This is a genomic window from Streptomyces sp. DH24, assembly GCF_029813775.1.
Classification (GTDB): Bacteria; Actinomycetota; Actinomycetes; order Streptomycetales; family Streptomycetaceae; genus Streptomyces.
Map to the genome: position 1 here is coordinate 57,672 of NZ_JARVKW010000025.1, position 51,311 is coordinate 108,982.

Below are 51,311 nucleotides of genomic sequence, written 5' to 3' on the forward strand. Positions count from 1 at the left end.
CACGAGCGCGCCCGTACGGGTACGGGTGAAGAACGCGACCGGCATGCGCTGCACATGATCGAACACGGCCGTCCGCAGATCGAGGATGAGTCCCTCCCCCAGCGTCGCCGAGAGCCGCCGGGAGAGGATTCCGAGCGCCGCCTCGGCGACGGCGATGACCGCGATCAGCAGCGCCAGGCGTACGACGGTGGTCTCGGTGCCGTCCGACACGATCGCGTTGACGACGCTGCCGGCCAGGACGGGCGTGGCCACAGCGAGCAGCGCCGTCGCCACCCCGAGCAGCACGAACAGGGCGATGCGGCGGCGGTGCGGGCGGGCGAAGGCGCCGATGCGGCGCAGCGTCGCGCGTCCCGGGGGGCGGGGGTCCTGCTGGGCGTTCAGGACGCTGTGCAGCTGTGTCCAGGCTGTGATCTCCATGCTCATGAGGACGAACGTAGGACCTCAAGCTTCCTTGAGGTCAAGCCGCCGTCGGAGCCCGCGCCGGTCGCCCCGCCCACGCGGTCCCCGCTGCCGCCGCCTCCTGATCCGCTGCCCGTCCGTAAGGCGCCGTCCCCGCGTCCGAAACCCGGTGTTGGCGCGGGAGGGACAGGCTGTCCGGACGTGACAGCAGTACCGGTTTCCGAGCGCCCCGCGGGGCCGCGCTCCCGTCGCGTCCCGGTCCGGCAGATCCTGTGCCTGCTTCCGCTGCTGCTCGTCGTCGTGGTCGCGGTGCGGCACCGGTCCGTGCTGGCCGAGGGTGTCGCGGGGCTGGGCAGCGCCGAGTGGCCCTGGCTGCTGGCCGCGGTCGGCGCGACCTGCCTGACGTGGGTGGCCGCGGCCCTGACCCGGCAGGGCGCCGTGGTCGATCCGCTGCCCAAACGGCGGCTGCTGGCCACGCAGTTCGCGGCGGGCGCCGCCAACCACCTGTTGCCCACGGGGCTGGGCGCGAGCGCGGTCAATCTGCGGTTCATGACGGTGTGCGGGCTGTCCCTCGGCCGGTCCTCGGCCGCCCTCGCCCTCTACGTGCTGGCCGAGAGCGTCGGCCGGCTGGCCCTGCTGGGCGCCCTGCTGCTCGCCTTCCCGGACGCGCTGCGGCTCGGCGGGCTGCTGCCGGACGGCTCCGCGGGTCTCCTGCCGGCCGTCGTCGTGGCGGTGCCGGCCGTGGCCGCGGTGGCGCTCGCGTCCGTACGGCGGCTGCGTGCGGCCGCGCTGTCCTTCCTGCGGACGGCGCTCGCCGAGGCACGGTCGGTCCATCTGCGTCCGGCGCGGGCGCTCGCGCTGTGGGGCGGCTCGTTCGCCTTCCCCGCGTTGCAGGCCGCCGGGCTGGTGGCGGTGGGGCGGGCGCTGGGGCTGCCGGTGCCGGTGTGGCACGTGGCGCTGGCGTATCTGGCGGCGACCGTCGCCGTGGCGCTGGTGCCGACGCCGGGCGGGCTCGGCTCGGTGGAGGCGGCGCTGGTGGTGGCCCTGCTCGCGGCGGGCGGCCCGGCGGCCGTGACCACGGCGGTCGTCCTCACCTACCGGATCATCACCCTGTGGCTGCCGCTGGTGCCGGGGGCCTTGACGCTGGGCGCGCTGGTGCGGTGGAAGGTCATCTGACGGCCCTCGCGCGGCGCCCCGTGCGCGGCGACGGGGTCAGCCGACCCTGACTTGTACCGGCCCTCCGCCGGGGTCGACGCGGTGCGTCCAGCGTGCCGTCAGGCGCAGAGCGCGGTTCGGGAGCGCCGGGCCGAGGCGGGTCTCGTGCAGCGGTCGGCCGTCCTGAGTGACCGTCAGCGCCACCCGGGGAAGGGGAACGGACGTCCGCAGGACGTACGGGTGGCGGTCGCCCGGCGTCACGCGGTTCGGGGCGATCCAGCGCAGCGGCGGGTCGGCGAGGAGCGGGACTCCCGCCGGCCACTCGGCCCGTGCCAGCCAGGCCCCGACGGCGCGGGCCACGTGCGCCCCCTCGCGGGCCGCCGTGCCCGCCCGCTCCACGGCGTGCAGCACGTTGCCGGCGGCGAACACGCCCGGCCGTTCGGTGCGCAGGGCGCCGTCGACGGCGGGGCCGCGGGTGCCCGGGTCGAGGGCGAGTCCGCCGCGCCGGGCGAGTTCGTGGTCGGGCACGAAGTCCCCGGTGAACACGACGGTGTCGCAGCGCAGGGTGGCGGTGCGGCCGTCCCGGTGGCGGATCCGCACGCCCGACAGGCGCCCGTGGCCGACCAGTTCGGTGACCGTCGTGCCGGTGAGCAGCGGAACGCCCCGGCGCAGTCGGGCGTCGAGGGCGCGGGCCGGTGCCGTCTGGGCGCGCGGCAGTTCCGTGACCATGGCGACGACGTCGGTCCCGGCGGCCCGTACGGTGCCGGCGGCGGCGTACGACACGTCCTCGGCGCCGACGATGACCGCGCGCGTGCCGATCCGCTGCCCGTGGAGGTGGACGGCCTGCTGGAGCTCACCGGTGGTGAGGACGCCGGCGGGCCGGGTGCCGGGGACCAGGCGGGCGGCGCGGGGGCGTTCGCGGGCGCCGGTGGCCAGCACGACCGCGCGGGCGGTGATCGTCTCCGCGCCCTCGGGCCCGACGGTGTCGAGCGTCAGCGGGCCCGCCCAGTCGAGGGCGGTCACCCCGGTCCGTACGGCCGCGCCGGACCGCAGTGCCGCCTCGGTGAGCCGGCGCGCGTACTCGGGGCCGGTCAGCGGGTGCGGCCAGGGCCCGAAGCCGCCGTGGGCGCAGTGCCGCGGTACTCCCCCGGCCCGCTGCTCCCGGTCGAGCACCTCGATGCGCCGGCCCGTACCGGCGGCGGCCAGCACCGCGGCGGCGGCGAGCCCGGCGGGCCCCGCCCCGACGACCAGCACGTCGACCCGGCGTTCCCCGGTCATGACCTCGCCCCCTTCAGCGGTGCCCGCCGCGCGGACCGGTGCGACCGGGTCCCGCGGCACCCTCGGCCCGCGCCGGTCCGGCGCGTCCCGGTCTCAGCCGCGCCTTCCTCGTCGGTCCGCCCTGTTCCGGTCACCGCTCCGCCTCCTCCAGCAGTGCCCGTACGGTCGCGCCGCAGTAGAAGCCCTGGCAGCGGCCCGCACAGGCGCGGGTGCGGCGGCGCAGGCCGTCCGGGGTGCGGGGCGGGATCGTACTGGCGAGGGCGTCGCGGATCTCGCCCCGGGAGAGGCGCTCGCAGTGGCAGACGAGACGGCCGTACTCCGGGTCGGCGGCGACGAGTTCGGGCCGCTGGTGCGGGCGCGGGAAGGCCTCGCCGAGGTTCGGCATGGGCACCGGTTCCAGGGGGCGCTCGGCGCCGGGTTCCAGACCCGCGTCCGTGAGCAGGCCCATGACGTGCTCGGCGATGGCGAGGGACGCCGTCAGGCCGGTGGAGCGGATGCCGCCGACGGTGACGTACGCCTGCCCGGGGTGGGCGCGGACGCGGTAGTCGTCGTGCTCGGTGGCGGCGCGCAGCCCGGCGTAGACGGCGGTGACCTCCTCGTCGAGCAGTGCGGGCAGGATGCGGCGGCCCTTGTCGCGCAGCGCGGCCAGGCCCTCTGCGGTCGAGGCGGTGGCGGACTTGTCGTCCAGGTCCTCGGCGGTGGGTCCGAGCAGGACGTTGCCGTACACGGTGGGCGCGACCAGGACGCCCTTGCCGAGGGCGGTGGGCACGGGCAGCAGGATGTGCCCGACGAGGGAACGGGCGAACTTGTCGAAGACGATGAGCTGGCCGCGCCGCGGCGTGACCGTGAAGTCGTCGTGGCCGAGCCGCCGGTCGAGCGTGTCGGCGTGCAGCCCGGCCGCGTTGACCAGCAGGCGGGCCCGCAGCGCGCCCCGGCCGGTGCCGAGGACGTGCAGTCCGTCCCGCCGGCCGACGTCCGTCACCGGCGAGTTGAGGTGCAGGTCGACGCCGTGCCGGACCGCCTGCGTGGCGTACGCGAGTGTCGTCGTCCAGGGGCAGACGATGCTTTCGCCGGGCACGTGCAGGGCGCCGAGCGCGCCGGGGCCGAGGTGGGGTTCGCGGGTGTACAGCTCGTCGGGGCCGATGATGCGGCTCGCCCGGTACTCGTTGGCCTCGGCCTTCTCGGCGAGGCGGGGCAGCGCCGCGAGCTGCTCCTCGTCCCAGGCGACGAGGAGGGCGCCGACCGGTTCGACGGGGATGCCGGACTCGGCGGCGTACGCGGTGAGCAGGCGGGCGCCCTCGCGCACCAGCCGGGCCTCCAGGGAGCCGGGGACGGCGTCGAAACCGGTGTGCAGGATCGCCGTGTTGGCCTTCGAGGTGCCGTCGCCGACGTCGTCGCGGGCTTCCACGAGGGCCACGCGCAGGCCGGGGTGCCGGGCGAGCCGGCGGGCGATCGCGCAGCCGACGACGCCGGCGCCGACGACGGCCACGTCGTACGGCTCGGCGGGCAGGGGTCCCTCGGCCGTGACCGTCATGCGGGTGTCCGTTCCAGGAGGGCGGCGACCTCCGCGCGGAACCGGGCGCGGCGTTCGGCGGCCTCGTCGGCGGTGACGCGGGGTTCGTACACGGCGGACGGTTTTCCGTCGGGCAGGGCCTGTTCGAGGGTGGTGGCCGCGCCCGCGCCGAGCCGGGCCAGCGCGCCGGCGCCCAGTGCCGTCGCGTCGGGCAGCGCGGACACTTCGACCGGGCGTTGCAGCAGGTCCGCCTGGGTCTGCATGAGCAGCGCGGAGCGGGTCAGGCCGCCGTCGACGCGGAGCGTGCGCAGCGGGGTGCCGAGGTCGGCCGCCGCGGCGTCGGCGAGTTCGGCGACCTGGGCGGCCAGCCCTTCGCACAGGGCGCGCACCAGGTGCCCGGCGGTGGTGTCGAGGCCGAGACCGGTGAGCGAGCCGCGCACGTCGCCGCGCCACCAGGGGGCGGCGAGCCCGGCGAGGGACGGCACGAAGGAGACACCGCCGCTGTCGGGGACCGTGCCGCCCACGGCGTCGAGGTCGGACGCGTCGGAGAGGACGCCGAGGTCGGTGAGCCAGCGCACCGCGGAGGCGGCCGTGTACACCTGGCCGTCGAGGCAGTAGCTGGTGCGTCCGCCGAGCCGCCAGGCGACGCAGCTCACCAGGCCGGAGTCGCCGCGGCGGGGGGTGTCGCCGGTGTGGGCGAGCAGGAACGCCCCTGTGCCGTAGGTGCACTTGGCGGCGCCGGCCGCCGTGACGCGCTGGGCGAGCAGGGCGGCCTGCTGGTCCACGACGAGGCCGGTGAGGGGGATTTCGGGGCCGAAGGCGGTGGTGGTGCCGACGGGGTGGGCGGCGTCGACGACCTCGGGGAGGCGCTCGCCGGACAGGCCGAACAGGTCCAGGGCGCGCGGGGACCACTGGGCACGGTCGAGGTCGAGGAGCTGGGTGCGTCCGGCGGTCGCGGCGTCGGTGACGAAGGCGCCGGTGAGGCGGTGCACGAGCCAGGCGTCGGTGGTGGTGACGACCCCCTCGCGGGTGAGGTGACGCCGTATCCAGGCCATCTTGGGCGCGGCGAAGTACGGGTCGAGGGGCAGTCCGGTCAGCTGCCGCAATTCCTCGGCGTGCGGCGCGAGTTCGTCGCAGACGCCCTGGGCGCGGCGGTCCTGCCAGACGAGCGCGTCGGTGAGCGGGCGGCCGGTGCCCGGGTCCCAGGCGAGGACGGTCTCGCCCTGGTTGGCCAGGCCGAGCGCCGTGACGGGTTCGCCCGCCTCGGCGAGGGCGCGCCGTCCGGCGTCCACGACGGAGCCGTACAGCTCCCCGGGGTCCACCTCGACCAGGCCGCCGGGCAGATGGCGGGGGCGTACGGCGGCGAAACCGGTGCCGATGACGCCGCGTTCGGGGCAGATCACGAGGGCCTTGGTGCCGGACGTGCCCTGGTCGACGGCGAGCACCGCACCTGTCATCGCGCCTCTCCTGTCGCACCGTGGAAGATCACCGCGCGCCAGCCTGCCGCCGCCGCGCACACCGCGTCAAGCACCTGCCCCACCGCCCCCGGCGGCGGGGGCCAATGACGCGGAAAGGTAACGGAGTTCGGCAGGATGAGGACAACGGGCCGGTTCCGGAACGTGACGCTCTATATAGTGACGGCCGACCGAACGTGACTCCTCAAACTGCGCCCAGAGGAGGGCTGTTGTCACACCAGCCTGCCGCCTTGCCCGGCCCGCCCCCGGGAGCGGCCGGGTGATGGCCAAAGAAGGAGCACGCCCCGCCTACGACCCGGCCGGGCACGACAGTGCCCTGCGGGCCGCCCTGCAGGAGGTGCGCGCCGGGCGCTGGATGTCGATGCGCGAGCTGCTCGAACAGACCACGACCTGGTCGCAGTGGACGCAGCGGACCCAGGTGCTCGCCGCCGCGGCCGCCGGCACGGACGTGGTGCGCACCTGGCGTTCGGAGGAGCCGAAGAACGTGCACGCCTCGGTGATGCACGCCCGGGTCTGCGTGGAGCGCGCGCTGCGGGCGGGCCGCGAGGGTCATCGCCGTACGCACGAGCTGTGGCAGGAGGCCTGGCACGCGTGCGACTCGGCCGCGCACGCCGCCCCGCACGATCCGGTGCCGTGGGTGTGCCTGCTGGCGCTGGCCCGGCTGGACGAGGGGCAGCGCTGGGCGGAGCACCGGGTGCCGCCGCCCGAGCCGATGCTGCCGCCGGGGCCGTGGGGTCTGCTCGCGCAGGCCGACAAGCGCGACCCGTACAACCGTGAGGCGCACCACCGGATGCTGCAGTTCCTTTATCCGCGCGGGGATTCGGCGCGGCTGGCGGAGGCGTCCGGGTACGCGCACTGGGCGGCGGGTTCGGCGCCGCCCGGGTCCGCCCTGCATGTGCTGCCGCTGTACGTGCGGGTCGAGCGGTATCGCCGCTCGGGCGGTCGGGACGCCGCCCTCGACCTGCACTGGGTGGCGGAGGACGCCACGCGTGAGGCGCGCCAGGCCTTCCACAGCTGGTTCGAGCTGACCCGGTCCGACGAGCGTTCCCTGCTCGACCTCAACCACCTCGCGCACGCGCTGTGGGGTGCCCTGCAGTTCCCGGAGGCCACCCAGGTCTTCGACGCGCTCGGACCGTACTACACCCCGCTGCCGTGGGCCTACCGCACCAACGAAGCGCGGGACGCCGGCCAGGCCGTGGACGTGTTCGTGCAGGCCCGGGCCCGCTGCCGGTCGGCGGGCCGGCGCACCTGACACCCCGCAAGCCCTCAAGACTCCCGCGAGGCCCCCGACTCCCGTACATTCGCCCCCCGTTCGTCCCTTCACGTCACCCCCCGCCCCCCGTTCCCCCCTCCCCCGTCCCGTTCTTCCCGGAGGTTTCGGCATGTCCCCCACCCAACGACCCGCGCACGCGCAGGGGTCCCCGCATCACGACGAGGAGCAACGCCTGCGCGAGCTCGGCTACCGCCCGGTGCTCGCCCGCCGCATGGGCGGCTTCGGCAACTTCGCGATCAGCTTCTCGGTGATCTCGATCCTGTCCGGCTGCATGACGCTGTACGGCTTCGGCATGGGCGCGGGCGGTCCCGCCGTGATGCTGTGGGGCTGGGCGGGCGTCGGTCTGTTCGTGCTGTGCGTGGGGCTCGCGCTGGCCGAGGTCACCAGCGCCTATCCGACGTCGGGGGCGCTGTACTACATGGCCGACCGGCTCGGCGGCCGCCGCTGGGGCTGGTACACCGGCTGGCTGAACCTGCTCGGTCTGCTCGGCGCGATCGCCGGCATCGACTACGGCGCCGCCCTGTTCACGGGCGCGTTCCTGAATCTCCAGTGGGGATTCGAGCCGACGCCGGAGAAGACCTTCCTCATCTTCTGCGTGATCCTGCTGCTGCACGCGGTGCTGAACCTGTTCGGGGTGCGGCTGGTCAGCGTGCTCAACTCGATCAGCGTGTGGTGGCACCTGGCGGGCGTGGCCCTCATCGTCGGCGCGCTGGTGATCGTCCCCGACCACCACCAGTCGGCGTCGTTCGTGTTCACCGAGTTCGTCAACGACACGGGCTGGGAGAACCCGCTGTACGTGGCCGCGATCGGTCTGCTGCTCGCCCAGTACACGTTCTCCGGCTACGACGCCTCGGCGCATCTGTCCGAGGAGACCGCCAACGCCTCGGTGTCGGCGGCGCGCGGCATAGTGCGGGCGATCTGGGTGTCGTGGGTGGCCGGTTTCGTCCTGCTGGCGGGACTGACGTTCGCGATCCAGGACTACGAGGCCACGCAGAACAGCGCGACGGGCGTGCCCCCCGCGCAGATCCTGCTCGACGGACTCGGCACGGACGGGGCGAGCGCCCTGCTGCTGATCGTGATCGTGGCCCAGCTGTTCTGCGGCAACGCGGAGGTCGCCGCGGCCAGTCGCATGGTGTTCGCGTTCAGCCGGGACCGGGCGCTGCCCGGTTCGGCCGTGTGGCGCAAGGTTTCCGCGCGCACCCAGACGCCGGTCGCGGCGGTGTGGCTGTCGGTCGGCGTCGCCTGCCTGCTCGCCCTGCCGTCCCTGTACTCGGCGACGGCGTACGGCGCGGTGACCGCCATCAACGTCATCGGCATCACGCCCGCGTACGCCATCCCCGTGTTCCTGAGGCTGCGGGCGGGTGACCGCTTCACGCCGGGGCCGTGGAACCTGGGCAAGTGGAGCCGGCCCATCGGCATCGTGGCGGTGGTGTGGGTGGCGTTCGTCACCGTGCTGTTCTGCCTGCCGCAGTCGTCGCCGGTGACGGCCGACACGATGAACTACGCGTCGGTCGCCCTCGCTGTCGTGCTGGTCCTCGCCACCGTGTGGTGGTTCGTGGCCCGCCGTTCGTACGGCGTTCCGACGACGGCCGCGTACGGCACCGACAAGGAACAGGCGGAACTGGCCGAAGGCATCGTCTGACCACCCGCTTCCGACGCCGGACCCGGTACGAACACCCGTGCCGGATACGGCAGGATGAGCGATCGCGCCGGCCGTGCGGGTTCTCGCGCGGCCGGCGCGCCGGCACATCTTGGAAGCGAACAGGTGACGACGTGACGACACTTCACATCCGGCCGTCGGCGAGGATATTCGCCGCTGACCTCCGTCGCGGGGGTGACCGGTGACACGGTCCCTCACGGTGGACGACCTGGTCCTCGCCGGAATCGCCCTCGGGGCGGGTCTGCTGGCGGCCTTTCTGCTGCGGATGCTGCTGCGCCGGCTGGGCACGTACGCCGACCGCACCCGCTGGAGCGGCGACGACGTCATCGTGGACGCCCTGCGCGCCCTGGCGCCCTGGGCGGCGATCTCGGCCGGCGCGGCGGGCGCGGGCGCGGTGCTGCCGCTGACGCAAACGGTCCAGCACAACGTCAACCAGGTCCTGACAGTGCTGCTGATCTTCCTGGCGACGGTGTCGGCGGCCCGGGTCGTCGCCGGCCTGGTCCGGTCGGTCACCCAGTCCCGGTCCGGGGTCGCCGCCTCGGCCACGATCTTCGTGAACATCACCCGGGTCCTGGTGATGGCGATCGGCTTCCTGGTGGTGCTCCAGACGCTGGGCGTCTCCATCGCACCGCTGCTCACCGCCCTGGGCGTGGGCGGTCTCGCGGTCGCCCTGGCCCTTCAGGACACGCTCGCGAACCTCTTCGCGGGCATCCACATCCTCGCCTCCAAGACCGTCCAGCCCGGCGACTACATCCGGCTGAGCAGCGGCGAGGAGGGCTACGTCGAGGACATCAACTGGCGGCAGACGACGGTCCGCAACCTGTCCAACAACCTGGTCGTGGTCCCCAACGGGGAGCTCGCGAAGACCAACATGACCAACTTCATGCGTCCCGAGCAGCAGCTCACGATCATGGTCCAGGCGGGCGTGGGCTACGACAGCGACCTGGAGCACGTGGAGCGGGTCACCGTCGAGGTCGTCTCGGAGGTCATGCAGGAGGTCTCCGGGGCGGTGCCCGACCACGAGCCGGCCGTCCGGTTCCACACCTTCGGCGACTCGCGGATCGGGTTCACCGTGATCCTCGGTGTCGGCGAGTTCAGCGACCAGTACCGGATCAAGCACGAGTTCATCAAGCGCCTGCACCGGCGCTACCGCGAGGAGGGCATCCGCATCCCGGCGCCCACCCGGCAGGTGTCGCTCCAGCAGGGTGCCCCGGGGATCCCGCCGCAGCGCACCGGCGGTGCGGTCGCGCCGGACGGGACGGCCCGGCTGCACGACTGACCGCCGCGGTCTCCCGCGCACGGGCACTGGGGTGTGCGCCATCTCACACCCCAGGTCCGTGCGCGTCGGCGCATCGCCCCGCACGTGACCGCGAACCCCTGTCGAGCCGGGGACGATCACGAGATATCTTGATGTCGAGCAATGTTGCAGACGTGGAGCGGAGCACCCGGTGACTGACTCGACCATCATCTATACGCACACTGACGAGGCCCCGGCCCTGGCGACGTATTCCTTCCTGCCGGTGGTCAAGGCGTACGCCTCGCAGGCGGGTGTCGCCGTGGAGACGCGGGACATCTCGCTGGCCGGGCGCATCATCGCCGTCTTCCCGGAGTACCTGACCGAGGAGCAGCGCATCCCGGACGCGCTCGCCGAGCTCGGCGAGCTGGCCAAGACGCCCGAGGCCAACATCATCAAGCTGCCGAACATCTCGGCGTCCATCCCGCAGCTCAAGGCCGCCGTCGCCGAGCTGCAGAGCCAGGGCTACGCGCTGCCGGACTACCCGGACGACCCGAAGACGGACGAGGAGCGCGAGATCCGCGCCCGCTACGACAAGGTCAAGGGTTCCGCCGTGAACCCGGTCCTGCGTGAGGGCAACTCCGACCGCCGCGCCCCGGCGTCGGTGAAGAACTACGCCAAGAGCCACCCGCACCGCATGGGCGCCTGGACCCCCGAGTCCAGGACGAACGTGGCGACCATGGGCCAGAACGACTTCCGCTCCACCGAGAAGTCCGTGGTGATCGCCGAGGACGGCGCGCTGCGCATCGAGCTGGTCGGCGACGACGGCACCACCACCGTGCTGCGCGAGTCCGTACCCGTCCTCGCCGGCGAGGTCGTCGACGCCTCCGTGATGCGCGTCGCCGCGCTGCGCGAGTTCCTCACCGCGCAGGTCGCCCGCGCCAAGCAGGAGGGCGTGCTGTTCTCCGTGCACCTGAAGGCCACGATGATGAAGGTCTCCGACCCGATCATCTTCGGTCACGTGGTGCGCGCCTTCTTCCCGAAGACGTTCGCGAAGTACGGCGAGACCCTCGCCGCGGCCGGCCTCACCCCGAACGACGGTCTCGGCGGCATCTACAAGGGCCTGGAGAACCTGCCCGAGGGTGCCGAGATCAAGGCCTCCTTCGACGCCGAGCTCGCCGAGGGCCCGGAGCTGGCGATGGTCGACTCCGACAAGGGCATCACCAACCTGCACGTCCCGTCCGACGTGATCGTCGACGCCTCCATGCCGGCCATGATCCGCACCTCCGGCCACATGTGGGGCCCCGACGGGCAGGAGCACGACGCGCTCGCCGTCCTGCCCGACTCCAGCTACGCCGGTGTCTACCAGGCCGTGATCGACGACTGCCGCGCCAACGGCGCCTACGACCCGTCGACCATGGGCAGCGTCCCGAACGTCGGCCTCATGGCGCAGAAGGCCGAGGAGTACGGCAGCCACGACAAGACGTTCGAGATCCCGGCCACCGGCACCGTCCGCCTGGTCGACCAGAACGGCACCGCCCTCATCGAGCAGACCGTCTCCGCCGGCGACATCTTCCGCGCCTGCCAGACCAAGGACGCCCCGATCCGCGACTGGGTGAAGCTCGCAGTCACCCGCGCCCGCGCGACCGGCGCCCCGGCCGTGTTCTGGCTGGACGAGACCCGCGCGCACGACGCCAACCTGATCGCCAAGGTCGAGCAGTACCTGACGGAGCACGACACCGAGGGCCTGGAGATCAAGATCCTCAACCCGGTGGAGGCGACCAGGTTCTCCGTCGAGCGCATCCGCCGCGGCGAGGACACCATCTCCGTCACCGGCAACGTGCTGCGCGACTACCTGACCGACCTGTTCCCGATCCTGGAGCTGGGCACCAGCGCCAAGATGCTGTCGGTCGTCCCGCTGATGGCGGGCGGCGGCCTGTTCGAGACGGGCGCCGGCGGCTCCGCGCCGAAGCACGTCCAGCAGCTCGTCAAGGAGAACTACCTGCGCTGGGACTCCCTCGGCGAGTTCTTCGCCCTGGTGCCGTCCCTGGAGCAGTTCGCGAAGGTCACCGGCAACGCCCGCGCCCAGGTGCTGGCCGACGCCCTCGACCGCGCCACGGCGACCTTCCTCAACGAGGACAAGTCCCCGACCCGGCGCGTCGGCGGCATCGACAACCGCGGCAGCCACTTCTACCTGTCCCTGTACTGGGCGCAGGAGCTGGCCAAGCAGACCGACGACGCGGACCTGGCGAAGGCCTTCGCCCCGCTCGCCGAGACGCTCGCGGCGAACGAGCAGAAGATCGTCGAGGAGCTGAACGCCGTCCAGGGCAAGCCAGCCGACATCGGCGGCTACTACCAGCCCGACCCGGCGAAGGCGGCCGAGATCATGCGCCCGTCGGCCACCTGGAACGCGGCGCTCGCGTCCCTGAGCTGACCGCGCGGCCTCCGGGCCGCAGCGCAGGCGCCCACCCCGCCCCGTCCGGCGTCCGCCGGGCGGGGCGGAGCCGTCCCCCCGACCACGCCCCCGGAGCAGCCCCGTGTCCCAAGTGCCACGCCCCTTCGAACTGCTGCCCGGCGCCGCGCGGTCGCCGGTCGTCCTGCACGTGCCGCACTCGGCGCGGGAGATCCCGGCCGGGGTGCGGGCGGGCATCGTGCTGGACGACGCGGCGCTCGCACGGGAGTTGGACCACATCACCGACGCGCACACGGCCGAACTCGCCGACGCGGCGGCCGCACGGGCGGGGCTCACGCCCTGGCGGTTCGTCAACCGGCTGTCGCGGCTGGTCGTGGACCCGGAGCGGTTCCCGGACGAGCGGGAGGAGATGCTCGCGGCCGGCATGGGCGCCGTGTACACGCGGACCACGCACCGCGCCGAGCTGCGGCCCGCGGACACCGACCCGGAGCCGCTCCTGCGGCGGTACTTCCGGCCGTACGCGCGGGCGATGACCGAGGCGGTCGCCGACCGGCTCGCCGCGACCGGGCGGGCGGTGATCATCGACGTGCACTCCTACCCCACCGCCCCGCTGCCCTACGAACTGCACGGCGAGGGGCCGCGCCCGCCGGTCTGCCTCGGCACCGACGCCTTCCACACGCCGCCCGCCCTGCTGGAGGCGGCCCGCAAGGCGTTCGGGCGCTGCGGGGAGGTCGGCCTGGACAGCCCGTTCGGCGGCGCGTACGTACCGCTGGAGTTCTACGGCAAGCGGCCCGAGGTCGCGGCGCTGATGGTGGAGATCCGCCGGGACACGTACATGGCGGAGCCGGGCGGCCCCGCCGGGCCGGGCCTGGACCGGCTGGCCGGCGCCCTCGCCGAGCTCGTGGCGGCCGTGTCCCGCTGAGGGCGGGACGGGCTCCCGCCCCGCAAAGGGCTGTGCCACCGGCTGGAGCACTCCCGCGCGACAGGCGCCGGGCCCCGCCCCCATGGTGGAGGGATGACCGAGGAGACCTCCACGCTGACCGGCCAGGACCCGCCCCCGGTGCGGGACTGGCCCGCGCTCGACCTGGACGGGACGGAGTTCGACCCGGTACTCGCCGCGCTCATGCGCGAGGGCCCGCTGACCCGGGTCCGGCTGCCGCACGGCGAGGGCTGGGCGTGGCTGGCGACCCGCTACGACGACGTCAGGCTGATCACCAACGATCCCCGCTTCGGCCGCGCCGAGGTGACGAAGCGTCAGGTGACGCGGCTGGCACCGCACTTCAAGCCGCGGCCCGGATCACTCGCCTTCGCCGACCAGCCGGACCACAACCGGCTGCGCAAGGCCGTCGCCGCCGCCTTCACGGTGAGCGCGACGAAACGCCTGCGGCCCCGCGCCCGGGCGATCCTCGACGACCTCGTGGCCGGCGTGGTACGGGACGGCCCGCCGGCCGATCTGGTCGAGCGGGTCCTGGAGCCGTTCCCGATCGCCGTGGTCAGCGAGGTCATGGGCGTGCGGGCGGCGGACCGCGAGCGGGTGCACGCCTGGACCCGGCAGATCATCTCCACGTCCGGCGGCGCCGAGGCAGCGGAACAGGCCAAGCAGGGCCTGTACGGGTGGATCACGGACACCGTCAGGGCGCGGGCCGGCAGCACCGGCGACGACGTGTACGCGCTGCTCGGCGCCGCCGTCGCCCGCGGCGAACTCACCGAGGCGGAGGCGGTCGGACTCGCCGGGCCGCTGCAGATCGGCGGCGAGGCGGTCACGCACAACTGCGGCCAGATGCTGTACCTGCTGCTGACCCGGCCCGAGCTGATGGCCCGGATGCGGGAGCGGCCCGAGAAGCGGGGCGCCGTCCTGGACGAGCTGCTGCGCTACGTCCCGCACCGCAGCTCGGTCGGCCTCGCCCGCATCGCCCTGGAGGACGTCCACCTGCACGGCGTGCGCATCGCCGCGGGCGAGCCCGTGTACGTCTCCTACCTGGCCGCCAACCGCGACCCGGACGTCTTCCCGGAGCCGGACCGCATCGACCCCGACCGTGCCCCCAACCCGCATCTGGCGTTCGGCAACGGGCCGCACTTCTGCACCGGCGCCGTGCTCGCCCGCCTGCAGACCGAGCTGCTCGTCGGCACGCTGCTGGACCGGCTGCCGGGGCTGCGGCTCGCCGTGCCGCCCGAGCGGGTGCCGTGGCGGCACCGGACGATGATCCGCGGCCCGCGCAGCCTGCCCTGCACCTGGTGACGGCGCTTTCAGGCCCGCAGCCACTCCGTGACGACCGTCTCCCCGCCGGTGCGCACCCGCAGCGCGAAGGGACCGGCGGGCCGGACGTCACCGGCGAAGCGGCCCATGTCGTCGGCCGTCAGCGGCACCGTGGTGCGCGGGCCGCCGAGCACCTCGATGCGGGCCGGCCCCGGCGGCAGCACCTGACCGATCAGGCCCTCGCCGGTCACCTCCACGTCCACGGTCACCTCGCCCGCGGTGAACGTCAGCATCCGCGGCACGTCCGCGGCTCCCCGCACTGGGATGGCGTCCACCAGCGAGTCGAACGTCAACTCGGCGATCCGGGCGTCCAGATCGTGCAGGGCGAAGGCGTCCACGGCCAGTTGCCGCAGCTGGGGCGGCACCGGGTCGAGGACGACGGCCGCCTGCCGCAGCTCCTCCTCCAGCACGTCACCGCCGAACTCCTCGTCGTCCAGGGGGTCTCCGTCGAAGGGTCCCGGCCGGGCCGGGCCGCCGTCGATGCCGTCGTCGCTCATGCCGTCCCCCTCGATTCGAGCCGCGCCCGCAGCCGGCGCAGGCAGCGCTGGCGCGTCGGTCCGATACTGCCGACGGCGATGCCCAGCGCCGCGGACACCTCCTGGTAGCTGGGCGGCGGCGAGGCGATCAGCACCCGCAGCAACTGCCGGCACCGTTCGCCGAGCTTCTCGAACTCCTGCCACAGCCTGCGAACCCGCTCGCTCTCGGCGGCGGCCTCCTCCGAGTCGAGCACCGACTGCTCCGGCGTACGGCCCTCGCTGACCCGGTCCAGCAGCTGCGGATCGTCCGTCGGAGTCATGCGCCGCAGCGCCTTGATGACCTTCAGGCACTCGTGCCGCGCGGTGCTCGCGAGCCAGGAACCGGCCTTCTCGGGTTCCCGCAGCCGACCGAGATGCTGGGCGAAGCGGAACCACACGGTCTGGTAGACCTCGTGCGCGTCGGCGTCGGAGAGCCGGTGCGCGCGCACCACCGACCACACCAGCGGGCTCAGCCCTTCCACAATCGCCTTCCAGGCCGCCGCGTCGCCGTCGGCGGCGGACCGGACGAGCGCGCCGACATCTGCACGGTCCACGGCTCCACCCCTCGTGTACGGCCAGTCATCGTACGCCGTGGAGGGGACGGTTCCGGCCCTCATGACCGGGGGGCGGGCTGCACCACGGGCACCGGGCGCCATGTGGGCGGCCTGAGCGCCGGTGCGTACGCCCCGTGCACTTCGGCGAACCCGGTGTTGACGGCGAGGAGTTGCCGCAGCGCCACGCGCGGGTCGGTCTCCTTGTGCGCCGTCATGTGCGCGGCGACCGCCCCGGCGACCACCGGGGTCGCGAACGAGGTGCCGCTCCAGTACGCCGGTCCCTCGAACATCACCTGGTCCGGCTTGCTCCCGGTGCCCTCCTGCTCCTCGCTCAGCACGCCGGTGTGCCGGGGGTACTGGCAGGTGCAGGGGTAGTCGAAGCCGTAGCGGCAGGTGTCGTAGGTGGAGTGCTGGTAGACGTACGGGACGGGGGTGCCGAAACCGGTCAGGGCACTGGTGAGGCGCTCGCCGGGGGCGTAGGCCTTGACCCAGCCGCCGTGGTTGCTGAAGCAGGCGCCGAACTCGCCGTCGCCGCGCAGCGCGCCGACGGACAGCACGGCCTCGGCGTAGGCGGGCTGGTCGGCGTAGGCGGCGGGCCAGAAGGGCGTGGCGCTGCCGTTGTTGCCGGCCGCGGAGATCAGCAGCGTGCGCTGTTCGCGCAGGGCCCGCATGAAGTTCTCCACGCCGAGCAGGCCGTCGGTGCGGCCGTTCGCGGTGCCCGCGGACAGGCTGAGGATGTCCGGCCAGCCGTGCCGGTCGACGGCCTCGAAGAGCTTCTCGCCGAACTCCGACTCCAGGACGGCGCCCGCGTCGTTGAGGCCGCCGCCGACCGTGATGTCCGTGTTGGGCGCGACGGCGGCGACGAGCCCGGCGATGAACGTGCCGTGGCCCGCGTACTGCTGGAGGACGCCGTTGTCGTCGGTCTCCCTGACCTGCAGGTCGCCGTCGGTGTGGGCGAGCAGCGGCCAGGACCGGTAGTCGTGCATGAGTCCGGTGTCGACGACGAGGACGCCGACGGCGGTGTCCGGGTCGTGCGGGCCCTCTGCCGGGGCCGGGTTCGGTGGCTGGCCCAGTGGCGCCGGTACGGGTTCGTCGCCCGGGCAGGCGTTCACGGCGATCGACACCACGTGGTTGCGGGTGACCAGCGGGCGGCCCGCGCGCGACTCGGTCTCCCGCAGGGCGCGCAGGGCGACGGCGACGGAACGGTCGCCGCGCCGGTCGCCCCGGCCGGGGTCGCCGACCCGGATGCGGGTGACACCGGAGCGGTTGGTCTCCGGGCTCGCGCGGCGCACCCGGTCCTCGCCCAGGTCCGCGACCGTGGCGAAGTGCCGGCGCACGGTGTCCTCGACGAGCCGGGCCTCCTCTCCGTCGCGGGCCAGCACGACACCCTTCTCGTAGAGGAACTCGCCGGAGTCGTCGGGTCCCATCGCCAGCGGGACGTCGGGCATCGAGCGCTGGATCTGGTCGAACTGCTCGTGGAATCGCTGAGGTGCCATGGCGTGTCCTCCCCGTTGGGCCGGCGGTTGTCAATCAGAGCCGCCGGGACGTCGATTGATACAGGACCGAACCGTTCCGGGGCGTCGGATGGCACTACCATCCGAGGGGTGACAGCGGGAAGCGACTCCGTTCACGATCTGCTGCCGATGGTGTTCGCCGCCCCCGGTGAGGCCCTGGCCGGGGCGGAAGAGGTACTCGCGGCCGACCCCGCACCGCTGCGCGCGTCCGTCGCGCACCAGGTGATCGGCATCTGGCAGCGGGACTTCGGCGATCTGCGGCTCGCGCTGGCGCATCTGCGGCGCGCCCGCGATCTCGCCGCCCGCGCCGACTCCGCCGAGCGGGAGGCCGACGTGCTCGCCACGCTCGGGGTGGCGCTCGTGCACGCGGGCCGCACCCGGCAGGGGCTCGCCGCGTTCGAGCGGGGCGTCGCGCGCGGCGCCGGGCACACCCGGGCCCGGGTGCTGTACCGGCGGGCGTACGTGTGGTGGGTGCTGGGCCGGCACCGCGAGGCACTGGAGGACGTACGGCGGGCCGTGCCCGTGCTGCGGCAGGCGGACGACGTGATCTGGACGGCGCGGGCCCTGACGCTGCGCGCCACCGTGCATCTGGCCCTCGGCGCGGTGGAGCGGGCCGACGCCGACTTCACGGCGGCCGAGGCGCTGTGGGACACCACCGGCCAGGAACACGACAAGGCGGACGCCGTGGAGAGCCGGGGCCTGGCCGCGTTCCGCTCCGGTGACATCCCGGCGGCGCTGCGGCTGCTGGACGAGGCCGAGGAGCGGTACGCGAAGCTGGGCACGCCGACGTTCATGCTGAACATCCGGCGCTGCGAGGTGCTGATGGCGGCCGGACTCGCCCCCGAGGCGCTGGCCGAGGCGGACGGGGCGATCGCGGCGCTGGACGGCATCGGCGGGCAGTCGACGCGCAAGGCGGAGCTGCTGCTGGCCGCCGCGCGGGCGGCCCGGCTGGCGGGTGATCCGCAGACCGCGATCGCGCGCGCGGCCGTCGCGGTACGGCTGTTCGCCGGGCAGCGCCGCACCTGGTGGGAGACGCACGCGCGGCTGGTGCTGATCGAGGCGCGGGTGGCCGCCGGGCGTGGTTCGGGGCGGCTGGTCGCCCACGCCGCGGCGGTGGCGGCGAAGCTGGCCTCGTTCGGGGCGCCGGCCGCGCCGGAGGCGTCGCTGCTGGCGGGCCGGGTCGCGCTGGGACTGGGCTGGACGGCGGACGCGGAGCGGCACTTGGCCGTCGCCGCCCGCAGCCGACGCAGCGGGCCGCCGCCGGCCCGGGTCACGGGCTGGGTGGCGCAGGCCCTGCGGGCGCAGGCCGCCGGGTCCGCGCGGGGCGTCCTGGAGGCCTGCCGGCGCGGCCTGGACGTGCTGGACGAGCACCGGATGACGCTGGGCGCCTCCGAGCTGCGGGCGCGGGCGACGGCGCAGGGCGCGGAACTCGCGGCGCTGGCGCAGCGCGCGAGCCTGGTTCCGGGCGGGCCGCGCCGGCTGCTGGTGTGGAGCGAGCGGTGGCGGGCCACGGTGCTGTCGGCCCCGCCCACCCGGCCGCCGGCCGATCCCGCGCTGCTCAGCGGGCTGACCGCGTTCCGGGAGATCGCGGCGCGCGCGGAGGCCGCCCGGATGGAGGGCCGCCCCGTCCCGGCGCTGGAGCGCGAACAGCGGCGCCTGGAACGGGAGATCCGGTCCCGGACCCTGCACATGCGGGGCGACGCGTCCGGCGACGGGCACCGGTTCGAGCCGGGCCGGCTGCTGGAGCGGCTCGGCGACGGGACCCGGCTGGTGGAGCTGGCCGTGCTCGACGGGCGGGTCCACGTGCTGCTGTGCGGGCAGGGACGGGTGCGGCGGTTCGAGGCCGGGCTGCTCGCCGACGCCGAGAAGGAGGCCGAGCACGTGCAGGCCGGGCTGCGGCGGCTGGCCCACCCCGGCGCCGAGGCCCGGCTGCCGGTGGTGGAGGCCGCGGGCCGCCGGCTGGAGGAGCTGCTGCTCGGACCCGCGGCCGGGCACCTGGGCGCCGGCCCGGTCGTGGTCGTGCCGCCGGGGCGGCTGCACCGGGTGCCGTGGGCGCTGCTGCCGTCGATGCGGGACCGGGTGGTCAGTGTGTCGCCGTCGGCGAGCAGTTGGCTGCGCGCCCGGGAGACCGCGCCGCCGCCGGACGGACGCCAGGTGCTGGTGCGCGGTCCGGGGCTCGCGACGCGCGGCGCCGAGGTGCCCGAACTGGCCGGCCGGTACGCGGCTCCGACGGTGCTGGAGGACGACGACGCGCGGGTCACGCGGGTGCTGGAGGAACTCGACGGTGCCGCGCTCGCGCACATCGCGGCGCACGGCACGTTCCGCGCCGACAGCCCGTTGTTCTCCGCGCTGCGGATGGCGGACGGGCCGCTCATCGTGCACGACTTCGAACGCCTGGCCCGCAGCCCGTACCGGATCATCCTGTCCTGCTGCGACACCGCGCGGTTCGCGTCGGTGGGCGCCGACGAACTCCTCGGTCTGGTCACCGCGCTGCTGCCGCTGGGCACGGCGGGGGTCGTGGCGTGCAGCGCGCCCGTCAACGACGCCGCGGTGGTGCCGCTGATGCTCGCGCTGCACAAGGGCGTCGGCGCCGGGCTGTCCCTGGCGGAGGCACTGCGCGACGCCCGTGCGGCGATGCCGGGGGACGCCGTGCACCAGGCGACGGGCTGGGCGTTCTCGGCGTTCGGGGCGGCGTGAACGGCCTCGCCACGCCGGTTGACGGTCCGGGAGCCGGACCCGCCACGACCGGGCACCCGGTCGCCGCAGCCGTGGGCGCCACGCGATGCGAGGTGCCGCGACCGCGCACGCTCGGGCCACCGCCCGACATGTCCGCGCGGCATGTCCGCGCGGCCGGAACCACCGCACCCCTCACGCCGGTTGGGTGTCCGGGAGCCGGATCAGCCAGGGCAGGGCGCGGCGGTCGGCGGAGCCGAGTCTGGTGTACGCGCTGTAGAGGTGGTTGCCGACGGTGCGGACGGACAGGGTGAGGCGTTCCGCGATCTGGCGGTTGCTCAGGCCGGCGGCGGCGAGGGTGACGATCTGCCGCTGCCGGGCGGTGAGTTCACCGAGGACGAGGCCCGACAGCGCCGGGGTGCGGGCGCCCTGGCAGCGCCGGGCCAGCGCGGCGGCTCGGGTGCGGGAGGTACGAGCGGCGCTCGGGTCCCGGTGCACCCCGGCGGCCTGGGCGTACGCCTCGGCGGCGAACAGCAGGAAGCCGCGCTCCTCCAGCGCCCGGGCAGCCCGGTCCAGGGCGGCACCGTCACCGCGGGCGAGGGCCTCGGCGTGGACGGCGAACACACCGGTGAGCCGCGCACCGGCGCGCGCGGGCACGCCGCGCCGGACGGCGTCGTAGGGGTCGTCGCAGAGGCCGTCGTGGAAGTCGTCGTAGAAGCCGTCGGTGAGCGCCTCCGCGCCGCCGGTCTCGCGCACCGTCGCGAGACCGCCCGACTCCGAGGCGGCTGCCGCCAGTTCCGTACGGCAGGCCGGGTCGTCGCCCGCGCCGCGCAGGCCCTCCCGGGCCCATGCCGCGGCTTCCTTCAGCTCGCCGCGCAGCCGCGCGAACCGGGCGCGCACCGCCGCGTACCCGGCGGGCACGGGGTCGGCGCCCTCCGCCGCGAGCCACTCCCCCACGGGCGTCCGCGTGTGCCGTACGTCGGCCCGCGCGATGGCCTCTTCGAGTGCGGCCGCCTCGGCATCGAGGGCGGGCCGGCACCGGTCGGCGCTCCCGGTCAGCCGCCGTGCCCGCAGCCGCCCGGCGGTGGCCCGCAGGGCCGGCCCGTACAGCGGATGCGCGAGCCGGACCGCGCCGTGCTCGTCCACGTGCACGAGCCCGTCGGCCTCCAGACGTTCAAGGGTCCGCAGGGCAGGGCCGCCCCCGTCGCCCGGGCGGGGCAGCGAGCGGACGGCCGCCGACGTGGCGGGTCCCCAGCCGAGGTCGCCGTCGGCCCGGACGGCGGGATCGGCGGACAGGGCGCTATCGGCGGGATCGGCGGGCCGCGGTCCGTCAGCCTCGACGCCCTCCGGACGAAGCGGCACAACGAAGTCGCCTGCCCCGCTTGCCGATTCGCCCGCGCCGAAGTCCTGGAGACCCTGGGAGTGCTGGAGGCTCTGGAAGTGCTGAAAGCCCTGGGAGTGCTGGAAGTCCCGGATGCCCAGCGGCAGCGGTTCCGCGAAGGCGAGGCGGTCCAGGATCTCGCGCTCGCCGGGTGCGGTGCGGTCGAGGACGTGCGCGGTGCGGTCACGGACGGCCGCGGTGACCGGTACCGGGCCGCGCCACGCCCACTCGTCGGTGCCGGACACGCGGGTGAGGAGCCCGCGTTCACGCACCGCGTCCAGCAGGGCCCGCAGCAGCCGCAGATCGCCCCGGCACAGGCTGTGCAGCCGGTGCGCGGTGAGCGGTTCCGGTTCCCGGCCCGCGCCCGCCGTGAGCAGGTGCGCGGTCTCCTCGCGCGGCAGTGTCTCCAGGGCGAGGCGCGGCAGCAGTTCGCCGGTCCACAGGCGGGTGATCGCGCCGGGTGCCGCGGCCCCGTCGGTGGCAACGACGACCAGCCGGGTGCGGCCCTGCACGGCGAGTTGGTGGACGAGGGCGGCGGAGGCGTCGTCGAGCAGGTGCGCGTCGTCGACCAGCAGCAGCCGTACGCCGGACAGCAGGCGCACCGCGCGGTGCAGGGTGACCGACTCGGGCAGCAGGTGGGCGAACGCGGCGAACGGTATGTGCCGGGCCTCGGGCGTCCCGGCCGCCCGCGCGCAGTCCGTGCCGCGCACCGCCTCGGTGACCAGCCGGGTCTTGCCGCTGCCCGCCGGGCCGGTCACCACGATGCCCTGCCGGCCGGCCGCCAGGGACCGTCGGACCAGTTCCCGTTCGTCCTCCCGGCCGGTGAAGGGCCAGGGCGGTGGAAGCGTCTTGGCGTCCTGTTCGAAAGTCGTCACGGAATCAGGAGCACGGATACTCACCCTTGATACAGGGCGACTTGAGTAGCCCTCGACTCAGGCGCCCGGTCCGGGCGGCGGGCAACCTGTCCGCATGACCACCGCCCGCTACTGCTCGCTCGCCGAGGCACCGGGCCCCGGCTTCGCGCCGGGGCTGGCCGCCGAACGGCTCGGCGCGCTGGCCGGCGGGCGGCGCACATGGGTCAACGGCACCGTCCTGCACTACTACTTCTACGACGACGACTGCGACGGCTCGGTGATCGCGGTGCCCGGCACGGGCGGGACGCGCCACGTCTCGTGGGCCGGGGCCAAGGAACAGCAGGACGTGGTCCGTGAGTGCTTCCAGGAGTGGAGCGGCCTCGGCATCGGCGTGACGTTCCGCGAGGTCACGGACCGCACGGAGGCCGAGCTGCGCATCGGGTTCCAGCTCGGCGACGGCTCCTGGTCGGCGGTGGGCCGGGACGCGCTGCGGGTCGGTCTGACCGAGCGCACGATGAACTTCGGCTGGGACCTGACCGCGCCGGGCGAACGCGGCACCGCCCTGCACGAGATCGGGCACGCGCTCGGCATGCTGCACGAGCACCAGAGCCCGTTCGCCGGTATCCACTGGGACGACGAGGCCGTGTACGCCGAGCTGGCGGGCCCGCCGAACCACTGGAGCCGGGAGACGACCGACCGCAACGTCCTGCGCAAGCTGGACCCCGCGGAGGTCAACGGCCACGTCTGGGACCCGCAGTCGGTCATGGGGTTCGCGTTCCCGTCGGGGCTGATCCTGGAGCCGGAGCAGTACCGCGCGGGGCTGCACCCGTCCGGCACGCTGTCGGGCGCCGACAAGGAGTTCGTGCTGCGCCGGTATCCGCCTGCGGCCCCGTCCGGGCCGCAGGCGCTGGTGCCGTTCCGCTCGGTGCCGCTCGGTCTCGGGCCGGGCGGGCAGGCCGACTTCGTCGTGGAGCCGGCGGAGACCCGGCAGTACACGGTGGGCACCTTCGGCGACAGCGACACCGTCGTCGTGGTCTTCGAGGAGCGGGACGGGGAGCCGCGCTTCCTCGCCGGCCGGGACGACGGCGGTACACCGCACAACACCACGATCCGGGCCCGTCTCGTCAAGGGCCGCCGCTATTTCGTCCGGGTGCGCCTGTACTCCGCCTGGGGTGCGGGCGAGACGGCGGTCATGTGCTGGTGACCGTACGTCGTGCTCCGGACGCGCATGCCACTGTCCGGCACCGGGGAACGGCCGGGGATGTCACCTTCGGGGGAGGGTGACATCCCCGGCTGTGCCATCGCCGGCCAGGTGCATCCCCGGGTGCCCCGTCTCACTCCGCGGGCAGGTCCAGCAGGCGGGTGATGGTGCGCAGCACACCGTTGTCGGTGTGGGCGGGGGCCAGGTGCCGGGCCCGCGCGACGACGTCGGGGTGGGCGCCCGCCATGGCGAAGGACCACTCGGCGGTGTCCAGCATCTCCAGGTCGTTGAGGTAGTCGCCGAACGCCATGGTCTGCGCGGGTGTGATGCCCAGGTCCCGCTGGAGCCGGCGGATGGCGGCGCCCTTGTTGGCGGTGCGGTTCATCACGTCGACCCAGTGCTCGCTGGAGACGACGACCTTGTGGGTGTCCGCGAACGGCTCCAGGGCCGGTGCCGTCGTCCGCGCGGCCGGACCGAAGTCGAACACGGCGACCTTGATGACGTCGTCGTCCACGGCGGTCGCGTCCTCGACGACCCGGTGGGCCACGTAGTACTTGCGGACCTCGGCCAGGAACGCCTCGTCGGTCCGCTCGACGTGGGCGGAGCGCTTGCCGCACACGACGGCGCCCACGTCCGCCCCGCCGGCCGTCAGCCGCCGCACGGTCTCGACCACGCGGGCGACGACGCCGGGGTCCATCGGGTCGGAGCTGAGCTCGACGCCGTCGCGCACCACGTAGGTGCCGTTCTCGGCGATGAACACCATGCCCTCGTCGGCGCCGGCGAACTGCTGGGCCAGGGTGGCGTACTGCCGGCCGCTCGCGGGGCTGAAGAGGACGCCGCGCTCGCGCAGCCGTTCCAGCACGCGGCCGAGTCCGGCGGGCAGGCGCCCGGCCCCGTCCAGCAGCGTGCCGTCCATGTCGGTGACGATGAGCCGGATGCCGGCGGGTCCGTCGGCGGGCGCCGGTATGTCTCGGCCACCGGACTCGGCCGGGTACGGCGCATCCGGAGCGGGCGGCGACGGCACAGGTGACGGGGTGGCCGGGGTGGCCGGGGAGAAGGGCATGGGGTCCTGGTTCCTGACGGGAGCGCGGCGGTCTGGACGTACGAAAGGCCCTCGCGGGCTGTCCGCCCGCGAAGGCCCCTTCGCAGTGTCGGGACGACAGGATTTGAACCTGCGACCCCTTGACCCCCAGTCAAGTGCGCTACCAAGCTGCGCCACGTCCCGGCGCGTCTGCCCCGCTCGGGGGAACACGCACGTCAACTCTACCTCATGGGTCCGGCGGCGCCGGGCCGGGCCGGCGCGGGCCGCCGCGTGCGGGGCGGCGGCCCGCGTGGCCGCTCCGCCCCGTCCCGGGTCGGTGAGCGGCCGGGTGCCCCGCTGGACGGGGCGCAGGTGGGTGCCGAGGAGGCCGGTGCGGCCCATGGCCTCGTGGACGGTGGCGACGCCGTACCCGGCGAGCGCCTCGACGTCCTTGGGGTCGGCCTTCGGGAGGCCGGTGACGATCACGCGCTCGTGCCAGCTCCTTCGTGACCTGCGGGTAGGGGCGCAGGTACGCCTCGGCCCCGGTCCGGTGCGGCAGGGCCAGGTCGGGTCCGGCGTTCCGCCTGAGCTGGACGCCGCGGCGGACGGCGAGGCCGGTGTAGTAGTCCCACAGGTCCTCTGGGCGCCGAGGCACTCCATCGCCGCGCGCTTGGTGTCCCACACGATTTCGTCGGCGTTGCCTGCCGGCGCCGTCACGCCGAGCCGTACAGCGACGTCAGCAGTTCCATCACCGCACGGGCCGCCGGGTGCGGATCGCTGCGCCACCAGGCGAGCCATACGGCGATCGGCTCGGCGTCCCGCACCGGCCGGTAGACGACGCCGGGCCGCGGGTACTGGTTGGCCGTCGACTCGGCCGTGGTCCCGACGCACCGGCCGGTGGCGATGACGGTCAGCCAGTCGTCGACGTCCTGGGTCTCCTCCACGGCCGGGCGCGCCTCGGGCGGCCACAGGTCGGCGGTCGTGGTCCCGGTGCGGCGGTCGACCAGCAGCGTGCGCCCGGTGAGATCGGCGAGCCGCACCGAACGGCGCCGCGCCAGCGGATCGTCGGCGGCCATCGCGCACAGCCGCCGCTCCAGCCCGACGATCACCGACTCGAACCGCCGGTCGTCGGGCGCCCGGCGCACGACGGCCAGGTCGCACGCGCCCTCCGCCAGACCGGCGGTCGGCGAGTTCGTGCGCACCAGGTGCAGCTCGGTCTCCGGGTGCCCGGCGCTCCAGCGGCGCTGGAAGGGCAGGGTGTGCCGACCGAGCGCCGCCCAGGCGTACCCGATCCGCAGATGGGCCCGGCCCGACGTGACCTCGCGGACCAGGTCGTCCACCTCGGCGAGCACCCGCCGGGCGTGCGCGACCACCCGCAGTCCGGTGCCCGTCGGCGCGACGGAACGCGACGTGCGCGTCAACAGCCGTGCCCCGAGGGCGCGTTCGAGGGAGGCCAGCGTGCGGGAGACGGCGGCCTGGGAGACGCCGAGCGCGAGGGCGGCGTCGGTGAAGGTGCCCTCGTCCACGATCGCGACGAGGCAGCGCAACTGTCGCAGCTCCACATCCATGACGTCATCGTATAGATCCGTCGCCGCATGCATTTTGCGCATGTGCGGGTGCGGCACACCATCGCCGTATGACCGACGCATCCATACGTGCGACGACCCGAACCGCCGAGGTGTCCGCCCCGCAGCCGTCCGGCGGGCGGCTCGCCGGGGTGGCGACCATGGTCGGCAGCGGGCTGTCCAACCAGACCGGCGCCGCGATCGGCGCCCTCGCCTTCCCCGTCATCGGGCCCGCCGGGGTGGTCGCCGTGCGGCAGTACGTGGCCGCGCTCGTCCTGTGCGCCGTCGCCCGGCCCCGGCTGCGGGCGTTCACCTGGCCCCAGTGGTGGCCGGTGCTGCTGCTGGCGGTCGTGTTCGGGACAATGAACCTCTCCCTCTACACCGCCGTCGACCGGATCGGCCTCGGCCTCGCCGTGACGCTGGAGTTCCTCGGCCCGCTCGCCATCGCCCTGGCCGCCACCCGCCGCCGCGTGGACGCCTGTTGCGCGGTGATCGCCGCCGCGGGCGTCGTGACGCTGATGCGCCCGCAGCCCTCCGCCGACTACGTCGGCATGGGCCTAGGCCTGCTGGCCGCCGTGTGCTGGGCGTCGTACATCCTGCTCAACCGCACCGTCGGGCAACGCCTCCCCGGCGCGCAGGGGTCGGCCGCGGCGGCCGGTGTGTCGGCGCTGCTGTTCCTGCCGGTGGGGATCGCCGTCGCCGTCCACCGTCCCCCGACCGTGCCGGCCCTGGGCTGCGCCGTGGCGGCGGGCGTGCTGTCCTCGGCGGTGCCGTACCTGGCCGACCTGTTCACGCTGCGCCGGGTACCGGCCGCGGTCTTCGGGCTGTTCATGAGCGTCAATCCGGTGCTCGCGGCCGTGGTGGGGTGGGTGGTCCTGGGCCAGCGGCTGGGCGCGGCGGAGTGGGCGGGCATCACGGCCGTGGTGGCGGCGAACGCGCTGAGCATCATGACGTCGCGCCCCTGAGGCCGCCGCGGGGAGGTCACGGCGGCGGCGCGCCCGTCGTCCCCCGGATCTCCAGCACCGGCGTCGCCAGATGCGTACGGCCCTGTGTGCCGGGTCGGTCGAAGCGGTCCAGGAGGCAACGGGCGGCGTGGCGGCCGACCTCGTGGCCGGCCTGGTCGACGGTGGTGAGCCACAGGTGGCGCAGCCGGGCGACGCCGGTGTTGTCGTAGCCGGCGACGGACAGGTCCCGGGGCACGCGCAGGCCGAGTTCCCCGGCCGCCGACAGGGCACCGACGCAGGTGATGTCGTTGACGGCGAAGACGGCGGTCGGCCGGTCGGGGCGGCTGAGCAGCCGGACGGTGGCCCGGTAGCCGCCCTCCTCCGTCATGTCGCTGGGCTCGACGAGCGCCCCGCCCGCCAGGCCGTGCTCCCGCATCGTCGCCTCGAAGCTGCGCCGGCGCAGTTCGCCGACGGCGCCGTAGCCCGCGATGTGCGCGATGCGGCGGTGCCCGAGGCGGACCAGGTGCTCGGTGGCGAGCCGTGCGCCCTTCTCGTCGTCGCCCGCGACCACGTCCACGCCGGGCGGCACCGGCTCGCGGGCGCCCGCGACGACGACCGGTATCCGCGCGGCGACGGGCCCGAGCGCGGCCGGGTCGGGCAGCGTGCCGACCACGACCAGACCGTCGACCCGCAGGTCCAGCAGCGGGCCCGCCGGGTCCTGGCCGGTGCGGCGGTTGAGGCGGGCGTCGGCCAGCAGCATGTGCAGACCGGCCGCGTGCAGCAGGGAGTTGAGGCCGTCGAGCAGGTCGGCGAACCACGGGTTGCGCAGGTCGTTCAGCAGGACGCCGACGGTCCTGGTGCGCTGTTCGCTGAGGCTGCGGGCGGCGGCGTTCGGCCGGTAGCCCAGGTCCCGCGCGGCCCGCAGCACGGCGTCCCGCTTCTCGGGGCGCACCTGCCCGGAGCCGCGCAGCACCAGCGAGACCAGCGACTTGGAGACGCCGGCCCGGTCGGCCACGTCGCGGATCGTCGGCGGTCGCATGGTGTGGACCGTTCCATGCGGTGCGGCGGGTTGTCAAAGGCTTGACACTCCCCGGTGGGCGCGCTCAGGGTGGCGTGGACAGGTCGTGGAACGGTCCAAAGAGGGGCTCTCATGGTGGACGCGCTCGGTGTCGCCGTCGTCGGATTCGGCTGGATGGGCCGGGTGCACACCCAGGCGTACGCGCGCGTGCGGCACCACTATCCGCAGCTGCCGCTGCGCCCCGAGCTGGTGACGGTCGCCGAGGAGGTGCCGGGCCGGGCCGAGGAGGCCGCCGCGCAGTTCGGGTTCGCCGCCACGGCCCGCGACTGGCGCGAGGTGGCCGCCGACCCGCGCGTCGGAGCCGTCAGCATCACCGCCCCGAACTTCCTGCACCGCGAGATCGGCGTCGCGATGGCCCGGGCGGGCAAGCACATCTGGATCGAGAAGCCGGTGGGCCTCACGGCGGCGGACGCCCGCGCGGTGGCCGACGCGGTCGCCGAGGCCGGTGTGCAGGGCGCGGTCGGCTTCAACTACCGCAACGCGCCCGCCGTCGAGGCCGCCCGCGATCTGATCGCCGCCGGGGAGATCGGCGCGGTCACGCATGTCCGCGTCCGGCTGTTCAGCGACTACGCGGCGCATCCCGAGGGCGCCCTGACGTGGCGGTACGAGCGGGAGCGCGGCGGCAGCGGAGTGCTGGGCGACCTCGCCTCGCACGGTGCGGACCTGGCCCGTTTCCTGCTCGGCGACATCGTCTCGCTCACCGCCGACACGGCCGTCTTCGTGCCCGAGCGGGCCCGCCCGACCGGCGCCACGGCGGGCCATTCGCGCGCCGCGGGCGGCGAGTTGGGCCCGGTCGAGAACGAGGACTACGTGAGCTGCCTCCTGCGGTTCGCCTCGGGCGCGCGGGGCGTACTGGAGGCGTGCCGGGTGTCGGTGGGCGAGCAGAACAACTACGGCTTCGAGGTGCACGGCACCAAGGGCGCCGTCTCCTGGGACTTCCGCCGCATGAACGAGCTCGGCGTCAGCCGCGGCACCACGTACCAGGACCAGTCCGTCAGTACGGTGTACGTCGGCCCGGGGCACGGCGAGTTCGGCGCGTTCCAGCCGGGCGCGGCGAACGCCATGGGCTACGACGACCTGAAGGTGATCGAGGCGTACCGCTTCCTGCGGTCGGTCGCCGAGGGCACACCGTACGGGGCGACGCTCGCGGACGCGGTGCGGAGCGCGGAGGTGCTGGACGCGATGGCGCGCTCGGCTCACAGCGGCGCGTGGGTCACCGTAGAGGCGCGGTAGGCACGTCGGGCGGCATGTTGTAGGGCGTCACGACCTGGATCGGGGACGGCAGGGTGGGTCCGGCGGGCGGCAGCGCGCCGTGCGCGCGCATCAGGACGCGGCAGGCCTCGCGCACGTCCTGGCGCAGGTCGTGGTGGAGGACGGCGGACAGCCGGTGCTCGGCCAGCAGCCGGGTGTTGTCCTGGTCGAGGTCGTGCGCGACGAACACGGCGCACTCGCGGCCGGCGTCCTCGAAGGCGCGCAGGGTGGCGATGTTGCCGCCGCCGATGGAGTAGACGGCCCGGATGTCCGGGTCCCGGTCCAGGGCGGCGCGCACCAGGTCGTACTGGGTGGCGTCCAGGCCCTGGCCCTCGGTGATCTCGACCAGGGTGCGGCCGGGGCAGCGGGCCCGCATGACGCCGCGGAAGCCCATCTCGCGTTCCTCCTCGTTGCGGAAGAAGCCGCTGCTGAGGCTGGTGAGGACGTTGCCGGGCCGGTCGCCGAGCCACTGCTGCGTCAGGTAGGCGGCCGTGGCGCCCGCCGCGCGGTCGTCGATGCCGACGCGGCCGACGCGGGCGCTCGCGGGCAGGTCGGTCACCAGCGTCACGACGGGGATGCCGGCGGCGGCCAGCCGGCCCACGGCGGCGGTGAGCTCGGGGACGTCGGGCGCCTTGAGGATCACGCCCTGGGAGCCGCGCCGGGCGATCCGGTCCAGGACCCGGACCAGTTCCGCGGCCGGGCCGGTCTCGCGGAAGTGGAAGCGGGAGCGCAGCACCGCCGGCTGCAGCGACGGCAGTTCGGCCTCCAGGGCGGCGCGGACGGCGCTGGAGAACCGCTCCGGCGCCTGCATCACGATGTCCGCCATGAAGGTGCGGCCGACCAGCCGGACCTGGGTGCGCTGGCGGTCCAGGTCGGCGATCGCGCGGTGCACCTCGCGCGCGGTGCTCTCCCGGACCCCGCCGCGGCCGTTGAGGACCCGATCGACGGTGGCCTCGCTCAGCCCTGCCTGGCGCGCTATTTCCCGGATCGGGAACGGGTGCCCCATGCCACGGCTCCTTGAGGGGTTTTTGATGGCTCGCTGCCGGTTGTTCGACGGGTTTGTCAGGACAAGAATGACAGCGCTGCGGCGACCCTGTCACCGAAAGGACGACGATGTCCACGACTCCCGCGCGCCCCCGCGTCCGGCTGTCCGGGCGGGACTGCGACCTCGACGCCTTCCGGGCGCTGACCGAACGGGCCACCGACCTCGCCGGCTGTCCGCACGCCACGTCCGTCGAGCGGAACGTGCCGGTCTACGACAGCGACCGCGTTCTCGCGGCCGACCGCTGCGCCGTCCAGGAGGAACTGGTCGGCGCCCTGACCGACGGGCCCGGCGTCGTGGTCCTGCGGGGCGCCTTCCCGGACCCGGCGGTCGTGGACCGGGCGACGGCCGTGTTCGACGCCCTGATCGCCGGGCAGCGCGCCGCGGGCACGACGGCCGGCGACCACTTCGCGAAGCCGGGCGCCAACGACCGCGTGTGGAACGCGCTGGAGAAGACCGCGCTGTACGACGCGGAGGTCTTCGCCGACTACTACGCGAACGACGTCCTGGCCCTGGTGTCCGAGGCCTGGCTCGGCCCCGGCTACCAGATGACCTCGCAGGTCAACGTGGTCAACCCGGGCGGCGTCGCGCAGGCCCCGCACCGCGACTACCACCTCGGTTTCCTCGGCGACGAGGCCGCGGCGGCCTACCCGGCGCACGTGCACCGCCTCTCCCCGGTGCTCACCCTCCAGGGCGCCGTCGCGCACTGCGACATGCCGGTGGAGTCCGGGCCGACGATGTACCTGCCGCACTCGCAGAAGTACGAGCCCGGCTATCTCGCCTGGCGGCGGCCCGAGTTCCGGGCGTACTTCGAGACGCACCACGTGCAGCTGCCGCTCGCCAAGGGGGACGCGGTCTTCTTCAACCCGGCGCTGTTCCACGCGGCCGGGACCAACCGCTCGGCGGACGTGCGGCGCACGGCGAACCTGCTGCAGGTGTCGTCCGCGTTCGGCCGCGCCATGGAGACGGTGGACCGCGAGGCGGTCGCCGCCGCGGTGTACCCGGTGCTGCTCAAGCGCAAGGCGGCGGGCGCGGACGCCCGGTCGCTGGACAACGTGATCGCGGCGAGCGCCGAGGGCTACCCCTTCCCCACCAACCTGGACCGCGATCCGCCGGTGGACGGGCTCGCCCCGCCCTCGCAGGCGGACCTGGTGCGGCGGGCGCTGCGCGAGGAGTGGGATCCGCGGGCGCTCCGTGCGGCGCTGCGGGCGGGCGCCGAGCGGCGCGAGAGCTGAAAGGACCTTCCTGGTATGGGACTTCTCGACGACAAGGTCGTCCTCGTCAACGGCGGCAGCCAGGGCGTGGGCGCCGCGGTCGCCCGCGCCGCGGTCCGCGAGGGCGCCGTCGTGGCCGTCACGGGGCGGCGCCCGGAACCCGGTGAGGCGCTGGTGGCCGAACTGGCGGAGGCGGGCGGCGAGGCGGTGTTCGCCCGGGCCGACCTGGCGGACGCCGAGCAGGCGAAGGCGGCGGTGGCGCGCGTGGTGGAGACGTACGGCCGGGTCGACTGCCTGGTGAACTCCGCCGGGCTCACCTCCCGGGGCACGCTGCTGGACACCACGCCCGAGCTGTTCGACCAGCACATCGCCGTCAATCTGAAGGCGCCGTTCTTCGCGATGCAGGCGGCCGTCGCCGACATGGTGGCGCGCAGGGCGCCCGGCACCGTCGTCAACATCATCACGTCGTCGGCGCACGGCGGACAGCCGTTCCTGGCGCCGTACGTCGCCGCGAAGGCCGGGCTCGTCGGACTGACCCGCAACGCCGCCCACGCGCACCGCTGGGACCGCATCCGCGTCAACGGCCTGAACATCGGCTGGACCGCCACCGAGGGCGAGGACGCGACGCAGCGGGCCTTCCACGGCGCGGGCGACGACTGGCGCGAACAGGCCGCCGCCCGGCTGCCGATGGGCAGGCTCGGGCAGCCGGACGAGATCGCAGACTTCGTCGTCCTCCTGCTGTCGGACCGGTCCGGGGTGGTCACCGGCTCGGTGATCGACTGGGACCAGAACGTGCTCGGCGGGCTGGACTGAACGCGCGCGCCCGGGCCCGTCCGGCACACGGACCGGCCCGAGGGGCGACCGGGGTCCGGGCGACGGACCGCAACCACACAAAAGGAGCAGCAGAGCACATGCGCATGGGCATTCTCGGCCTCGGCCGCATCGGCGCCTTCCACGCCGAGACCCTCTCCGGGCTCGACGCCGTCACCTCGCTCGTCGTCGCCGACCCGGTGACGGACGCCGCCAAGTCCGCCGCCGAACGGTTCGGTGCCGAGGTCGCGGACTCCCCCGAGGCCCTGCTGGCCGCCGGGGTGGACGGCCTCGTCGTCGCCGCCGCGACCGACGCCCACCCCGCCCTGATCCGCGCCGGGGTCGCGGCCGGCGTGCCCGTCTTCTGCGAGAAGCCCGTCGCCCGCACCATGGCCGAGGGCGTCGAGGTGCTGCGGGCCGTCGAGGGCAGTGACGTGCCGATCCAGATCGGCTTCAACCGGCGCTTCGACGCCGGGTTCGTCGCCGCGCGGGAGGCGGTGCGCGGCGACGAACTGGGCAAGCTGCACACCGTGCGCTCCACGACGCTGGACCCGGCGCCGCCGCCGGCCGCGTACGTCGCCGCCTCCGGGGGCATCTTCCGGGACTGCTCCGTGCACGACTTCGACATCATCCGCTGGGTGACGGGCCGCGAGGTGACCGAGGTGTACGCCGTGGGCGGCAACCGGGGCGCCGACTACATCCGGGAGGCGGGCGACGCCGACACCACCGGCGCGGTCCTCACCCTGGACGACGGCACGATCGCCGTGGTGTCCAACAGCCGCCACAACGCCCGCGGTCACGACGTCCGCATGGAGCTGCACGGCTTCGCCGACTCGATCGCCGTCGGCCTGGAGGACAGGCTGCCGCTGCGTTCGGTCGAGCCGGGCGTGACGTTCCCGGCGGGCACCCCGCACGACTTCTTCATGGACCGCTTCGCCGCCGCCTACCGCGCCGAACTCACCGCGTTCACCGAGGTCGTCGCGGGCGCGCGGCCCTCCCCGTGCACGGTGGCGGACGCGCTGGAGGCGGGCTGGATCGCCGAGGCGTGCACGCTGTCGCTGCGCGAGCACCGGCCGGTGACGGTGGCGGAGGTGCGCGCCGGCTGACGGGTCCCGCCGTGAAAGAAGGGCCGGGCCGCGTCGCCCGGCCCTTCTTTTCTCTTGCCGTCAGGCCCCGCAGGACCGCAGGAACCTGCGGGTGCGCACCGCGATGGGCAGCGGCTTGTCCGGCTCGCAGGGGTACATGTCCTGCTCCACGATGGCGAACAGGTCCACGCCGAGCTTCTGGGCCGCCGTGAGCACCGGCCCCAGCTCCGGGACGCCGCCCGGCGGTTCGCACATCACGCCGCGCTGCACGGCCGGCCCGAACGGCACCCCGTTCGCCCGGACGTCCGCCAGGATCTCCGGGTCGACCTGCTTGAGGTGCAGGTAGCCGATGCGTTCGCCGTAGGTCTCGATGAGCTTGACGCTGTCGCCGCCGCAGTAGGCGTAGTGCCCGGTGTCCAGGCAGAGGCCGACCAGGTCGGAGTCGGTCGCGTCGAGGAAGCGCTCGACGTGCTCCTCGGTGTCGATGTGGGTGTCGGCGTGCGGGTGGACGACGATGTCCAGGCCGTAGCGCTCCCTCACCTCGTGGCCGAGCCGTTCCATGCCCCCGGTCAGGTGGGCCCACTGCTCGCCGGTCAGCTCCGGCGGCTCCAGGATCTCGGCGGTCTTGTCGTCGCGCCAGAAGGACGGGATGACGACGAGGTGCTCGGCGCCCATGGCCTGCGTGAGCGCGGCGACCTGGGCGACGTGGTCCCAGGTGGCGTCCCAGACGGCGGGGCCGCGGTGCAGGCCGGTGAAGACGGTGCCCGCGGAGACCTTCAGGTCACGGCGCTGCACCTCGTCGGTGAGACGGGCCGGGTCGGTGGGCAGGTAGCCGTAGGGGCCCAGCTCGATCCAGGAGTAGCCGGCCTCGGCGACCTCGTCCAGGAAGCGTTCCCAGGGCACCTGCCGGGGATCGTCCGGGAACCACACTCCCCAGGAGTCGGGGGCGGAGCCGACGCGGATCCGGTCGAGCACAGGGGCCATGTCTGTCAGTTCCCTTCGGACGGGGCGGGTGCGGGCGCCTGGAGGTCTCCCTCCTCGGGGAGTCCTCCGGTGTCGACGCCGCGGACCTGGGACAGTTCGTGCTTGAGGGCGGCCAGTTCGGCGCCGCCGGCCATGTGGTTGGTGAGCTCGTCGAGGCTCACCTCGCTGCGGGCGGCGCTGAGTTCGAGGGTGCCAAGGCGCAGCACGCTGAAGTGGTCGCCGACCATGTAGGCGTGGTGGGGGTTGTGGGTGATGAAGATGACGCCGAGGCCGCGGTCGCGGGCGGCGGCGATGTACTTGAGGACCACGCCGGACTGCTTGACGCCGAGGGCGGCGGTGGGCTCGTCCAGGATGAGGACGCGGGCGCCGAAGTGGACGGCGCGGGCGATGGCGACGCACTGGCGCTGGCCGCCGGAGAGGGTGCCGATGGGCTGTTCCAGGTCGTCCAGGACGATGCCCATGTTGCGCAGTTCCTCGTCGGCCGTCCGCTTCATGCGGTCGATGTCGAGGCGGCGCACCGGCCAGGGGCCCTTGGTCATCTCGGAGCCCAGGAAGAAGTTCCGCCACACCGGCATCAGCGGCACGGTCGCCAGGTCCTGGTAGACGGTGGCGATGCCCCGGTCGAGGGCCTCGCGCGGGGTCGAGAAGCGCACCGGCTCGCCGTCCACGAGGAACTCGCCCTCGGTGTGCTGGTGCAGCCCGGAGACGATCTTGATGAGGGTGGACTTGCCGGCGCCGTTGTCGCCGAGGACGCAGGTCACCTTACCGGGGTGGACGGCGAGGTCGACGCCGTGCAGGGCGCGGATGTTGCCGTAGGACTTGCCGGCGCCGCGCAGTTCGACGACGGGACCGCCCTCCTCGGGCGCGGGGTCCTGGAGCACGGCGCCGTGGGTGCCGGTTGCCTTGGGGGTCATGGGTTCACCTCCGGGTCGCCGTGCGGCGGACCCACAGATTGACGAGCGTGGCGCCGAGCAGCATCACGCCGAGGAAGGCCTTGAACCAGTCGGGGTTCCAGCCGGCGTAGACGATGCCCTGGTTCACCATGCCGAACATGAAGGCGCCGAAGACCGGGCCGATCGCGGAGCCGTAGCCGCCGGTGAGCAGGCAGCCGCCGATCACCGCGGCGGCGATGTAGATGAGCTCCTGGCCGACGCCCTCGCCGGACTGCACGGTGTTGAAGGAGAACAGGTTGTGCATGCCGACGAACCAGGCGCCGAAGCCGACCGTCATGAACAGCGTGATCTTGGTGAAGTTCACGGGGACGCCGACCGCGCGGGCGCTGTCCTTGTTGCCGCCGACCGCGAAGATCCAGTTGCCGTACTTGGTGCGCCACAGCACCCAGGTGGCGATGGCCGCGAAGACCAGCCACCACACGACGGTGATCTTCACCTGGACGCCGCCGACGTCGAAGGAGGACGCGAAGATCGCCCTGGCCTGCTCGAAGCCGTCCATGTCGCTGATGTCGTCGGTGGCGACGTTGCCGGTGACGAGTTTGGTGATGGCGAGGTTGGCGCCCTGGAGGATCAGGAAGGTGCCCAGCGTGACCAGGAAGCTGGGCAGGCCCGTGCGCACCACCATCCAGCCGTTGAACGCGCCGATCGCGAGGGACAGGATCAGCGCGACGACGATGCCCGTCCAGACGTTCACGGTCAGCTGGTAGCTGAGCATGCTCGCGGTGAGCGCCGAGGTGATGACGGAGACGCCGGACGACAGGTCGAACTCGCCGCCGATCATCAGCAGGGCGACGGGCAGCGCCATGATGCCGATGGTGGACGACTGGTAGAGCACCGTCGCCATGGAGCTGCCCTGACGCACGGTCGGGGCGGCGATCAGGAAGAAGACCAGCACGGCGAGGGCGCCGAGGAAGACGCCGACCTCCGGCCGTGCCAGCAGCCGCAGGACCAGCGAGCGCTGCGAGGTGCGCCCGTCGGTCCGCTGGGGGCCGGGAGCCGGCGGTGTGCCCACCGCCGGCTCAGCCTGCTGGGCCATGCTCATCACCGGGTGCCCTTCGCGGCGAACTCGGCGATCGCCTCGACGTTGGACTTGTCGACGAAGGCGGGGCCGGTCAGCACCGGCTGCTCGCCGCCGCCGCTGTAGTTGCCGTTGTTCTTGTAGAGCCACAGGGAGTCGACGGCCAGGTAGCCCTGGAGGTAGGGCTGCTGGTCGACGGCGAACTCGATGCTGTCGTTCTGGATGGCCTTGGTGAGTTCCTTGTTGAGGTCGAAGGTGGCGACCTTGGCCTTGCTGCCGGCGTCGCCGATGGACTGCACGGCGGTCAGGGCGAACGGGGCGCCGAGCGTGACGACGTGGTCGACGGAGGTGTCCTGCTTGAGCTTGGCGGTGATGGTCGACTTCACGGACGGCATGTCGGTGCCGTTGACGTAGAGGTTCTCGACCGAGCCCTCGAAGGTCTTCTTCACTCCGTCGCAGCGCTGGGTGAGGCCGATGTTGCCCTGTTCCTGGATGACGCAGACGGCCTTCTTGGCGCCGACCTCGTTCAGCTTCTTGCCGAAGGCCTCGCCGGCGACGGACTCGTCCTGCCCGAAGAACTGCAGCAGGCCGAGCTTCTTCCAGTCGCTCACCCCGGAGTTGAGGCCGACGACGGGTATGCCGGCCTGCTCGGCCTTGGCGATGGCGCCCTTCATGGCGTCGGGCTTGGCGAGGGTGACGGCGATGCCGTCGACCTTCTGGTCGATGGCGTTCTGCACCAGGTTGGCCTGGTTGCCCGCGTTGGGGTCGTTGGAGTAGACGAGCTTGATGTTGTCCTTGGCCGCGGCGGCCTCGGCGCCCTTGCGGACGATGTCCCAGAAGGTGTCGCCGGCCGACTGGTGGGTGACGAGCGCGACCGTCATGCGGGGCGTGGTGGCCTTGCCGGCGGAGGCGTCGGCCGCTCCTTCCTCGGCCTTCTTTCCGCCGGAGCCGCTGGAGCAGCCGGCGAGGGTCAGTGCCGCCGCCGCGGCCAGGGCCAGGGCGGGGGCGAATCTGCGGGAGCGGGCGGGGGAAGAGCGGTCCATCTTTCCTGCACCTCACTGTGCGACGGGGGCGACGGCACAAGGGGCGGATCGCGGGGATCCGGGGCCCGCGGGCTCGAAAGTCCCGGGTCGTGTGCCGTTCGACACGGCTGTTGCGCTGGGACGCGATCCAAGTCCCTGACACGCCCGCTGTCAATACTTTGTTAAGACATCATTTCACAAGCAGGTCCGAATGTAAGTACAAACTATTGACAGCGAGGGCCGCCGGGACCTACACCTGAGAGGCGGCAGGCCCCCCGCCCAGTCCTAGGAGCATCGCGCATGGCCGAGTCAAGCCAGTCCTTCGACCTGATCACCATGGGCCGTATCGGGGTCGATCTCTACCCCCTGCAGACGGGCGTACCCCTGTCCAGGGTTGAGTCGTTCGGCAAATTCCTGGGCGGTTCCGCCACCAACGTGGCGGTCGCCGCCGCGCGTCTGGGCCGGACCGCCGCCGTGATCACCCGGACCGGCGACGACCCGTTCGGTGTCTATCTGCACGAGGCGCTCAAGGAGTTCGGCGTCGACGACCGCTGGGTCACCCCGGTCGCCGCGTACCCGACGCCCGTCACGTTCTGCGAGATCTTCCCGCCGGACGACTTCCCGCTGTACTTCTACCGCCGCCCCAAGGCCCCGGACCTGGAGATCCACCCGGACGAGCTCGACCTCGACGCGATCCGCGCGGCCCGCGTCTTCTGGATGACCGGCACCGGCCTGAGCGAGGAGCCCAGCCGCACCGCCACGCTCACCGCGCTCCGGGCCCGCGCCAAGGCGGGCATCACCGTGTTCGACCTGGACTGGCGGCCGATGTTCTGGTCCGACCCCGATGCGGCCCGCCCGCACTACGCCGAGGCGCTGCGGCACGCCACGGTCGCCGTCGGCAACCTCGACGAGTGCGAGATCGCCACCGGCGTCCGCGAGCCGCGCGCCTGCGCCGAGGCCCTGCTGGCGGCCGGCGTCGAGCTCGCCGTCGTCAAGCAGGGCCCGAAGGGTGTGCTGGCCGTGCACCGCGACGGCACCGAGGCCGAGGTGCCGCCGGTGCCCGTGGAGGTCGTCAACGGCCTGGGCGCGGGCGACGCGTTCGGCGGCTCGCTGTGCCACGGGCTGCTGTCCGGGTGGGACCTGGAGACGACGATGCGGCACGCCAACGCCGCCGGCGCGCTCGTCGCCTCCCGCCTCGCCTGCTCCTCCGCGATGCCGACGGAGTCCGAGGTCGCCGACCTCCTCGCCCGCGGCTGACCGAGCCACTCCCGAACGGAGCCTGTCTTGACCCTCAGCATTCCCGACCTCACGGCGGTCAGAGCCCGCCGCCCGGAGGCCGTCGCCGAGGCCGCCGCCCGCCGGGCGCGCCGGCCGCTGATCGGCGACAGCGGCCGGCTGATGATCGTCGCCGCGGACCATCCGGCGCGCGGCGCGCTCGGCGTCGGCGACCACAGGCTGGCCATGGCCAACCGGGCGGACCTGCTGGAACGGTTGTGCGTCGCGCTGTCCCGGCCCGGGGTCGACGGGGTGCTCGCCACCGCCGACGTCCTGGAGGACCTGCTGCTGCTCGGGGTGCTGGAGAACAAGGTCGTCATGGGCTCGATGAACCGCGGCGGCCTCGCGGGCGCCTCGTTCGAGATGGACGACCGGTTCACCGGGCACCGCGCCGAGGACATCGCCCGGCTCCGCTTCGACGCGGGCAAGCTGCTGCTGCGCATCGACTACGACGACCCCGGCTCCCTCACCACGATGGAGTCCACCGCCCGTGCCGTCGACGCGATGGCCGCGCTCCGGCTGCCGGTGTTCGTCGAGCCGTTCATCTCCCGCCGGGTCGACGGCCGGGTCCGCAACGACCTGTCCGCCGAGGCCGTCACGCGTTCCGTGGCCATCGCCTCGGGCCTGGGCGGCACCTCCGCGTACACGTGGCTGAAGCTGCCGGTGACGGACGACCCGGACGACATGGCCGAGGTGCTTCAGACGTCCACCCTGCCCGCGGTACTGCTGGGCGGTGAGGTCGGCGACGACCAGGAACGGACGTACGAGAAGTGGCGCAAGGCGCTGCGGCTGCCGACCGTGCAGGGCCTGGTCGTGGGCCGCTCCCTGCTGTACCCGGCCGAGGGCAGTGTCGAGACGGCGGTCGACACGGCCGTGAGCCTGCTGTGACGAACCGCCACGACGAGCCGTGAGGCAACCGAGGAGACTACCGATGACGAGCCCGTACCACCTCCCCGCCGGCAAGGCGCTCGGCGGCCCCTACGTCGTGGACGTCACGCCGGACACCGCGGGCTGGGGCTACAGCGCCCTGCGCGTCCTGGAACTGCCGCCCGGCGGCTCCCACACCTTCGACACCGGCGACAGCGAGTGGATCGTGCTGCCCCTCGGCGGCGCCTGCGTCGTGGCGGCGGCCGACGACTTCGGGCACGAGACCTTCGAACTGCACGGCCGCCCCGACGTGTTCAGCGCCGTGACCGACTTCGCCTACCTCCCCCGCGACTCCCGGGCGACGGTGACGTCCACGGGCGGCGGACGGTTCGCGCTCACCGGCGCGCGCTGCGAGCGGCGGCTGCCCGCCCGCTACGGACCGGCCTCGTCGGTGCCGGTGGAGCTGCGCGGCACCGGCAACTGCTCCCGCCAGGTCAACAACTTCGGCGCGGCCGGGGTCTTCGACTGCGACCGGCTGATCGCGGTCGAGGTGCTCACGCCGGGCGGCAACTGGTCGTCGTTCCCGCCGCACAAGCACGACGAGCACCGCCCCGGCGAGGAGTCGGTGCTGGAGGAGATCTACTACTTCGAGTTCGCCGCCCACGAGGGCACCCCCGGCCTCGGCTACCAGCGGGTCTCGCCGTCCGGGCCGGGCCGGGACACGGACGTGCTCGCCGAGGTCCGCGGCGGTGACGTCGTGCTCATCCCGGACGGCTGGCACGGGCCGTCCATGGCGGTTCCCGGCCACCACATGTACTACCTCAACGTCATGGCGGGCCCGGAGGCCGAGCGTGCCTGGCTGATCTGCGACCACCCCGACCACTCCTGGGTCCGCGACACCTGGCCCCGGCAGCCCGTCGACCCCCGTCTGCCCCTCTACTCCGCGCCCGAGAGGTCCCGATGAGCGCTCCCACCCGCAGACTGACCACCGCCCAGGCCCTCGTCCGGTTCCTCGCCGCCCAGTACACCGAGCGCGACGGCGTGCGCCGCCGGCTGATCGCCGGCACCTGGGGCGTCTTCGGCCACGGCAACGTCGCCGGGCTCGGCCAGGCGCTCGTCGAGTACGGCGACGTCATGCCGTACCACCAGGGCCGCAACGAACAGGCCATGGTGCACGCGGCCGTCGGGTACGCCCGCCAGCTGGACCGCCTGTCCACGCAGGCGGTGACGACGTCCATCGGGCCCGGCGCCACCAACCTGGTCACGGGTGCCGCCCTCGCCACGATCAACCGGCTGCCGGTCCTGCTGCTCCCCGGCGACTACTTCGCCTCGCACGCCGCCGACCCGCTGCTGCAGCAGCTGGAACACCCGGTGTCCGCCGACGTGTCCGTGAACGACACCCTGCGCCCGGTCTCCCGCTACTTCGACCGCGTCACCCGTCCCGAGGCCCTGATCGCCTCCGCGCTGAACGCGATGCGCGTCCTCGCCGACCCGGCGGAGACCGGCGCCGTCACCCTGGCGCTGCCGCAGGACGTGCAGGCGGAGGCCTTCGACTGGCCGGAGGAGTTCTTCGCCGACCGCGTCTGGCGGGTGCGCCGCCCCGCGCCGGACCCGGTGGAACTGGCCGAGGCGGTCCGCGCGATCCGGGCCGCCCGGCGCCCGCTGATCGTGGCGGGCGGCGGCGTTCACCACAGCGGGGCCGAGGACGCCCTGAAGGCACTGGTGGACGCCACCGGCATCCCCGTCGCGTCCACCCAGGCCGGCAAGGGCTCCCTGCGCCACGACCACCCGGCCGACGTCGGGGGCATCGGCCACACCGGCACGGCCGTCGCCGACGAACTCGCCCGCACCGCCGACCTGGTGATCGGCGTCGGCACCCGGTACAGCGACTTCACCACCGCGTCCGGCACCCTCTTCCGCGCCCCGGACGTGCGCTTCCTCAACGTCAACATCACCGCCTTCGACGCCCACAAGCTGGCCGCCCGCACCCTGGTCTGCGACGCGCGCACCGGCCTCACCGCCCTCACCGGGGCCCTGCACGGGCACCGCGTCGCCGGCGCGTACGAGGCCGAGTACGCGGCGGGCAAGGAGCGCTGGGACCGGATCGTCGAGGCCGCCTACCGCGGTGACGACGACGCCGTGCCCACGCAGACGCAGGTGCTGGGCGCGCTCGACGCGGTCGTCGGCGACGCGGACGTGGTGATCAACGCGGCCGGTTCGCTCCCCGGCGACCTGCACAAACTGTGGCGGGCGAGGTCCGCGCGCCAGTACCACCTGGAGTACGGCTACTCCTGCATGGGCTACGAGATCCCCGCCGCGATCGGCGTGCAGCAGGCCGCCCCGGACACCGTCGTGTGGTCCCTGGTCGGCGACGGCACGTATCTGATGATGCCGACGGAGATCGTGACGGCCGTGCAGGAGGGCCTGCCGGTCAACGTCGTCCTGATCCAGAACCACGGCTACGCCTCCATCGGCGGCCTGTCGGAGTCGGTGGGCGCCGAGCGGTTCGGCACCGCCTACCGGCACCGGGCCGCCGACGGCACCTTCACCGGCGCCCCGCTGCCGGTGGACCTCGCGGCCAACGCGGCCAGCCTCGGCATGGACGTGCTGCGCGCCAAGACCGTCCGCGAGCTGCGCGAGGCGCTGGCACAGGCGCGGGCCTCGGACCGGCCGACGTGCGTGTACGTGGAGACCGACCCGGCGCCGACCGCTCCCCCGGCCGAGGCCTGGTGGGACGTACCGGTCGCCGAGACCGCCACCCGCGAGGCCGCGCGCGCCGCACGCGAGGACTACGACCGGCAGGTCGCCGCACGCCGCCGCCACCTGTGAACCGCACGACTCCGGCATTCCGCAGAGCCCCGAGAGTGAGGTACCTCCATGGCGAGGACCGGTGACCCCGCACGCGCCGTGACCGCCCCCGCGCTCGACCGCCTGGACTTCGCCCTGGACCGCACCAGTCCGGTGCCGCTGTACTACCAGCTCGCGCGGCAGCTGGAGGCGGCCATCGAGCACGGGGTGCTCGCCCCGGGAAACCTCCTGGGCAACGAGATCGACCTCTCCGTCCGCCTCGGCCTGTCCCGGCCCACGGTCCGCCAGGCCATCCAGTCCCTCGTGGACAAGGGCCTGCTGGTGCGGCGGCGCGGGGTCGGCACCCAGGTCGTGCACAGCCAGGTCAAGCGCCCGCTGGAACTCAGCAGCCTGTACGACGACCTGGAGGCGGCCGGGCAGGGGCCGTACACGCGGGTGGTGCGCAACGAGACCGTGCCCGCCTCCGCCGAGGTGGCGGCCGCGCTCGGCATCTCGGAGGGCGCGGAGGTCACGGCGCTGGAACGGCTGCGCGGCACCCACGGCCAGCCGGTCGCCGTCCTGTGCAACTACCTCCCGGCGGGACTGCTGGACCTCGGCACCGACCGCCTGGAGTCGACGGGCCTGTACCGGATGATGCGCTCCGCGGGCATCGTCCTGCACAGCGCCCGCCAGAGCGTCGGCGCCCGCACGGCCACCGCCGAGGAGGCCGCCCGCCTCGACGAACAGGAGGGCGCGGCGCTGCTCACCATGCAGCGCACGGCGTACGACGACACCGGCCGCCCGGTCGAGTTCGGCACGCACATCTACCGCGCGTCCCGGTACGCGTTCGACTTCCAGCTGCTGGTACGCCCCTGATCCCGGGGCCGGATGCCCCGCCGGCCGCGCCCGCGCGGGCCGCCTCGGCCACGGCCACTCGGCCGGTGCGGTGCGGCCCGGCGGGCGGGGCGTCGATGCCGGGCGGTCGTCGGCGGCGCCGCGGGGACGTGAGCCGGTCACGGCTCCGTCCACCGCGCGGCCGCCCGCCCGGCGTCAGCCGCAGTGGGCGCGCGCGAACTCCAGCGTCGCGGTGAAGCACTCCCCCACCGTGTCGTCGGCCGCGCCGACCCACAGGTGGTCCGCGCCCGGCACCGACCGGAACGTCACCTCGGTGCCCGCCGCCCGCAGCGCCGCCGCGAGCGCCTCGCCCTGCGCGTGCGGAACGACCGAGTCGTCGGCGCCGTGCAGGATCAGGAAGGGCGGGGCGTCCGGCGTCACCCGGGCCACCGGGCTTGCGGCGCGGGCGAGTGCGGGTGTGGCGTCGGCGCCGAGGAGCAGCGCCTCGGGGCTGCCCGGCGGGGCCGCGGTGAGGTCGGCCGGGGCGTACCAGACGACGCAGCCGCGTACGGCCGTGCCGGGTTCCAGGGCGAGCAGCGCGGCGAGGTGCCCGCCCGCCGACTCGCCCCAGGTGACGATCCGCCCGGCGTCCAGGCCGAGTTCGGCGGCGCGCAGGCGCAGCCAGCCCACCATGCCGGTCAGGTCGTCGAGTTGGGCCGGGAACGCCGCCTCGCCGCTGAGCCGGTAGTCGGGGCAGGCCACGGCGAACCCGGCGCGGGCCAGCCGTGCGAAGGGCCCGGGGCGCCAGGCGCGCAAGCCGGGGCCCGGGTCGTCGCGCAGACCGGTCAGCCAGGCGCCGCCGTGCACGAACACGACGACGGGCAGGGGGCGGTCGGCCGGTTCGTCGGGCAGCCACAGGTCGAGTTCCAGGGGCCGGCTGCCGTCGCGGACGGCGTACGGGACGGCCCGCAGCAGCCGTACGCCCTCGGCGGGCCGGGCCTCGGGCGGCAGGGGCAGCGTCGCCGGGTCGGGCGGCGCGAGGGCGGCGGCGAGTGCGGCAGGCAGGGTCACGGTCGCTCCTCGGGCCGGGCGAGGCGGGGCAGCAGGCGGCGGGCGTTGGACGTGGTCAGGGACTGCCAGGTCTCTCCCGGCACGGGCACGTCGGCGGCGTTGACGGCCGCGATGTGCGCGTCGACGCCGTGCGCGGGCGTCCAGCAGTAGTCGCTGCCGTACAGCAGCCGGTCGGGCTCGACCAGGCCGAGCAGCGCGGGGATCTGGCGCGGGAAGGCGGGCCCGGCCATGTCGTAGTACAGGCCGCGCAGTTGCTCGACGGCGTCGGGGGCGGTGCCCTCCCCGGGTGGCAGGAACAGCCGCATGAAGCCGTTGATGCGGTCGGCGAGCACGGGCAGGGCGCCACCGCAGTGCGGGACGATCACCCGCAGGCCGGGGTGACGTTCCAGCGTGCCGGCCATCAGCAGGTCGGTGACCGTGCGGGCCGTGTCGAAGACGAACTCGACCATCGGGCGCGGCCGACCGAGCGCCGACCGCTCCCAGCACACGGGCGAGGTGGGGTGCAGGAAGACCACCGCGCCGCGGCGGCCGAGCTCGGCGAAGACCGGCTCCAGGCGCTCGTCGCCGAGGTAGACGCCGTGCGTGTTGGTCTCCAGCACCACTCCGTGCGCGCCGAGCTCGTCGAGGGCGTACGCCAGTTCCGTGAGCGCGCCGGGCACGTCCGGCAGCGGCAGCGAGGCGAAGAAGCCGAACCTGCCGGGGTGTTCGCGGACGACGCGGGCGGCGTCCTCGTTCACCTCGCGGGCCAGCCGGCGGGCCGCGGCGTCGTCGCCGAAGTGCACGCCGGGCGACGACACGGACAGCACGGAGGTGCGGATGCCGTTGCGGTCCATGAGCTCCAGGTGCGCCTCGGCGGACCAGCCGGGCCAGTGGGGCACGCCGTCGGGCCGCTCGTGCCCGGCCGCCCTCGCCTGCCGGAGGTAGGAGTCGGTCACGAAGTGCGCGTGGACGTCGACGAAGCCGGGCGCCTCAGGAGTCGGGGAGGTCACGGGAGGGGTCCTTTCCGGAGGTTCTCGCGGCGGCGAGCCGGTCGCGGCCCCGGGTGCCGACGCGTTCGCCGATCACGATGCCGAGCAGACCGGCCAGACCGACCAGGGGCGGCGCGGGAGAGGGGACGTCGAGCGTCCAGTAGAGGACGCCCATGAGGAGCCCGGCCGCGAAGGAGACGGCGGCGGCGCGGGCGGGGTCCGGGAACCTCACAGCGCCTCCGGGGCGGCCTGGCCCAGCAGCATGCCGAGCAGCCCGAACAGGGCGACGGGCGGCGGCGCGGGCGACCTCACCCTGAGGGCCGCGTACAGCAGCCCGGCCAGCACACCGGCGAGCAGTGCCCGCGTGTACGCCATGACGCTCAGCTCCCCGTGCGCCACTGGTGGTCGGGCAGGAAGGTCACGTCGTAGCGCTGCGGCACGGTGGCGAACTTCTCCGGTTCGGGCACGAACGGGCGCTCGGGCAGGCCGAGTTCGTCCGTCGCGGTGCCGAGGGACTCGAAGAACCGCTCGAAGGTGCCGCCGGGGCCGGCGGCGACGCCGACGATCTGGCTGTGGTGCCGCTCGATGCGGTAGGCGTGCGGGCAGTTCTTCGGTACGAAGCCGAAGTCGCCGGCCGTGAGCACCTTCTCCTGCTGCTCGCCCTCCGGGTCCTCCACGAACAGCCGGACGGCTCCCTGCGTGACGTAGAAGACCTCGTAGGTGTCGGCGTGCAGGTGGGCCGGGATGATGTCGCCCTTGGGGCCTTCGCAGGTGAAGAAGTTGAAGGTGTTCTCGGTCTGCGGGCCGCCCGCGTACACGGTGATGAGGTCGCCGAACAGGTGGGCGCGGTCGCCCATCCCCTTCTCGATGACGTACGGCCTGCCCGGCTCGGCGGGGATCAGGGAGTGGCGGCGGCCGGCGAATTCGATGGTCAAGGGGAGCCTCCGGCGGGGTGGGCTGTCGGGATGCGGTGCACCGTTCGACCGTCAGGCAGACTGACGGCCGAAGCGATCGTCAGGTTACCTGACATCATGGGTTTGGCAAGGCCGTGCGGGATTCGTCCCCACGTATGCTCGGGGCCCGAGGAACCGAGGAGTCATGGCCGAAACCGCACAGAACCTGCCCCTGCTGCTGGCCGGCGCCAAGCGCTGGTTCGACGACGCGCTCATCGCGAGCATGCGCGCCGCCGGCGAGCAGCCGCTGACCAGCGCGCAGGGCCAGGTCTTCGCCAGCCTGGACGCGGACGGCACCACGGTCTCGGAGATCGCGCGGCGCATCGGCGTCACCCGGCAGACGGCCCACCAGGCCGTGCACGGGCTGCTGGCCCTCGGCCTGCTGGAACAGGTCCCGGACCCGTCCTCGGCGCGCAGCCGCCTGATCCGTGTGACCGCGGAGGGGGCCAGGGTGCACCGGCGCGCCCAGGCGACACTGACCGTCCTGGAGGGCGTCCTCGCCGAGCGCATCGGGAAGGAGTCCGCCGCCGCGCTGCGCGAAGCGCTGACGGTGCCGCGCGGGGAACCGCCGGTGGTGGAGGCACCCCAGGGGCCCGGGCCGTCTCCGTGAAGCGGCGCCGTCCCCCGCACGGCCGGTCGCCGGGTCGCGGGTGGGGCGGCGCTGGCAGGGTGCGGGGAGGCGGGAATCGGTGCTCCCGCGTCTGAATCGGTGCTCCCGCGTCTTCCGCGCACCGTGACCGGAACGCCGCCCGACGGGCCCGCGCGCACGTGAGTCCCGCCGGCTCGGCCACCGGCAGGACTCACGTGCGGGACGTCGGCGGGGTCACCCGCCCGGGACGAGCAGGATCTTGCCCCGGGTACCGCCCTTCTCCAGCAGCGCGTGGGCCCTCGGCCCCTCCTCGAACGGCAGGACGTGGGCGATCCGCAGGGTCACGCGTCCCGCCTCGACGTGGCGTGCCAGCGCGTCGAGCTGCGGGGTCCGCTTGATGCAGTGCAGGAACCGACGCGGACGCCTTCGCCGCCGACAGCGCCCTGCTCGTCTTCTGCTACCACTCCTCACTCGCCCTGCCCGCGCTCAACCCGTTCGCCGCGGAGGGGGTCGCCGACGGGTACCGGTGGCTGTTCAGCAACGCCGGCTGGGCCGGTGTGAGCTTCTTCTTCATCGAGTCCGCGGTGCGCTGCCGCGGCGACCACGGCGCCGAACGAGAAGCCGACGATGCCGAACGGCTCGTCGGTCACCGCGCGGGCGGGGCCGACGACCTGCTCGACCAGCTCGTCCAGGTCGAGGTCGTCGGCGTGCAGGGGGTACGGCCGCTGCCCGAGAAGTCGGGGGTGATGACGGTGTGGCGCCGGTGAAGTGGTCACGGACGTGGCCCCAGTGGACTCGCCGTCCGCGGCCGTGCCGTGCACGAACAGCAACCCGGGGCCGCTCCCCACCAGGAGGGACGTGGGTGCGCAGGTGAGAGGGCATCAGAGCCGTCATGCCCACCATGGCCGCCAGGCAGACGAGACAGGCGTTCACCTCCCAGGGCCAGGGCGGTGCCCAGCGGGTGAGCGGCCTCTCGCGCAGGAAGCCGACCATCAGGCACAGGCCGACCAGCACCGACACGTTGTAGGTGACCTTGCCGCAGCCCTCGAACGTCACGCGGTCGAAGAGGCGGAGGACGGGCGGCTGGGCGAGCACGTTGCCCAGTCCCATCAGGAGCAGCGCGAAGAACAGGTGCACCCTCATGGCATCGCGGAACCGCCGCCGGACCAGAGCCGGTATCGTCCACGCCGCACCGCCGAGGAGCGTGACGATGGCGACGAGGTTGAGCCCGCTCACGCCGGTTCGGCGGTGAGCACGAGACTGTTGTACACCGAGGGCTTCCAGGGCTCGTCGAGCCCGTAGCGCCATGCTCGCCGGCTCATCGACAGGGCCTGGTGCATGATGGCCGACGCGATGATCTCGGCGTCGCGTTCGTCGCGGTCGGAGTAGGCGGTCCGCGACTGCGTGTCGGCCGGCCGCCGGCCGTCGAGGTCGAAGGCGATGATGTGGCCGACCTCGTGCAGGATGATGTGCGCCTGATGCGCCTTGGTGGTCTTGGCCTGGTAGGCGATGACGTCCTCGTGCTCGCGGGAGATCAGCACGCCGAACGGCCCGTGGGCCGGCAGGTCCCACTCGACGAGGGCGATGGGTCTGCCGCGCGACTTTCCGAGCAGATCGCACAGGGCCGTCACGCTCAACGGCAGTTCGGGAGACAGCCGGCGCATCAGGTGGCGGCTGTGGGCCCGTAACCGGGCGTCACGTATGCGGTTTTCCCGGGCCCTTGAACGCCTCGCGACAAGCCCCCTGATGCCGAACAAGTGAGTCCCCCTCGTTGCGTGCTGACACAAGGCACGGACGACAGCGAAGCACCGTTTTTGTGCCGCCCCCCTCGGCGAATGTACGACATTCGCCATCCGTGCGTAGGGCAACGAGATCAACTTCACTGGGCCGTAACACGACGTTGTCCCACGCGTCGGGCCCGGCGGCGCGAACCGGTCGCAGTCGCCGGCCGCTGCCGGGGCGGAGGGGGGTGCTCGCGCGGTGGCGAGCACCCGAGCCGGCGGGAGTTCCGCTGCCGGTTTGGGGGGACGCCCGGCGGTCCTCGGAACGACCGAGGGCCGGATTCGGATGCCTCCGAATCCGGCCCTGGCCTGCGACTGTCTCCAGTCGGGACGACAGGATTTGAACCTGCGACCCCTTGACCCCCAGTCAAGTGCGCTACCAAGCTGCGCCACGTCCCGGTGCGCGTTGTCCCGCGGAGAACCGCGTGATCGCGCGGACAGCACTTTACCCCACCCGGCGGGCTGCGCCGAAAGCGGCCGGTGCGCGGCACAATCGGCGTATGGGCAGCAGTGGTATGGGCAGCACGGGACCGGACCGGACGAACGACGCGCGTGACCGCGACAGTGCGGGCCGGGCGCGCAACGCGCGGCCCCGGGACGGGCTCGGGCGGCCCCTGCCGTACGGCGCGGACGGCGTGCCGCGGCAGCCCGAGGGCGTCGTGCGGACCCCGCCGGAGACCGTCGCGGAGGCGCAGCGGCTGCTGGACGAGGGCAAGCCGTTCCACGCGCACGAGGTCTTCGAGGACGCCTGGAAGTCGGGCCCGGAGGAGGAACGTGACCTGTGGCGGGGTCTCGCCCAGCTCGCCGTGGGGCTCACGCACTCCGCCCGGGGCAACGTCACGGGCGGCGCCCGGCTGCTGCGGCGCGGGGCGGGCGCCGTGGTGGAGTGGACGGCGGCGCAGGGGCAGCCGCGGCCCCACGGGATGGATCTTCCCGGCGTCGTGGCCTGGGCGCGCGGGCTGGCCGAGGCGGTGGAGCGGGGCGACGGACCGGTCGACGCGTCTCGCAGCGCGCCCCGGCTGACGTGACCGGGCGGCCACCGGCCCGGCGCACCGGCCGGGCCGGTGGCGGGCGCACGGGCAGTGTCACCGGGCCGGGCGGCGTCACCGGGCCCGGTGCTCCGGCCCTGGCGCGGTGGCGGGCGCACGGGCGGTGTCGGGGCGCCGGTCCCCGTGCGGCAGACTCGGGGCGTGCGAAAGATTCATGTCATCGGTATCGGCGCGGGCGACCCCGACCAGCTCACCCTCCAGGCGGTCCGGGCGCTGCGGAGCACGGACGTGTTCTTCGTCCTGGACAAGGGCGAGGTGAAGGCGGACCTCACACGGTTGCGCCGGGACATGCTCGACACGCACGTGCCGGAGGGGACGTACCGGGTGGTCGAGGCGCGCGACCCGGAGCGGGACCGCCGTGCGGGCGGCGCCGCCTACTCCCCCGCCGTCGGTGACTGGCGCAGCGCCCGCGCCGACATCTACGAGCGGATGATCGCCGGTGAGCTCGGCGAGGACGAGAGCGGCGCGTTCCTGGTGTGGGGCGACCCGTCGCTGTACGACAGCACCATCGGGATCCTGGGGGAGGTCCTCGCGCGCGGCGCGGTGTCCTTCACGTACGACGTCGTGCCGGGCATCAGCAGCGTGTCGGCGCTGGTCGCCCGGCACCGGACCGGGCTGAACCGGGTCGCCCGGCCGGTGCAGATCACCACGGGCCGTCGGCTCGCCGAGGGCTTCCCGGAGGGCGTGGACGACGTGGTCGTGATGCTCGACGCGCACCAGGCGTTCCGGCGGTACGCCGACCAGGACATGGACATCTACTGGGGCGCCTACATCGGGACCCCGGACGAGATCCTCGTCTCCGGCCCCATCGCCGAGGCCGCGCCCCGGATCGAGCGGGTGCGCGCCGAGGCCCGCGAGCGCAAGGGCTGGATCATGGACACGTACCTGCTGCGCCGACGGCCGAAGGACGCCTAGGCCATGTCCGCGAAGTGGCGCCTGCCCGAGGGCGCCGCTTCGACCGGCGCCCGGCGGGAGGGGTCGAGGACCTGACCGGCTCGGCGCGGCGGTCAACTGGCGTCGAGACCGAGGAAGTCCAGGACGCCCGGCACGTCCGGGACCGCCCGGGTGCCCTCCGGCAGGGCGGGGCGGCGTACGACGACCACCGGCAGGCGCAGGTCGCGGGCGGCGGCGAGCTTCGGTGCCGTCGCCGTTCCCCCGCTGTCCTTGGTGACCAGGACGTCGATGGCGTGCTCGCGCAGCAGGGCGTGTTCGTCGGCGAGCGTGAACGGGCCTCGTGACAGCACGGTGTGCGTGTGCGGGGGCATCGGCGGGCCGGGGGGTTCCACGGAGCGTACGACGAAGTGGAGTCGGGTCAGGTGCGCGAAGGCGGACAGGCCCAGGCGGCCCGTCGTGAGGAACACCCTGCGGCCGAGGTCCGGCAGCAGGGCGGCGGCCGCCGCCAGGGACGCGACCGGGTGCCAGCGGTCGCCGGGGCCGGGCCGCCAGCCGGGGCGGCGCAGGACCACCGCGGGGACCCCGGTCGTCGCGGCGGCCCGCGCGGCGTTCGCCGTGATGCCTTCCGCGAACGGGTGTGTCGCGTCGACCAGGGCGTCCACCCGCCCGGCGCGCAGCCAGTCGGCCAGACCCTCCGTGCCGCCGAAGCCGCCGATCCGCACGTCTCCGTCGAGCGCGCCCGGCCGGGCGACGCGGCCCGCGAGGGAGGTCGTGACGCGGACTCCGCGAGCCGTCAGCGCGGCGGCCAGTTCGCGGGCCTCGGTGGTGCCGCCGAGGATCAGCACGTGCGGGGACATGGCGACGAGCGTACGAGGTGACCGGGCAGGGGCAGGGGCAGGGGCAGGGG

The 51,311-nt window shown here is 74.0% G+C and carries 47 protein-coding genes, 2 tRNA genes and 1 pseudogene (1 of these 50 only partly in view); 23 read left to right on the forward strand and 27 right to left on the reverse strand.

The genetic code is table 11. The annotated features are described in order from the left end of the window. Window positions 1-417 carry the beginning of an ABC transporter ATP-binding protein gene (locus QC282_RS20675; RefSeq protein ID WP_279551050.1) on the reverse strand. The gene continues 1,533 nt to the left of window position 1, outside the view, so the window shows 417 of its 1,950 coding nt (coding positions 1-417); its start codon is at window positions 415-417; its stop codon lies off the left edge, out of view. A 183-nt stretch (window positions 418-600) separates the two neighbouring features. On the opposite strand from QC282_RS20675, the gene QC282_RS20680 reads away from it, so the two are divergent. After that, on the forward strand, window positions 601-1,575 hold the full coding sequence (locus QC282_RS20680) for a lysylphosphatidylglycerol synthase transmembrane domain-containing protein (RefSeq protein WP_279551001.1): 975 nt from the start codon (window positions 601-603) through the stop codon (window positions 1,573-1,575). A 36-nt stretch (window positions 1,576-1,611) separates the two neighbouring features. Here the strand turns inward: QC282_RS20680 and QC282_RS20685 are convergent, their stop codons facing one another. The 3 genes from QC282_RS20685 to QC282_RS20695 form a co-directional block, all read right to left on the reverse strand. Beyond that, window positions 1,612-2,832 (reverse strand): NAD(P)/FAD-dependent oxidoreductase, encoded by a 1,221-nt coding sequence (locus tag QC282_RS20685; protein WP_279551002.1) that lies wholly within the window; start codon window positions 2,830-2,832, stop codon window positions 1,612-1,614. Between the two features lie 130 nt (window positions 2,833-2,962). Further along, entirely contained in the window at window positions 2,963-4,366 is a 1,404-nt protein-coding gene (locus tag QC282_RS20690; protein ID WP_279551003.1) for an NAD(P)/FAD-dependent oxidoreductase, read from the reverse strand. Further along, on the reverse strand, window positions 4,363-5,802 hold the full coding sequence (locus QC282_RS20695) for an FGGY family carbohydrate kinase (RefSeq protein ID WP_279551004.1): 1,440 nt from the start codon (window positions 5,800-5,802) through the stop codon (window positions 4,363-4,365). Before QC282_RS20695 ends, QC282_RS20690 begins: the two co-directional genes overlap by 4 nt. Before the next feature lie 280 nt (window positions 5,803-6,082). Here QC282_RS20695 and QC282_RS20700 point away from each other — a divergent pair, with 280 nt between their 5' ends. From QC282_RS20700 to QC282_RS20725, 6 genes are all read left to right on the forward strand, one after another. Beyond that, window positions 6,083-7,072: a hypothetical protein gene (locus QC282_RS20700; protein WP_279551005.1), complete on the forward strand. Its 990-nt coding sequence runs from the start codon at window positions 6,083-6,085 to the stop codon at window positions 7,070-7,072. Window positions 7,073-7,202: 130 nt separating this feature from the next. Then, complete coding sequence (locus QC282_RS20705; RefSeq protein WP_279551006.1) at window positions 7,203-8,735, forward strand: amino acid permease; 1,533 nt, start codon at window positions 7,203-7,205, stop codon at window positions 8,733-8,735. A 199-nt stretch (window positions 8,736-8,934) separates the two neighbouring features. Next, window positions 8,935-10,032, forward strand: a complete 1,098-nt coding sequence (locus QC282_RS20710; protein WP_279551007.1) for a mechanosensitive ion channel family protein — start codon at window positions 8,935-8,937, stop codon at window positions 10,030-10,032. Between the two features lie 169 nt (window positions 10,033-10,201). Continuing rightward, window positions 10,202-12,421, forward strand: coding sequence for an NADP-dependent isocitrate dehydrogenase (locus tag QC282_RS20715; protein ID WP_279551008.1), 2,220 nt, complete (start codon window positions 10,202-10,204; stop codon window positions 12,419-12,421). Window positions 12,422-12,524: 103 nt separating this feature from the next. Beyond that, window positions 12,525-13,322: an N-formylglutamate amidohydrolase gene (locus QC282_RS20720; RefSeq protein WP_279551009.1), complete on the forward strand. Its 798-nt coding sequence runs from the start codon at window positions 12,525-12,527 to the stop codon at window positions 13,320-13,322. Between the two features lie 93 nt (window positions 13,323-13,415). Beyond that, window positions 13,416-14,639, forward strand: coding sequence for a cytochrome P450 (locus QC282_RS20725; protein WP_279551010.1), 1,224 nt, complete (start codon window positions 13,416-13,418; stop codon window positions 14,637-14,639). Window positions 14,640-14,647: 8 nt separating this feature from the next. Here QC282_RS20725 and QC282_RS20730 read toward each other — a convergent pair whose 3' ends face one another. From QC282_RS20730 to QC282_RS20740, 3 genes are read right to left on the reverse strand one after another with little or no spacing between them, the layout of a single operon-like run. After that, window positions 14,648-15,154 carry a hypothetical protein gene (locus QC282_RS20730; RefSeq protein ID WP_279551011.1) on the reverse strand — a complete coding sequence of 169 codons (507 nt, stop codon included), beginning with the start codon at window positions 15,152-15,154 and terminating at the stop codon, window positions 14,648-14,650. After that, on the reverse strand, window positions 15,151-15,789 hold the full coding sequence (locus QC282_RS20735; protein ID WP_279551012.1) for a sigma-70 family RNA polymerase sigma factor: 639 nt from the start codon (window positions 15,787-15,789) through the stop codon (window positions 15,151-15,153). Before QC282_RS20735 ends, QC282_RS20730 begins: the two co-directional genes overlap by 4 nt. Next, on the reverse strand, window positions 15,786-17,222 hold the full coding sequence (locus QC282_RS20740; RefSeq protein ID WP_279551013.1) for a S8/S53 family peptidase: 1,437 nt from the start codon (window positions 17,220-17,222) through the stop codon (window positions 15,786-15,788). Before QC282_RS20740 ends, QC282_RS20735 begins: the two co-directional genes overlap by 4 nt. A gap of 147 nt (window positions 17,223-17,369) precedes the next feature. Between QC282_RS20740 and QC282_RS20745 the strand changes: the two genes are divergently transcribed. Continuing rightward, window positions 17,370-19,937, forward strand: coding sequence for a CHAT domain-containing tetratricopeptide repeat protein (locus tag QC282_RS20745; RefSeq protein ID WP_279551051.1), 2,568 nt, complete (start codon window positions 17,370-17,372; stop codon window positions 19,935-19,937). 171 nt (window positions 19,938-20,108) lie between these two features. On the opposite strand, the gene QC282_RS20750 is transcribed toward QC282_RS20745, so the two are convergent. After that, on the reverse strand, window positions 20,109-22,169 hold the full coding sequence (locus QC282_RS20750; protein WP_279551014.1) for a LuxR family transcriptional regulator: 2,061 nt from the start codon (window positions 22,167-22,169) through the stop codon (window positions 20,109-20,111). Between the two features lie 94 nt (window positions 22,170-22,263). Here QC282_RS20750 and QC282_RS20755 point away from each other — a divergent pair, with 94 nt between their 5' ends. Beyond that, complete coding sequence (locus QC282_RS20755) at window positions 22,264-23,352, forward strand: M12 family metallopeptidase (RefSeq protein ID WP_279551015.1); 1,089 nt, start codon at window positions 22,264-22,266, stop codon at window positions 23,350-23,352. Between the two features lie 130 nt (window positions 23,353-23,482). Here QC282_RS20755 and QC282_RS20760 read toward each other — a convergent pair whose 3' ends face one another. The 4 genes and pseudogenes from QC282_RS20760 to QC282_RS20775 all read right to left on the reverse strand — a co-directional run bounded on the left by QC282_RS20760 (window position 23,483) and on the right by QC282_RS20775 (window position 25,938). After that, entirely contained in the window at window positions 23,483-24,412 is a 930-nt protein-coding gene (locus tag QC282_RS20760) for a Cof-type HAD-IIB family hydrolase (RefSeq protein WP_279551016.1), read from the reverse strand. Window positions 24,413-24,500: 88 nt separating this feature from the next. Continuing rightward, window positions 24,501-24,574, reverse strand: a tRNA-Pro gene (locus QC282_RS20765). A gap of 289 nt (window positions 24,575-24,863) precedes the next feature. Next, window positions 24,864-25,054: pseudogene (locus QC282_RS20770) on the reverse strand (PIG-L family deacetylase); the annotation flags it as partial. A 29-nt stretch (window positions 25,055-25,083) separates the two neighbouring features. Next, the gene (locus tag QC282_RS20775) at window positions 25,084-25,938 is read right to left on the reverse strand and encodes a LysR family transcriptional regulator (RefSeq protein ID WP_279551017.1); all 855 of its coding nucleotides are present in this window, start codon (window positions 25,936-25,938) and stop codon (window positions 25,084-25,086) included. 68 nt (window positions 25,939-26,006) lie between these two features. Here QC282_RS20775 and QC282_RS20780 point away from each other — a divergent pair, with 68 nt between their 5' ends. Then, complete coding sequence (locus tag QC282_RS20780; protein ID WP_279551018.1) at window positions 26,007-26,900, forward strand: DMT family transporter; 894 nt, start codon at window positions 26,007-26,009, stop codon at window positions 26,898-26,900. A gap of 16 nt (window positions 26,901-26,916) precedes the next feature. Here the strand turns inward: QC282_RS20780 and QC282_RS20785 are convergent, their stop codons facing one another. Then, entirely contained in the window at window positions 26,917-27,918 is a 1,002-nt protein-coding gene (locus QC282_RS20785) for a LacI family DNA-binding transcriptional regulator (protein ID WP_279551019.1), read from the reverse strand. A gap of 111 nt (window positions 27,919-28,029) precedes the next feature. Here QC282_RS20785 and QC282_RS20790 point away from each other — a divergent pair, with 111 nt between their 5' ends. Further along, complete coding sequence (locus QC282_RS20790) at window positions 28,030-29,190, forward strand: Gfo/Idh/MocA family oxidoreductase (protein ID WP_279551020.1); 1,161 nt, start codon at window positions 28,030-28,032, stop codon at window positions 29,188-29,190. Here QC282_RS20790 and QC282_RS20795 read toward each other — a convergent pair. Continuing rightward, complete coding sequence (locus QC282_RS20795) at window positions 29,171-30,214, reverse strand: LacI family DNA-binding transcriptional regulator (protein ID WP_279551021.1); 1,044 nt, start codon at window positions 30,212-30,214, stop codon at window positions 29,171-29,173. The genes QC282_RS20790 and QC282_RS20795 overlap by 20 nt on opposite strands. 107 nt (window positions 30,215-30,321) lie before the next feature. Between QC282_RS20795 and QC282_RS20800 the strand changes: the two genes are divergently transcribed. From QC282_RS20800 to QC282_RS20810, 3 genes are all read left to right on the forward strand, one after another. Next, a complete protein-coding gene (locus tag QC282_RS20800) occupies window positions 30,322-31,485 on the forward strand; it encodes a phytanoyl-CoA dioxygenase family protein (RefSeq protein ID WP_279551022.1) in 1,164 nt (387 codons plus the stop codon). A gap of 15 nt (window positions 31,486-31,500) precedes the next feature. Continuing rightward, window positions 31,501-32,277, forward strand: coding sequence for an SDR family oxidoreductase (locus QC282_RS20805; protein ID WP_279551023.1), 777 nt, complete (start codon window positions 31,501-31,503; stop codon window positions 32,275-32,277). A 98-nt stretch (window positions 32,278-32,375) separates the two neighbouring features. Then, window positions 32,376-33,380 carry a Gfo/Idh/MocA family oxidoreductase gene (locus QC282_RS20810; protein WP_279551024.1) on the forward strand — a complete coding sequence of 335 codons (1,005 nt, stop codon included), beginning with the start codon at window positions 32,376-32,378 and terminating at the stop codon, window positions 33,378-33,380. Window positions 33,381-33,440: 60 nt separating this feature from the next. On the opposite strand, the gene QC282_RS20815 is transcribed toward QC282_RS20810, so the two are convergent. From QC282_RS20815 to QC282_RS20830, 4 genes are read right to left on the reverse strand one after another with little or no spacing between them, the layout of a single operon-like run. Continuing rightward, window positions 33,441-34,343 carry a sugar phosphate isomerase/epimerase gene (locus tag QC282_RS20815; RefSeq protein WP_279551025.1) on the reverse strand — a complete coding sequence of 301 codons (903 nt, stop codon included), beginning with the start codon at window positions 34,341-34,343 and terminating at the stop codon, window positions 33,441-33,443. A gap of 5 nt (window positions 34,344-34,348) precedes the next feature. Continuing rightward, the gene (locus QC282_RS20820; RefSeq protein ID WP_279551026.1) at window positions 34,349-35,257 is read right to left on the reverse strand and encodes an ATP-binding cassette domain-containing protein; all 909 of its coding nucleotides are present in this window, start codon (window positions 35,255-35,257) and stop codon (window positions 34,349-34,351) included. A gap of 4 nt (window positions 35,258-35,261) precedes the next feature. Beyond that, on the reverse strand, window positions 35,262-36,338 hold the full coding sequence (locus QC282_RS20825) for an ABC transporter permease (protein ID WP_279551027.1): 1,077 nt from the start codon (window positions 36,336-36,338) through the stop codon (window positions 35,262-35,264). Beyond that, window positions 36,338-37,357, reverse strand: coding sequence for a sugar ABC transporter substrate-binding protein (locus QC282_RS20830; protein WP_279551028.1), 1,020 nt, complete (start codon window positions 37,355-37,357; stop codon window positions 36,338-36,340). Before QC282_RS20830 ends, QC282_RS20825 begins: the two co-directional genes overlap by 1 nt. A gap of 279 nt (window positions 37,358-37,636) precedes the next feature. Here QC282_RS20830 and iolC point away from each other — a divergent pair, with 279 nt between their 5' ends. The 5 genes from iolC to QC282_RS20855 are packed head-to-tail and all read left to right on the forward strand — an operon-like array spanning window position 37,637 to window position 43,141. Then, window positions 37,637-38,593, forward strand: a complete 957-nt coding sequence (gene iolC / locus QC282_RS20835; RefSeq protein WP_279551029.1) for a 5-dehydro-2-deoxygluconokinase — start codon at window positions 37,637-37,639, stop codon at window positions 38,591-38,593. A 27-nt stretch (window positions 38,594-38,620) separates the two neighbouring features. Beyond that, window positions 38,621-39,499 (forward strand): deoxyribose-phosphate aldolase, encoded by an 879-nt coding sequence (locus tag QC282_RS20840; protein ID WP_279551030.1) that lies wholly within the window; start codon window positions 38,621-38,623, stop codon window positions 39,497-39,499. Window positions 39,500-39,542: 43 nt separating this feature from the next. Continuing rightward, window positions 39,543-40,442: a 5-deoxy-glucuronate isomerase gene (gene iolB, locus QC282_RS20845; RefSeq protein WP_279551031.1), complete on the forward strand. Its 900-nt coding sequence runs from the start codon at window positions 39,543-39,545 to the stop codon at window positions 40,440-40,442. Further along, complete coding sequence (gene iolD, locus QC282_RS20850) at window positions 40,439-42,307, forward strand: 3D-(3,5/4)-trihydroxycyclohexane-1,2-dione acylhydrolase (decyclizing) (RefSeq protein WP_279551032.1); 1,869 nt, start codon at window positions 40,439-40,441, stop codon at window positions 42,305-42,307. The genes iolB and iolD overlap by 4 nt, the downstream gene beginning before the upstream one ends. A 48-nt stretch (window positions 42,308-42,355) precedes the next feature. Then, the gene (locus QC282_RS20855) at window positions 42,356-43,141 is read left to right on the forward strand and encodes a GntR family transcriptional regulator (protein WP_279551033.1); all 786 of its coding nucleotides are present in this window, start codon (window positions 42,356-42,358) and stop codon (window positions 43,139-43,141) included. A 174-nt stretch (window positions 43,142-43,315) separates the two neighbouring features. On the opposite strand, the gene QC282_RS20860 is transcribed toward QC282_RS20855, so the two are convergent. The 5 genes from QC282_RS20860 to QC282_RS20880 are packed head-to-tail and all read right to left on the reverse strand — an operon-like array spanning window position 43,316 to window position 46,073. Further along, window positions 43,316-44,170, reverse strand: coding sequence for an alpha/beta hydrolase (locus QC282_RS20860; protein WP_279551034.1), 855 nt, complete (start codon window positions 44,168-44,170; stop codon window positions 43,316-43,318). Continuing rightward, window positions 44,167-45,159: an amidohydrolase family protein gene (locus tag QC282_RS20865; protein ID WP_279551035.1), complete on the reverse strand. Its 993-nt coding sequence runs from the start codon at window positions 45,157-45,159 to the stop codon at window positions 44,167-44,169. The genes QC282_RS20860 and QC282_RS20865 overlap by 4 nt, the downstream gene beginning before the upstream one ends. Then, on the reverse strand, window positions 45,140-45,370 hold the full coding sequence (locus QC282_RS20870) for a DUF1427 family protein (protein WP_279551036.1): 231 nt from the start codon (window positions 45,368-45,370) through the stop codon (window positions 45,140-45,142). The genes QC282_RS20865 and QC282_RS20870 overlap by 20 nt, the downstream gene beginning before the upstream one ends. Then, a complete protein-coding gene (locus QC282_RS20875) occupies window positions 45,367-45,513 on the reverse strand; it encodes a DUF1427 family protein (RefSeq protein ID WP_279551037.1) in 147 nt (48 codons plus the stop codon). Before QC282_RS20875 ends, QC282_RS20870 begins: the two co-directional genes overlap by 4 nt. Before the next feature lie 5 nt (window positions 45,514-45,518). Then, window positions 45,519-46,073, reverse strand: a complete 555-nt coding sequence (locus QC282_RS20880) for a quercetin 2,3-dioxygenase (protein WP_279551038.1) — start codon at window positions 46,071-46,073, stop codon at window positions 45,519-45,521. Window positions 46,074-46,236: 163 nt separating this feature from the next. Between QC282_RS20880 and QC282_RS20885 the strand changes: the two genes are divergently transcribed. Next, window positions 46,237-46,701, forward strand: coding sequence for a MarR family winged helix-turn-helix transcriptional regulator (locus tag QC282_RS20885; RefSeq protein ID WP_279551039.1), 465 nt, complete (start codon window positions 46,237-46,239; stop codon window positions 46,699-46,701). A gap of 213 nt (window positions 46,702-46,914) precedes the next feature. Here QC282_RS20885 and QC282_RS20890 read toward each other — a convergent pair whose 3' ends face one another. After that, the gene (locus QC282_RS20890) at window positions 46,915-47,151 is read right to left on the reverse strand and encodes a zinc-binding dehydrogenase (protein ID WP_279551040.1); all 237 of its coding nucleotides are present in this window, start codon (window positions 47,149-47,151) and stop codon (window positions 46,915-46,917) included. 86 nt (window positions 47,152-47,237) lie between these two features. Between QC282_RS20890 and QC282_RS20895 the strand changes: the two genes are divergently transcribed. Continuing rightward, window positions 47,238-47,447 (forward strand): hypothetical protein, encoded by a 210-nt coding sequence (locus QC282_RS20895; RefSeq protein ID WP_279551041.1) that lies wholly within the window; start codon window positions 47,238-47,240, stop codon window positions 47,445-47,447. A gap of 465 nt (window positions 47,448-47,912) precedes the next feature. Here the strand turns inward: QC282_RS20895 and QC282_RS20900 are convergent, their stop codons facing one another. Both QC282_RS20900 and QC282_RS20905 read right to left on the reverse strand, forming a co-directional pair. Beyond that, a complete protein-coding gene (locus tag QC282_RS20900) occupies window positions 47,913-48,344 on the reverse strand; it encodes an ImmA/IrrE family metallo-endopeptidase (RefSeq protein ID WP_279551042.1) in 432 nt (143 codons plus the stop codon). 442 nt (window positions 48,345-48,786) lie between these two features. Next, window positions 48,787-48,860, reverse strand: a tRNA-Pro gene (locus QC282_RS20905). A 101-nt stretch (window positions 48,861-48,961) separates the two neighbouring features. Between QC282_RS20905 and QC282_RS20910 the strand changes: the two genes are divergently transcribed. After that, window positions 48,962-49,489, forward strand: coding sequence for a DUF309 domain-containing protein (locus QC282_RS20910; protein ID WP_279551043.1), 528 nt, complete (start codon window positions 48,962-48,964; stop codon window positions 49,487-49,489). Between the two features lie 162 nt (window positions 49,490-49,651). Beyond that, window positions 49,652-50,425, forward strand: a complete 774-nt coding sequence (gene cobF, locus QC282_RS20915) for a precorrin-6A synthase (deacetylating) (RefSeq protein ID WP_279551044.1) — start codon at window positions 49,652-49,654, stop codon at window positions 50,423-50,425. Window positions 50,426-50,517: 92 nt separating this feature from the next. Here the strand turns inward: cobF and QC282_RS20920 are convergent, their stop codons facing one another. Then, window positions 50,518-51,261 (reverse strand): cobalt-precorrin-6A reductase, encoded by a 744-nt coding sequence (locus QC282_RS20920; RefSeq protein ID WP_279551045.1) that lies wholly within the window; start codon window positions 51,259-51,261, stop codon window positions 50,518-50,520. Between the last annotated feature and the right edge of the window lie 50 nt (window positions 51,262-51,311).

Coding starts and splice junctions, on each gene's coding strand:
- QC282_RS20740 (WP_279551013.1), bottom strand. CDS start 17,222: ATGGCACCTCAGCGATTCCACGAGCAGTTCGACCAGATCCAGCGCTCG.
- QC282_RS20755 (WP_279551015.1), top strand. CDS start 22,264: ATGACCACCGCCCGCTACTGCTCGCTCGCCGAGGCACCGGGCCCCGGC.
- QC282_RS20810 (WP_279551024.1), top strand. CDS start 32,376: ATGCGCATGGGCATTCTCGGCCTCGGCCGCATCGGCGCCTTCCACGCC.
- QC282_RS20725 (WP_279551010.1), top strand. CDS start 13,416: ATGACCGAGGAGACCTCCACGCTGACCGGCCAGGACCCGCCCCCGGTG.
- QC282_RS20775 (WP_279551017.1), bottom strand. CDS start 25,938: ATGGATGTGGAGCTGCGACAGTTGCGCTGCCTCGTCGCGATCGTGGAC.
- QC282_RS20695 (WP_279551004.1), bottom strand. CDS start 5,802: ATGACAGGTGCGGTGCTCGCCGTCGACCAGGGCACGTCCGGCACCAAG.
- QC282_RS20805 (WP_279551023.1), top strand. CDS start 31,501: ATGGGACTTCTCGACGACAAGGTCGTCCTCGTCAACGGCGGCAGCCAG.
- QC282_RS20790 (WP_279551020.1), top strand. CDS start 28,030: ATGGTGGACGCGCTCGGTGTCGCCGTCGTCGGATTCGGCTGGATGGGC.
- QC282_RS20795 (WP_279551021.1), bottom strand. CDS start 30,214: ATGGGGCACCCGTTCCCGATCCGGGAAATAGCGCGCCAGGCAGGGCTG.
- QC282_RS20855 (WP_279551033.1), top strand. CDS start 42,356: ATGGCGAGGACCGGTGACCCCGCACGCGCCGTGACCGCCCCCGCGCTC.
- QC282_RS20815 (WP_279551025.1), bottom strand. CDS start 34,343: ATGGCCCCTGTGCTCGACCGGATCCGCGTCGGCTCCGCCCCCGACTCC.
- QC282_RS20900 (WP_279551042.1), bottom strand. CDS start 48,344: ATGCGCCGGCTGTCTCCCGAACTGCCGTTGAGCGTGACGGCCCTGTGC.
- QC282_RS20885 (WP_279551039.1), top strand. CDS start 46,237: ATGGCCGAAACCGCACAGAACCTGCCCCTGCTGCTGGCCGGCGCCAAG.
- iolD (WP_279551032.1), top strand. CDS start 40,439: ATGAGCGCTCCCACCCGCAGACTGACCACCGCCCAGGCCCTCGTCCGG.
- QC282_RS20820 (WP_279551026.1), bottom strand. CDS start 35,257: ATGACCCCCAAGGCAACCGGCACCCACGGCGCCGTGCTCCAGGACCCC.
- QC282_RS20825 (WP_279551027.1), bottom strand. CDS start 36,338: ATGAGCATGGCCCAGCAGGCTGAGCCGGCGGTGGGCACACCGCCGGCT.
- QC282_RS20780 (WP_279551018.1), top strand. CDS start 26,007: ATGACCGACGCATCCATACGTGCGACGACCCGAACCGCCGAGGTGTCC.
- QC282_RS20785 (WP_279551019.1), bottom strand. CDS start 27,918: ATGCGACCGCCGACGATCCGCGACGTGGCCGACCGGGCCGGCGTCTCC.
- QC282_RS20830 (WP_279551028.1), bottom strand. CDS start 37,357: ATGGACCGCTCTTCCCCCGCCCGCTCCCGCAGATTCGCCCCCGCCCTG.
- QC282_RS20800 (WP_279551022.1), top strand. CDS start 30,322: ATGTCCACGACTCCCGCGCGCCCCCGCGTCCGGCTGTCCGGGCGGGAC.
- QC282_RS20685 (WP_279551002.1), bottom strand. CDS start 2,832: ATGACCGGGGAACGCCGGGTCGACGTGCTGGTCGTCGGGGCGGGGCCC.
- iolC (WP_279551029.1), top strand. CDS start 37,637: ATGGCCGAGTCAAGCCAGTCCTTCGACCTGATCACCATGGGCCGTATC.
- QC282_RS20735 (WP_279551012.1), bottom strand. CDS start 15,789: ATGAGGGCCGGAACCGTCCCCTCCACGGCGTACGATGACTGGCCGTAC.
- iolB (WP_279551031.1), top strand. CDS start 39,543: ATGACGAGCCCGTACCACCTCCCCGCCGGCAAGGCGCTCGGCGGCCCC.
- QC282_RS20730 (WP_279551011.1), bottom strand. CDS start 15,154: ATGAGCGACGACGGCATCGACGGCGGCCCGGCCCGGCCGGGACCCTTC.
- QC282_RS20875 (WP_279551037.1), bottom strand. CDS start 45,513: ATGGCGTACACGCGGGCACTGCTCGCCGGTGTGCTGGCCGGGCTGCTG.
- QC282_RS20760 (WP_279551016.1), bottom strand. CDS start 24,412: ATGCCCTTCTCCCCGGCCACCCCGGCCACCCCGTCACCTGTGCCGTCG.
- QC282_RS20920 (WP_279551045.1), bottom strand. CDS start 51,261: ATGTCCCCGCACGTGCTGATCCTCGGCGGCACCACCGAGGCCCGCGAA.
- QC282_RS20705 (WP_279551006.1), top strand. CDS start 7,203: ATGTCCCCCACCCAACGACCCGCGCACGCGCAGGGGTCCCCGCATCAC.
- QC282_RS20910 (WP_279551043.1), top strand. CDS start 48,962: ATGGGCAGCAGTGGTATGGGCAGCACGGGACCGGACCGGACGAACGAC.
- QC282_RS20700 (WP_279551005.1), top strand. CDS start 6,083: ATGGCCAAAGAAGGAGCACGCCCCGCCTACGACCCGGCCGGGCACGAC.
- QC282_RS20690 (WP_279551003.1), bottom strand. CDS start 4,366: ATGACGGTCACGGCCGAGGGACCCCTGCCCGCCGAGCCGTACGACGTG.
- QC282_RS20745 (WP_279551051.1), top strand. CDS start 17,370: ATGGTGTTCGCCGCCCCCGGTGAGGCCCTGGCCGGGGCGGAAGAGGTA.